The organism is Nonomuraea sp. AD125B, from assembly GCF_041402765.1.
Lineage (GTDB): Bacteria > Actinomycetota > Actinomycetes > Streptosporangiales > Streptosporangiaceae > Nonomuraea > Nonomuraea bangladeshensis.
Genome location: NZ_JBGLOU010000002.1, coordinates 1 through 56988, shown reverse-complemented (window position 1 = coordinate 56988; position 56988 = coordinate 1). Strand labels below are relative to the sequence as shown.

46 protein-coding genes, 1 rRNA gene and 1 pseudogene (1 of these 48 only partly in view) are annotated in these 56988 nt (G+C 71.3%); 25 read left to right on the top strand and 23 right to left on the bottom strand.

Features of this window, described 5'->3' with window-relative positions; translation table 11 throughout:
• Nucleotides 1–1129: the 5' portion of an ABC transporter substrate-binding protein gene (locus ACBR40_RS05100; RefSeq protein ID WP_344205222.1), read on the bottom strand. It extends 128 nt beyond the left edge of the window; 1129 of the gene's 1257 nt are visible here — the first part of the coding sequence; its start codon is at nucleotides 1127–1129; the stop codon falls past the left edge of the window.
• Between the two features lie 127 nt (nucleotides 1130–1256).
• On the opposite strand from ACBR40_RS05100, the gene ACBR40_RS05095 reads away from it, so the two are divergent.
• From ACBR40_RS05095 to ACBR40_RS05080, 4 genes are read left to right on the top strand one after another with little or no spacing between them, the layout of a single operon-like run.
• Nucleotides 1257–2345, top strand: a complete 1089-nt coding sequence (locus ACBR40_RS05095; RefSeq protein ID WP_371247620.1) for an alcohol dehydrogenase catalytic domain-containing protein — start codon at nucleotides 1257–1259, stop codon at nucleotides 2343–2345.
• Nucleotides 2346–2384: 39 nt separating this feature from the next.
• Nucleotides 2385–2879, top strand: a complete 495-nt coding sequence (locus ACBR40_RS05090; RefSeq protein ID WP_344205224.1) for a cupin domain-containing protein — start codon at nucleotides 2385–2387, stop codon at nucleotides 2877–2879.
• The gene (locus ACBR40_RS05085) at nucleotides 2879–3511 is read left to right on the top strand and encodes a metalloregulator ArsR/SmtB family transcription factor (protein WP_344205225.1); all 633 of its coding nucleotides are present in this window, start codon (nucleotides 2879–2881) and stop codon (nucleotides 3509–3511) included. The genes ACBR40_RS05090 and ACBR40_RS05085 overlap by 1 nt, the downstream gene beginning before the upstream one ends.
• A gap of 12 nt (nucleotides 3512–3523) precedes the next feature.
• Complete coding sequence (locus ACBR40_RS05080) at nucleotides 3524–3865, top strand: hypothetical protein (protein ID WP_371247619.1); 342 nt, start codon at nucleotides 3524–3526, stop codon at nucleotides 3863–3865.
• A 3-nt stretch (nucleotides 3866–3868) separates the two neighbouring features.
• Here the strand turns inward: ACBR40_RS05080 and ACBR40_RS05075 are convergent, their stop codons facing one another.
• Nucleotides 3869–6091 carry an MMPL family transporter gene (locus ACBR40_RS05075; RefSeq protein ID WP_371247618.1) on the bottom strand — a complete coding sequence of 741 codons (2223 nt, stop codon included), beginning with the start codon at nucleotides 6089–6091 and terminating at the stop codon, nucleotides 3869–3871.
• A gap of 99 nt (nucleotides 6092–6190) precedes the next feature.
• Between ACBR40_RS05075 and ACBR40_RS05070 the strand changes: the two genes are divergently transcribed.
• On the top strand, nucleotides 6191–6721 hold the full coding sequence (locus ACBR40_RS05070; RefSeq protein WP_329583547.1) for a TetR family transcriptional regulator: 531 nt from the start codon (nucleotides 6191–6193) through the stop codon (nucleotides 6719–6721).
• 17 nt (nucleotides 6722–6738) lie between these two features.
• Here the strand turns inward: ACBR40_RS05070 and ACBR40_RS05065 are convergent, their stop codons facing one another.
• The 3 genes from ACBR40_RS05065 to ACBR40_RS05055 all read right to left on the bottom strand — a co-directional run bounded on the left by ACBR40_RS05065 (nucleotide 6739) and on the right by ACBR40_RS05055 (nucleotide 11265).
• Nucleotides 6739–8841, bottom strand: a complete 2103-nt coding sequence (locus ACBR40_RS05065; protein WP_371247617.1) for a PASTA domain-containing protein — start codon at nucleotides 8839–8841, stop codon at nucleotides 6739–6741.
• Between the two features lie 108 nt (nucleotides 8842–8949).
• Nucleotides 8950–10419, bottom strand: a complete 1470-nt coding sequence (locus ACBR40_RS05060; protein ID WP_371247616.1) for a serine/threonine-protein kinase — start codon at nucleotides 10417–10419, stop codon at nucleotides 8950–8952.
• Between the two features lie 18 nt (nucleotides 10420–10437).
• Nucleotides 10438–11265: an LLM class F420-dependent oxidoreductase gene (locus ACBR40_RS05055; RefSeq protein ID WP_371247615.1), complete on the bottom strand. Its 828-nt coding sequence runs from the start codon at nucleotides 11263–11265 to the stop codon at nucleotides 10438–10440.
• Between the two features lie 88 nt (nucleotides 11266–11353).
• Here ACBR40_RS05055 and ACBR40_RS05050 point away from each other — a divergent pair, with 88 nt between their 5' ends.
• From ACBR40_RS05050 to ACBR40_RS05035, 4 genes are all read left to right on the top strand, one after another.
• Nucleotides 11354–12601: an LLM class flavin-dependent oxidoreductase gene (locus tag ACBR40_RS05050; RefSeq protein WP_344205235.1), complete on the top strand. Its 1248-nt coding sequence runs from the start codon at nucleotides 11354–11356 to the stop codon at nucleotides 12599–12601.
• Between the two features lie 14 nt (nucleotides 12602–12615).
• Nucleotides 12616–13488 (top strand): TIGR03619 family F420-dependent LLM class oxidoreductase, encoded by an 873-nt coding sequence (locus tag ACBR40_RS05045; protein ID WP_371247614.1) that lies wholly within the window; start codon nucleotides 12616–12618, stop codon nucleotides 13486–13488.
• A 121-nt stretch (nucleotides 13489–13609) separates the two neighbouring features.
• A complete protein-coding gene (locus ACBR40_RS05040) occupies nucleotides 13610–14419 on the top strand; it encodes a HipA family kinase (protein ID WP_344205237.1) in 810 nt (269 codons plus the stop codon).
• Complete coding sequence (locus ACBR40_RS05035) at nucleotides 14416–14793, top strand: DUF3037 domain-containing protein (RefSeq protein ID WP_371247613.1); 378 nt, start codon at nucleotides 14416–14418, stop codon at nucleotides 14791–14793. The genes ACBR40_RS05040 and ACBR40_RS05035 overlap by 4 nt, the downstream gene beginning before the upstream one ends.
• 4 nt (nucleotides 14794–14797) lie before the next feature.
• Here the strand turns inward: ACBR40_RS05035 and ACBR40_RS05030 are convergent, their stop codons facing one another.
• The 4 genes from ACBR40_RS05030 to ACBR40_RS05015 form a co-directional block, all read right to left on the bottom strand.
• Nucleotides 14798–15640: a GNAT family N-acetyltransferase gene (locus ACBR40_RS05030; protein WP_329592622.1), complete on the bottom strand. Its 843-nt coding sequence runs from the start codon at nucleotides 15638–15640 to the stop codon at nucleotides 14798–14800.
• Nucleotides 15641–15712: 72 nt separating this feature from the next.
• Nucleotides 15713–17335, bottom strand: a complete 1623-nt coding sequence (locus tag ACBR40_RS05025; protein ID WP_371247612.1) for an alpha/beta hydrolase — start codon at nucleotides 17333–17335, stop codon at nucleotides 15713–15715.
• 121 nt (nucleotides 17336–17456) lie between these two features.
• On the bottom strand, nucleotides 17457–18584 hold the full coding sequence (locus ACBR40_RS05020) for a trypsin-like serine protease (RefSeq protein ID WP_371247611.1): 1128 nt from the start codon (nucleotides 18582–18584) through the stop codon (nucleotides 17457–17459).
• A 55-nt stretch (nucleotides 18585–18639) separates the two neighbouring features.
• Nucleotides 18640–19770 carry a peptidase gene (locus ACBR40_RS05015; protein ID WP_371247610.1) on the bottom strand — a complete coding sequence of 377 codons (1131 nt, stop codon included), beginning with the start codon at nucleotides 19768–19770 and terminating at the stop codon, nucleotides 18640–18642.
• 196 nt (nucleotides 19771–19966) lie between these two features.
• On the opposite strand from ACBR40_RS05015, the gene dxr reads away from it, so the two are divergent.
• From dxr to ACBR40_RS05000, 3 genes are all read left to right on the top strand, one after another.
• Nucleotides 19967–21169, top strand: a complete 1203-nt coding sequence (gene dxr, locus ACBR40_RS05010) for a 1-deoxy-D-xylulose-5-phosphate reductoisomerase (RefSeq protein WP_371247609.1) — start codon at nucleotides 19967–19969, stop codon at nucleotides 21167–21169.
• A 39-nt stretch (nucleotides 21170–21208) separates the two neighbouring features.
• The gene (gene ispG, locus ACBR40_RS05005; protein WP_344205245.1) at nucleotides 21209–22384 is read left to right on the top strand and encodes a flavodoxin-dependent (E)-4-hydroxy-3-methylbut-2-enyl-diphosphate synthase; all 1176 of its coding nucleotides are present in this window, start codon (nucleotides 21209–21211) and stop codon (nucleotides 22382–22384) included.
• A 221-nt stretch (nucleotides 22385–22605) separates the two neighbouring features.
• Nucleotides 22606–23091 carry a tyrosine-type recombinase/integrase gene (locus ACBR40_RS05000; protein WP_371247608.1) on the top strand — a complete coding sequence of 162 codons (486 nt, stop codon included), beginning with the start codon at nucleotides 22606–22608 and terminating at the stop codon, nucleotides 23089–23091.
• Nucleotides 23092–23169: 78 nt separating this feature from the next.
• On the opposite strand, the gene ACBR40_RS04995 is transcribed toward ACBR40_RS05000, so the two are convergent.
• The 3 genes from ACBR40_RS04995 to ACBR40_RS04985 form a co-directional block, all read right to left on the bottom strand.
• Entirely contained in the window at nucleotides 23170–23448 is a 279-nt protein-coding gene (locus tag ACBR40_RS04995) for a contact-dependent growth inhibition system immunity protein (RefSeq protein ID WP_371247607.1), read from the bottom strand.
• A gap of 5 nt (nucleotides 23449–23453) precedes the next feature.
• On the bottom strand, nucleotides 23454–30128 hold the full coding sequence (locus ACBR40_RS04990; RefSeq protein ID WP_371247606.1) for an RNase A-like domain-containing protein: 6675 nt from the start codon (nucleotides 30126–30128) through the stop codon (nucleotides 23454–23456).
• A gap of 269 nt (nucleotides 30129–30397) precedes the next feature.
• On the bottom strand, nucleotides 30398–30868 hold the full coding sequence (locus ACBR40_RS04985) for an ATP-binding protein (RefSeq protein WP_371247605.1): 471 nt from the start codon (nucleotides 30866–30868) through the stop codon (nucleotides 30398–30400).
• Nucleotides 30869–30967: 99 nt separating this feature from the next.
• Between ACBR40_RS04985 and ACBR40_RS04980 the strand changes: the two are divergent.
• Nucleotides 30968–31156, top strand: a pseudogene (locus ACBR40_RS04980) (helix-turn-helix transcriptional regulator); the annotation flags it as partial.
• A 114-nt stretch (nucleotides 31157–31270) separates the two neighbouring features.
• On the top strand, nucleotides 31271–32278 hold the full coding sequence (locus ACBR40_RS04975; RefSeq protein WP_371248363.1) for a hypothetical protein: 1008 nt from the start codon (nucleotides 31271–31273) through the stop codon (nucleotides 32276–32278).
• Between the two features lie 89 nt (nucleotides 32279–32367).
• Here the strand turns inward: ACBR40_RS04975 and ACBR40_RS04970 are convergent, their stop codons facing one another.
• Entirely contained in the window at nucleotides 32368–33240 is an 873-nt protein-coding gene (locus ACBR40_RS04970; protein ID WP_371247603.1) for an alpha/beta fold hydrolase, read from the bottom strand.
• 98 nt (nucleotides 33241–33338) lie between these two features.
• On the opposite strand from ACBR40_RS04970, the gene ACBR40_RS04965 reads away from it, so the two are divergent.
• A complete protein-coding gene (locus ACBR40_RS04965; protein ID WP_371247602.1) occupies nucleotides 33339–33779 on the top strand; it encodes a MarR family transcriptional regulator in 441 nt (146 codons plus the stop codon).
• Between the two features lie 37 nt (nucleotides 33780–33816).
• Here the strand turns inward: ACBR40_RS04965 and ACBR40_RS04960 are convergent, their stop codons facing one another.
• Complete coding sequence (locus tag ACBR40_RS04960; RefSeq protein WP_371247601.1) at nucleotides 33817–34929, bottom strand: CU044_5270 family protein; 1113 nt, start codon at nucleotides 34927–34929, stop codon at nucleotides 33817–33819.
• A gap of 2 nt (nucleotides 34930–34931) precedes the next feature.
• Complete coding sequence (locus tag ACBR40_RS04955; RefSeq protein WP_371247600.1) at nucleotides 34932–35540, bottom strand: RNA polymerase sigma factor; 609 nt, start codon at nucleotides 35538–35540, stop codon at nucleotides 34932–34934.
• Nucleotides 35541–35679: 139 nt separating this feature from the next.
• Between ACBR40_RS04955 and ACBR40_RS04950 the strand changes: the two genes are divergently transcribed.
• Entirely contained in the window at nucleotides 35680–36108 is a 429-nt protein-coding gene (locus ACBR40_RS04950; RefSeq protein WP_371247599.1) for a nuclear transport factor 2 family protein, read from the top strand.
• Between the two features lie 28 nt (nucleotides 36109–36136).
• Here ACBR40_RS04950 and ACBR40_RS04945 read toward each other — a convergent pair whose 3' ends face one another.
• On the bottom strand, nucleotides 36137–37564 hold the full coding sequence (locus ACBR40_RS04945) for an aldehyde dehydrogenase family protein (protein WP_371247598.1): 1428 nt from the start codon (nucleotides 37562–37564) through the stop codon (nucleotides 36137–36139).
• Between the two features lie 293 nt (nucleotides 37565–37857).
• On the opposite strand from ACBR40_RS04945, the gene ACBR40_RS04940 reads away from it, so the two are divergent.
• Complete coding sequence (locus ACBR40_RS04940) at nucleotides 37858–38481, top strand: TetR/AcrR family transcriptional regulator (RefSeq protein ID WP_344205254.1); 624 nt, start codon at nucleotides 37858–37860, stop codon at nucleotides 38479–38481.
• Here ACBR40_RS04940 and ACBR40_RS04935 read toward each other — a convergent pair.
• On the bottom strand, nucleotides 38453–39982 hold the full coding sequence (locus tag ACBR40_RS04935; protein WP_371247597.1) for a PucR family transcriptional regulator: 1530 nt from the start codon (nucleotides 39980–39982) through the stop codon (nucleotides 38453–38455). The genes ACBR40_RS04940 and ACBR40_RS04935 overlap by 29 nt on opposite strands.
• Before the next feature lie 91 nt (nucleotides 39983–40073).
• On the opposite strand from ACBR40_RS04935, the gene gabT reads away from it, so the two are divergent.
• Together gabT and ACBR40_RS04925 are read left to right on the top strand one after the other, a co-directional pair.
• On the top strand, nucleotides 40074–41402 hold the full coding sequence (gene gabT / locus ACBR40_RS04930; protein WP_344205257.1) for a 4-aminobutyrate--2-oxoglutarate transaminase: 1329 nt from the start codon (nucleotides 40074–40076) through the stop codon (nucleotides 41400–41402).
• Nucleotides 41403–41611: 209 nt separating this feature from the next.
• Complete coding sequence (locus ACBR40_RS04925) at nucleotides 41612–41812, top strand: hypothetical protein (protein WP_344205259.1); 201 nt, start codon at nucleotides 41612–41614, stop codon at nucleotides 41810–41812.
• 15 nt (nucleotides 41813–41827) lie between these two features.
• Here ACBR40_RS04925 and ACBR40_RS04920 read toward each other — a convergent pair whose 3' ends face one another.
• The 4 genes from ACBR40_RS04920 to ACBR40_RS04905 form a co-directional block, all read right to left on the bottom strand.
• Entirely contained in the window at nucleotides 41828–42931 is a 1104-nt protein-coding gene (locus ACBR40_RS04920) for an extracellular solute-binding protein (protein WP_371247596.1), read from the bottom strand.
• Between the two features lie 68 nt (nucleotides 42932–42999).
• The gene (locus tag ACBR40_RS04915) at nucleotides 43000–44508 is read right to left on the bottom strand and encodes a CoA-acylating methylmalonate-semialdehyde dehydrogenase (RefSeq protein WP_344205262.1); all 1509 of its coding nucleotides are present in this window, start codon (nucleotides 44506–44508) and stop codon (nucleotides 43000–43002) included.
• Nucleotides 44505–45785, bottom strand: a complete 1281-nt coding sequence (locus ACBR40_RS04910) for an aspartate aminotransferase family protein (RefSeq protein ID WP_344205264.1) — start codon at nucleotides 45783–45785, stop codon at nucleotides 44505–44507. Before ACBR40_RS04910 ends, ACBR40_RS04915 begins: the two co-directional genes overlap by 4 nt.
• 68 nt (nucleotides 45786–45853) lie before the next feature.
• A complete protein-coding gene (locus ACBR40_RS04905; protein WP_344205265.1) occupies nucleotides 45854–47305 on the bottom strand; it encodes an MFS transporter in 1452 nt (483 codons plus the stop codon).
• A gap of 55 nt (nucleotides 47306–47360) precedes the next feature.
• On the opposite strand from ACBR40_RS04905, the gene ACBR40_RS04900 reads away from it, so the two are divergent.
• From ACBR40_RS04900 to ACBR40_RS04885, 4 genes are all read left to right on the top strand, one after another.
• On the top strand, nucleotides 47361–48059 hold the full coding sequence (locus tag ACBR40_RS04900) for a TetR/AcrR family transcriptional regulator (RefSeq protein WP_371247595.1): 699 nt from the start codon (nucleotides 47361–47363) through the stop codon (nucleotides 48057–48059).
• Between the two features lie 13 nt (nucleotides 48060–48072).
• Nucleotides 48073–49701 (top strand): AMP-binding protein, encoded by a 1629-nt coding sequence (locus ACBR40_RS04895; protein ID WP_371247594.1) that lies wholly within the window; start codon nucleotides 48073–48075, stop codon nucleotides 49699–49701.
• Nucleotides 49702–49758: 57 nt separating this feature from the next.
• Nucleotides 49759–51378: a PucR family transcriptional regulator gene (locus tag ACBR40_RS04890; protein WP_371247593.1), complete on the top strand. Its 1620-nt coding sequence runs from the start codon at nucleotides 49759–49761 to the stop codon at nucleotides 51376–51378.
• Between the two features lie 103 nt (nucleotides 51379–51481).
• On the top strand, nucleotides 51482–52600 hold the full coding sequence (locus tag ACBR40_RS04885; protein ID WP_371247592.1) for a serine hydrolase domain-containing protein: 1119 nt from the start codon (nucleotides 51482–51484) through the stop codon (nucleotides 52598–52600).
• Nucleotides 52601–52615: 15 nt separating this feature from the next.
• On the opposite strand, the gene trpS is transcribed toward ACBR40_RS04885, so the two are convergent.
• Complete coding sequence (trpS, locus tag ACBR40_RS04880) at nucleotides 52616–53578, bottom strand: tryptophan--tRNA ligase (RefSeq protein WP_371247591.1); 963 nt, start codon at nucleotides 53576–53578, stop codon at nucleotides 52616–52618.
• 260 nt (nucleotides 53579–53838) lie between these two features.
• Between trpS and ACBR40_RS04875 the strand changes: the two genes are divergently transcribed.
• Nucleotides 53839–55317: a phosphodiester glycosidase family protein gene (locus ACBR40_RS04875; RefSeq protein WP_371247590.1), complete on the top strand. Its 1479-nt coding sequence runs from the start codon at nucleotides 53839–53841 to the stop codon at nucleotides 55315–55317.
• A gap of 217 nt (nucleotides 55318–55534) precedes the next feature.
• Nucleotides 55535–55993: a GNAT family N-acetyltransferase gene (locus ACBR40_RS04870; protein ID WP_371247589.1), complete on the top strand. Its 459-nt coding sequence runs from the start codon at nucleotides 55535–55537 to the stop codon at nucleotides 55991–55993.
• 871 nt (nucleotides 55994–56864) lie between these two features.
• Here ACBR40_RS04870 and rrf read toward each other — a convergent pair.
• Nucleotides 56865–56981 (bottom strand): 5S ribosomal RNA (gene rrf, locus ACBR40_RS04865).
• Between the last annotated feature and the right edge of the window lie 7 nt (nucleotides 56982–56988).

The window sequence follows — 56988 nt, the reverse complement described above, 5'->3', positions numbered from 1 at the left end:
AGCCCGGGTTCTCGTACAGGTAGGAGCCGTTGGCCGTGTCGAGGAACCTCTCCCTGGTGAGGTCCTTGCCGGTCTTGCCGAGCAGGTCGAGGAAGATGTCGGCGGCCCAGTAGCCGATGGCCAGGTGCTGGGTGAGCGGGGTGCCGGGGGCGACCTTCTCGACGTCCTGCTTCAGCCGGGCGATCTCGGGGGCGGTGGACTCGAAGGGCTCGAACATCGGGGCGGCGATCACGCCGTCGAGCGCCCTGGCGCTGGCCGGGTCCTTGAGTATGGCGACGTCGTAGCTGGTGGCGTCGGTGAGCGTGCCCTTGTATCCGGCCCGCTTGAGCGCGCCGTACAGGCCGACGTTGAACTTGGTGCCGGCGATCACCGAGACCACCACGTCGGGCGGGCCGCCGTCGTCGGAGGTCATGATCTTGTTGACGTACGGGAGCCAGTCGGGGGGCGGCGCGGCGGCGGGCAGCCCCGAGTCGACCCCGGCCAGCTCGAAGCCCGCGGCGGTGAAGGACTGGGAGATGGTGGTGCCGCCGTACTTGCTGCCGCTGGAGTCGCTGGTCTGGACGTAGACGCTCTTGCCCTCGGCGCCGCCGAGCAGCTCGGCCATCTGCCGGCCCCACCAGGTCTGGGAGCCGTCGCCCTGCTTGGGGGCCAGGCAGCCGTTGTAGCCGAAGCCGGTCCTGGTGCCGCACCACTGCGGCCCGGTGGCCCAGCCGAACCACGGCACGCCCTGCTGCTCCAGGAAGGCCGCGCCGCCGAAGTTGGGCGCGTGCACCGGCACCAGGGCAAAGACCTGGTCCTTCTGCACGAGCTTCTTGGCGGCGGCGTCGCCCTTGGCCGCGTCCTGGGCGTCGTCCTCCGCGCCGATGAACTCGATCGTCCTGCCGTGCACGCCGCCCTCGGCGTTGGCCCGTTCGAAGCGGGCCTTCGCGCCGATCTCGGCGTCCTTGGTGGAGTAGCCGCTGGCGCTGGTCTTGGTGAGCACGCCGCCGACCTTGACCGTCGTGCCGGTGACGCCCGGCGCGGCGCCGCCCTCCTGCCGGGGTGCGCCCTTCTGCTGGGCGGCGCAGCCTGCTGCCGCCGCCAGCAGCACCGGTAGGAGCACCGCCGTCACACCCCGCCGTGCGATCATGGTCACCTCATGATTTGGCCTAGCGCTCGCTTGGTTTGGGGTGAGCGTAAATTCGGCGGGAAAGGGTGTCAACGGCCTACCTAGCAACCGCTTGCTCGAATTACTCGGCCCGGTTAGCGTGAGGCGCATGCTGATGCGCGCGGCCGTTCTGACCGGGTTCCAGGCTCCCATGGAGATCCGCGAGGTGGAGATCGACGACCCCGGTCCCGGCGAGGTCCGCGTACGGATCAAGGCGTCCGGCGTGTGCGGCTCCGACCTCAAGGCCATCGACGGCAAGAGCCCCGTCGTGCGCGAGCCGCCGTTCATCCTCGGGCACGAGAGCGCGGGCGTGGTGGAGAGCGTCGGCGCGGGCGTCACGGGGCTCAAACCGGGCGACCCCGTCGTCATCGCCATGAACGGCCCGTGCGGGCGCTGCCGGCACTGCGGCGCGGGACGCTTCCACCTGTGCTCGGGCCCGGCCCGGCTGCAGGCGATCATGGGCGGCGCGCCCCGCGTCCGGCTGGACGGCCGGGAGACCCGCCGCTTCATCGGCATCGGCTCCTTCGCCGAGTACGCGGTCGTCGCCGAGGCCATGTGCGTCAAGGTCGACGGCGCCGCCGACTTCGCCGCCCTGGCCCTGCTGGCCTGCGGCGTCGTCACCGGCGTGGGCGCGGTGCTCAACGTCGCCCGGGTGGAGCCCGGCTCGTCGGTCCTGGTCGTGGGCTGCGGCGGCGTGGGGCTCAACGTCGTCCAGGGCGCGGTGCTGGCGGGCGCGACCACGATCGTCGCGGCGGACGTGGCCGAGCCCAAGCTCAAGCTGGCCGAGCGCTTCGGCGCCACCCACACCCTGCTCGCCGCCGACCTCCCCCGGCAGGTGGGCGAGCTCGTACGCGGCGGCGCCGACTACGCCTTCGACGTGACCGGCGTCCCCGGCGTGCTGGCACAGGCGTTCGCCGCCACGAGGCAGGGCGGCACGACGGTCATGGTGGGCAGCCCGCCAGCCGGGCCTCCGGTGGAGCTGGACCCGGGGCTGCTGTTCGCCTCCCGCCGCCTCATGGGCACCCAGGGCGGCGACGCCGCGCCGCACCGCGACCTGCCCACGCTGGCAGGGCTCCATCAACGGGGCCGCCTCGACCTGGACGGCCTGATCTCCGAACGCCTCCCGCTCGACGCGGTCAACGACGCCGTCGCCCACGTACAGGAGGGGACCGTCGCGCGCACGGTCATCACGTTCTAGGCTATTCTAAGCTTCCTTAGAACGTTAGAAGGAGGCGGAATGTCCTACCCCCCGATCCGTTACGAAGGCGAGAAGGGCACCACCGGCGGCGTCCTGCGGGCCGGCGACCTCGCCCCCGACCTCCGGATGGGCGAGAACGGCACCCAGGTCCACTACCTCGGCACCGGCGACTCCACCGGCGGCGCGTTCGGCCTCTACCGCTGGGAGATGGGCCCCAACCCGTCCGGCCCGAGCCCTCACTTCCACCGCACGATCACCGAGTCGTTCTACGTGCTGTCCGGCGAGATCAAGCTGTTCAACGGCGACACGTGGGCCACGGGCCGCCCCGGCGACTTCCTGTTCGTGCCGGAGGGCGGCATCCACGCCTTCCGCAACGAGTCCGGCGTGCCCGCCTCGATGCTGATCCTGTTCACGCCGGGCGCGCCCCGCGAGGCGTACTTCGAGGAGCTGGCCGACATCGCCAACACCGGCCGGGAGCTCACGCCCGAGGAGTGGACGGAGCTCTACCTCCGGCACGACCAGTACATGGTCTGATGCCGGAGTTCCCCGAGGAGCCGATCTACCAGCAGCTCGCCCGCGTCTCCAAGGCGCTCGCGAGCCCGGTGCGGCTGCGCCTGCTCGACGTGCTCGACCAGCGCGAGCGCACGGTCGAGGAGCTCGCCGCGGCGGCCGGCGTCGCGCTCAAGAACACCTCGGCGCAGCTCCAGCAGCTCCGCGCCGCCCACCTGGTGACCAGCAGGAGGGACGGCCCCCGGGTCTACTACCGGCTCGCCGACGAGCGGGTCTCCCGCTTCCTCGGCGAGCTCCAGGGCTTCGCCCACGACCGGCTGGCGGGGCTGCGCGACGCCGTACGCGACCGGCTCGGCACGATGGAGGGCGTCACCGCCGGCGAGCTGGCCGGCCGCCTGACCGACCCGGCCACGCTCGTCCTCGACGTGCGCCCGGCCGCCGACTACGCGGCCGGGCACGTCCCCGGGGCGGTCTCGATGCCGCTGGCCGAGCTGCGCGAGCGGCTGGCCGAGCTGCCGCGCGACGCCTCGATCGTGGCCTACTGCGGCGGGCCGTACTGCGTGGTCTCGCCCGAGGCCGTACGGGTGCTGCGCGAGCACGGCTTCGACGCCCGCCCGCTGGACGGCGGCTACCTGGGCTGGCGGCGCGGAATGTGATATTCACTGCGAGTGACCAAACGATCACGACAGGGGCAGGCGCGCCTGCGCGTCACCCGCACCGCCACGGCCGGTCTGCTCGGGGCTCTCGCCCTGGGCGGCCCGGCCCCGGTCTCCGCCGCCCGCCTCTACGACTTCGCCGTGCCCGACGTCGTCATCCGGAGCGAGCCGACGGCGAGCTCCGGCCAGGTCGGCCTCGGCCAGCCCGGCGAGAGCTTCGCCCTGCACCGTTCCGAGGAGCACGAGCTCTACCGCTGCGGCCCGTTCGCGAGCACCCTGTGGCACCACGGCCGCAACCTGGCCACCGGCGTCACCGGCTGGGTGCCCGCCTGCGACACCGACGACCCCGACTGACGCCTACACCCCGGCGGGTTGCCGGTGCTTGGGGGCCGGCGTCGCGGCCTCCTCCTCGTCCTCCTCGTGACCCTCCACCGACAGGTTCGGCAGGATGCGGTCCAGCCAGCGCGGGCACCACCAGTTGGCCCGGCCGAGCAGCACCATCGTGGCGGGCACCAGGAAGCCGCGGATGATCGTGGCGTCCACCGCGATCGCCACGGCGAGCCCCACGCCGAACGTCTTGACCAGCGCGTCCGGATAGGCGATGAACGCCACGAAGACGGCCACCATGATCAGCGCGGCGGAGGTGATGACCCGCCCGGTCGAGCCGAGCCCCTCGGCCACCGCCCGCGCGTTGCGTCCGTGCCGCGCGTACGACTGCCGCACCGCCGTCAGCAGGAACACCTCGTAGTCCATCGACAGCCCGAACAGCACCGCGAACAGCATCAGCGGCACATAACTCTCGATCGGCACGGTGAAGAAGACCGTCTGCAGGTACGACGAGCTGACCGGCGCGTCCATGCCCACCAGCCCGCTGCCGAGCCCGATCGAGAACACCAGCGCCAGCGCCCCGAACGCGGCCCCGAGCGAGACCAGGTTCATCACCGCCGCCTTGATCGCGACCACCGGAGCCCGGAAGGCGAACAGCAGCAGCAGCGCACTGAGCAGCACCACCACGCCGATGACCAGCGGGGTGCGCTCGGCCATGCGGTCGCCGGCGTCCGTGAGCCCCGCGACCTTGCCGCCGACGTGCACGTCCACGCCGGGCAACGCGATCTTCCTGACCTCGTGGACGACGTCCACGGTCCGGCTGTCGCTGGGGGCGTACTCGGGGATCGCCTGGAGCAGCACCGAGCGGCCCGAGTCGTTGACCTTGGGGTCGGTGACGTGCGCGACGCCCTCGACGTCCGCGACCGCGCTCTTGAGCTCCTTGACCAGCGGGTCCTTGGCGTCCTTCACCTTCTCCGGCAGCTCGGCGACCACGATGAGCGGGCCGTTGGAGCCGGGGCCGAAGGCCGTGGCCATCAGCTCGTACGCACGCCGCGAGTCCGAGCCCTGGGTGCCGTACCCCTCGTCGAGCGAGCCGAGCTTGAGCGCGAGCGCCGGGGCGGCCAGCGCGCCCAGCACGACCACGCTGGCGAGCAGCACCCGCCACGGCCGGCGCGCCACCCACGAGCCGAGCCCGGCCCAGCCGCCGCCCCCGGAGCCCTCGGTGCGCAGGCCGGGCACCTTGAGCGCGTTGACGCGGTGGCCGAGCAGCCCGAGCAGGGCCGGGACGAGCGTGATGGAGGTCAGCACGGCGGCGACGACGGAGATGCCGGTGACCCAGCCGAGCGTGGCCAGCAGCGGGAACCCGGCCAGCAGCAGCGCGCTCAGCGCGATGATCACGGTGCCGCCGGCGAAGACGACCGCGCCGCCCGAGCTGGCGACCGTGCGGCGTACCGACTCGACCACCGGCACGCCCTGGGCGAGCAGCCGGCGGTGGCGCGAGAGCAGGAACAGCGCGTAGTCGATGCCGACGCCGAGCCCGATCATCGTGGCCATGATGCCGGCCTGCTTGGGCATGTCCACGGCCCAGCCGAGCAGCCCGATCAGGCCGAGCCCCGAGGCCACGCTGACCAGTGCCGCGAAGATCGGGACCAGCGCGGCGACCAGCGTCCCGAACGCGAACACCAGCACCAGCAGCGCGCACACCACGCCGATGATCTCGCTCGGCCCGGTCTTGATCTCCTTGTCCGCGGGGCTGGAGCTGTCGGCGGGGACGACCTCCAGCCCGGCGGCCCGCGCGGGGTCGGCGGCCTTCGACAGGGTCTGCGTCGTCTCGGCGACCTTGTTGGGGTCCTGGCCCTGGAGCCTGACGCCGATGACGCCGATCTGCAGGTTCGAGGAGATGCCGCCGACACGGAAGGGCGTGTCCACCTTGTCGACGTGCGGCACCTGGCGGATGGCCGCGATCGCGTCCTCGACGGCCCGCTTGCGCTTGTCCTCCAGCAGCGGGCCGTCGGGCGAGTACACCAGGAGCTGGATGCTCCCGCCCTGGTCGTAGCCGGGCCCGAAGCCCTCCTTCATGAGGTCGTGGGTACGCTGCGCGTCGGTGCCGGGGATGCTCGCGTCGTTGCTCGTGGGGCTGGGGAAGGCGAGGTTCGCTCCCATGAGGCCGGCCGCCACGACGACCCATAATGCGAGTACGATCCCGCCGTGCCGCGCGCACCAGCCGCCCAGCCGACCCAGCAACCGCGTCATCGCTCCGCCCCCACCCTCGACGCCCGTCCTGTACGGTCGTACAAAATACGATAAGGCCGGAACAGTCCGGCAGGCTGCCCCCCTCAGGGAAATGAGACGATGACCACAGCCGACGACACGCGCACCCGGATCCTGGCCGCGGCCAGGGAGTTGTTCGCCGAGCGCGGCTACGCCGCCACCTCACTCGCCGACATCGCCGCCGCCGTCGGCCTCACCAAGACCGCCGTCGCCTACCACTTCCACCCCAAGGACCGGCTGGCGTCGGAGCTGCTGTCGCCGGTGGCCGGCGACATGCTGGCGCTGCTCGGCGACGACTACGCCGACCGGCAGGCGTTCGTGTCGGCGCTGGTCTCGTTCGCGGTGCGCTACCGGTCGGTGATCCGGCTGTTCATGGAGGACCTGGCCGGCGACGACGCCGTCTCCCCCGTCTCGCCCGACTCGGAGGCGGCGGCGATCCGCACCTTCCGCGACGGCATCTTCGTCAAGCTGGCCGGAGAGGACCCGGACCCGGCGACGACCGTACGCTGCTGGGCACTGCTCGGAGCGCTGCAGTGGGGCGTGGCCAAGACGATGGACCTGCCGGAGGACGAGGTCGAGGCGTTCCTCCTGGAGGCGGTCCGCACCTTATGACCCCCGCCGCAGCCTTCTCAGGAGGATTCCGGGGGGACCTCGCTGCCGCCGGACGGGAGCGTCGGGGTGGCGGTGGGCTCGGGGTCGGGGGCGGGCTGGCGCTGCAGGCCGACGGTGAGGACGACGGCGGCGCCGGAACCGGCGCACGTGCCCGCCTGGAGGCTCTGGGCGATGACCAGGCCCACCTGTGACGCGTTGTCGACCACCTGACCTCGCGCCCGTACGGCGAGGCCGGCGGCCCGGAGCGCGGCGCGGGCGTCCGCGCGGGACCGGCCGACCACCGAGGGGACGCTCACGCCCTCCCTGGACACGGTCAGCGCCACCGCCGTGCCCCCCGCGACGCGCGTGCCCGGCTCGGGCCGCGCGGCGATGACGCTGTCGTCCGGCTTGGCCGAGCACGTACGGGTGACCGCGCCCGCCTTGAGGCCCGCGGCGGCCAGGGCCGACAGGGCGGCCTCGCGCTGCTGCCCGGCCACGGACGGGACGGGGACCCCCGCCGACACCCGGAGCGCGACCGCCGCGCCCTTGACCGCCCGCGCGCCGGCGGCGGGCTCGCTGGACAGCACCTTGCCGATCTTCTCCGGCGAGTCGGCCTGGGTCACCGCGCCGGGGACGAGACCTGCCCGCTTGATGGCCTTGACCGCCGCGGCCCGGTCCAGCCCGGTCAGCGCCGGGACGGTCACCGGGGGCGGCCCGGCGGTGCCCGGGAGGGTGGCGGGGTTGGTTGCGGGGTTCGTACCCGGCCGGGGCTGGGTGCGGTCGGCGGGCTGGTTCCGCTGGCCCTGCCGGGGCGGGCCGGCGGTGGACGGCGGCTTCGTGGTGCGGGGCCCGGACGTCACGGGCCGGGTCCCTGCCACCGGACCGGCCACCTGCGCGGCCTGGCCGTTCCTGCCGATGGTGGGGACGAGGACGGCGAGCAGCACGGTCGCGGTCACCAGCAGGGCCACGGAGACGGCGAGCGCCGCCCGCAACCATCCCGTCCTCCTGGCAGGATCCCCGGCGGCTCGCAGCCGGCCGCCTCCGGGCGCCCCCACCCCCGGCCCGCCCCTCCTGGGCGGCCCCGTCCCCGCCCCGCCTCGCCCGGCGGCCGGGGACGTGGGAGCGGGTGAAGCCGAGGAGGCCGCGGCGCCCGGGGAGGCGGGCTCACTGGGGTCGTCTCCTCCGGGGAGAACGTAGCCGCCCGGGGTGCCGGTGGCCTCGGGCTCGGCGACCGGCAACCGCTGCTCGGGAACCAGGGCCTGGGCAGGCGGGTCCGGCGGGGGCGGGGCGCGGAGGATGTGCGGGGGCGGGGTGGCGAGGACCTCGGAGGGCAGTGCCGCCGCCGACGACTCCCCCAGCAGCTCGAACAGCAGTTCCCTGCTCCCCGGCCGATTCCTGGCGTCCTTCTCCAGGCACGCCTCCACCAGCGCCCGCAGCCGCCCCTCCAGCCGGCCGAGCTCGGGCGGAGCGGTGAGGATGCGGTGCAGGACCGGCGCCACCGAGTCCTGCCCGAACGGGGCCGTCGCGTTGGCGGCGAAGCACATGGTCGCGGCCCACGAGAACACGTCCGCCTTCCCGGTGACGGCCGACGCGGTGATCTGCTCCGGCGCCATGTACGCCGGCGTCCCCACCCCCCTGCCGCTCACCGTCGCCGCCGCGTCGAGGGCGCGGGCGAGCCCGAAGTCGATCACGCGCGGCCCGTCGGACCCGAGCAGCACGTTCTGGGGCTTGAAGTCGCGGTGGACGATGCCCGCCCGGTGGATCGCGGTGATCGCGGTCGCCGTGCCGACCGCCAGCCGCTCCAGCGCGCCGCCGCGCCGCGGCCCGGTCAGCGCGACCTCGCGGGCCAGGGACGGCCCGTCCACGTACTCGCTGACGATGTACGCCCGGCCCTCGTCGAACCCGGCGTCGATCACCTGCGCCGTGCAGAACCTCGCCACGTGCTTGGCCAGCTCGACCTCGCGCAGGAACGCCGCCCGCTCGTCGCCCACCGGCCCGTGGAGCAGCTTGACCGCGTACGCCTCGCCGTCCCTCGCGCCGAGGAACACGACGCCCTGGCCGCCCTCCCCGAGGCGCCCGGACAGCTCGTACGCTCCGAGCCGGGCCGGGTCCCCCGTCCTGAGCGGCTGTGCCGTTGGCACCGGGTGCCTCCCCTCGCCGCCACCCGTTCCTGCTTACCAGTGGAAGCAACCGGTTGCTCGCAGTCAACCTCGCGCAGGACAATGCCACCTGACCGTGATACTCGCCCGTCAGGAAGCGCGCGTCACGGTGCCCGAATACGTCACTTCTTGCTGGCCCTCGCGCGTCACCTTGATGGCGAGCTGGTCGGCGTACGCGGTGGGCAGCAGCCGCAGCGTCCCCGGATAGCACGCCTCGCCCGCGACCTCGTGGAGTGCGTACACCGTCCCGCCGTCGCCTTCGCGGCCGACGCGGCCCGAGCAGTGCAGGTCGCTGCCCCAGCGCATGGTGCCCGAGCCGTCCTCGCCGAGGCGCAGCTCCACCGGGAACACCCGCTCGGCCGTGGCGTGCTCGGCCGATCCTGTCCAGGTGCCGGCCAGGCCGGGGGCCTGCGCGCCCTGGAGCCAGAAGAAGGCCCCGGCGACCGCCATCCCCAGCCCGGCCAGCCCGACGGCCACCTGCCACGCCCGGGGCCGCCGCCGCCGCGCCGGCCGGGGCTCGGGAGCGAGGGCGGTCCCGGTGACGGCCGGGAAGGCGGTGGTCTGGACCGGGTCGGCGAGGGCCGCGTCCGGGGTGGTGACAGAAAGCGGGGTGCTGGTGGCGAAGCCCGAGGCGGCCGGGACGGAGCCCGAAGTAGCGGGGACGGAGCCCGAGGTGACGGGGACGGAGCCCGAGGTGACGGGGACGGAGCGCGGGGTGATGGCGGCCATCGCGCCCGAGGTCAGGACGTCCCCACCCGACCCGTCCTGCCCCAGCAGCCGCCGCAGCACCTCCTCCGCGTCCGGCCGGTCACCGGGCTCCCGCGCCAGGCACGCCTCGACGATCTCCCGCAGCCGCCCGGCGAGCGGCCCCAGGTCGGGCTTGCCGAACAGGATCCTCGCCAGCACCTCCTGATAGGTCTCCCCCGTGTACGCGTGCCGCCCGCTCGCCGTGTACGCCACCGTCAGCGCCCACGCCCACAGATCGGCCGGCGGCCCGGCGCCCTCGCCGTTGATCCGCTCGGGCGGCAGATAAGCGGGGGTCCCGACGGGCGAGATCCCGGTGGTGACCGTGGTGCCCACCAGGCGCGAGATGCCGAAGTCGATGACGCGGGGCCCGTCCAGGCCGAGCAGCACGTTGCCGGGCTTGAAGTCCCGGTGCACCACCCCGGCCCGGTGGATGGCGCCGAGCGCGGTGGCGGTGCCGATGGCCAGCCGTTCCAGCGAGCCGCCGAGCGCCGGCCCCCTGGCGGCGACGTGCTCGCGCAGCGACGGTCCCTCGACGTACTCGCTGACCAGGTAGGGGCGGTCGCCTTCGAGGTCGGCGTCGAGGAGCTGGGCGGTGCAGAACGCGGCCACCCGCCGGACGGCCTCGACCTCGCCGAGGAAGCGCCGCCGTACGGCGGGGTCGGCGGAGAGCCCGGCGTGCAGCAGCTTGACCGCGACCTGCGCGCCCTGCGGCGAGTGGCCGAGGTAGACGACTCCCTGCCCGCCCTGCCCGAGCCGTCGCGACAACCGGTAGGACCCCAGATGGCGCGGGTCGTCGGGACGTAACTCGGACATGCTCCGGCATTATGCCGTCTACGCGATCAGTTGGGCGTAATGGTCGAGGACCGGCAGCACGTCGTCGGCGGGGCCGCTCGGCAGGCCGGCCACGACCTCCTCGACGCCGAGCGCGGCGTAGTGGTCGAGCTTCTCGGCGGTGGGCAGGGTGCCGAACGGGATGACGCGGGCCGGCGGGCGCCCGGCCCGCTCGCACGCCTCGCGGAGCGCGGGCAGCGCGGCCTTGACGCCCTTGCCGCCGATGGGCATCCAGCCGTCGGCGTACTCGGCGACGTGGGCGAAGAGCTTCGGCCCGGCCGCGCCTCCGAGGTAGACCGGCGGGCGGCGGCGCGGCTTGGGCCAGGACCAGGCCGGCTCGACCCCGTCCAGCAGGCCGTCGAAGGAGGCGGCCTCGTCGCGCCAGAGCGCCTGCATGGCGAGGACGTGCCGGCGGGCGAGGTCGCGGCGCTCGGCGTACGGGACGCCGTGGTTCTCGATCTCCTCGACGTTCCAGCCGAACCCGACGCCGATCGTCACCCGCCCGCCGGACAGGTGGTCGAGCGAGGCGATGGCCTTGGCGGTGACGATGGGGTCGCGCTGGGCGGCGAGCAGGATGCCGGTGCCGACCTCGATCGTACGGGTGGCGGCGGCGGCGAAGGAGAGGGCCACGAGCGGGTCGAGGGTGCGCCGGTACTCCTCGGGCAGCTCGCCGCCGGCCGCGCCGGGGTAGGGGGTGCGGCGGCGGACGGGGATGTGGGTGTGTTCGGGCACGTAGAGAGAGGAGAACCCGCGCTCCTCGGCCGCTCTGGCCAGCTCGTCGATCGGCATGGCGAGATCCGTGGCGAACATGGTGACGCCCAGCCTCATGGGCCCTCCTCATAGTTAACCAAGCGATTGCTCGGCTAAGATTTCCAGAGTACCTTGCGTAGGAACACTCCGCGGAAAGAGGTCCCCGGTGAAGTTTTCCATCTTCCTGAACCCGCAGATTCCAGGCTCCGGATACGCGGCCGAGGAGAACGCCAAGGCCAAGCGCCCCATCGGGCGGGACACGGAGTCGTACCAGAATCTGCTGCACGAGGTGCGGGAGATAGCGGTGCTGGCCGACCAGCTCGGGTTCGACGCGCTGATGATGACCGAGCACCACTTCCACTCCGAGGGCATGGAGTTCTCGGTCAATCCGCTGATGTTCCTCACCGACCTCGCCGCCCGCACGGAACGCATCCTGCTCGCCCCGCTCGGCCTGGTGCTGCCCGCCTGGGACCCGATCAGGGCGGCCGAGGACGTGGCGCTGCTCGACCAGTTCAGCAAGGGCCGGCTGCGACTGGGCGTGGCCCGCGGCTACCAGAACCGCTGGATGAACGTGCTCGGCCAGCGCTGGCACGCCGCCGCCGCCCGCTCCGACGGCTCGGCCTCCGACACGCGCAACTTCGACGTCTTCGGCGAGGTGCTGAAGATCATGAAGATGGCGTGGACCCAGGAGACGATCCGCTACAAGTCGGACGTGCTGGACTACCAGGTGCCCTACCCGTACGAAGGCATCGAGGGCTGGCCCGCCCAGGAGTGGACGAAGACCTTCGGCGCGCCCGGCGAGCTGGACGAGGACGGCAAGGTCGTCTCCGTCTCCGTCTGCCCCCGGCCCTACCAGAACCCCCACCCGGAGCTGTGGCAGCCGTTCACCATCTCGGACCGCTCGGTGATCAGGGCCGCACAGGAGAACATCCTGCCGTGGATGTTCACCCCCAACCCCGACGACCACGCCGCCAAGGCCAAGCTCTACCAGGAGGAGTCCGCCCGCCAGGGCCGCGACTACAAGCTGGGCGAGCACACCGGCATCCTCAAGATCGTCGGCATCGCGGACACCACCGAGCAGGCCATCAACACCTTCGGCCGCAGCATCCCCAAGGACTTCGCCGCCTTCTTCGGCCCCTTCGGCTACCTGGAGGTGCTGCGCAAGAAGGAGGACGAGAAGCACAAGCCCATCTCGCCGGAGAAGGGCGACGCCAACCGCATGAAGGACGTCGAGATGGCGCTGTTCGGCACCCCTGACGACGTCAAGCGCGGCATCCAGCGCATGCTCGACCGGATGCCCGACCTGGAGTGGTTCGGCCTCTACATGCAGGGCCAGCAGGGCGTGCTGCCGCTCGACACGGTCAAGCGCAACCTCGAACTGTTCGCCACCAAGGTCGCCCCGGAATTCCGATGAGCGAGGGAGCCGCGATGAAGATCTGGCTGGCCGCCTCCTTCGTCGACACCGGCCAGTTCACCGAGCTGGCACGGGCCGCCGAGCGCTGCGGGTTCGACACGCTGACGCTCTCCGACCACCTCTTCTACGCCGACTTCGACACGCCCTACCCCTACTCACGCTCGGGCCGGCCCCGCTGGGACGCGGCCACGCACTGGCCGGACGTGTGGGTGACGATCGGGGCGATGGCGGCGGTCACCACCACGCTGCGCTTCTCCCCCAACGTCTACATCGCGCCCGCCCGCGACCTGTTCACCGTGGCCAAGCAGGTCTCCACGGCGGCGGTGCTGTCGGGCGACCGGGTGACGTTCGGGGTCGGGGTGGGCTGGTGCAAGGAGGAGTTCGTCGGCACCGGGCAGGACTTCCACACGCGCGGCCGGCGCCTGGACGCCATGCTGCCGGTGCTGCGGGCGCTGTGGGCGGGCGAGCAGGTCAGGCTCGACGGCCTGCCCGAGCTGTCGATCTCGCCGACCCCGGCCGGGCCGATCCCGGTGTACGTCGGCGGCGACAGCGAGGCCGCCCTGCGCCGCGCCGCCCGGCTCGGCGACGGCTGGATCGGCAACCGCATCTACACCGAGGACGAGCTCGACCCGGTGCTCGCCACCCTGCGCCGGCTGCTGGCCGAGCACGGCAGGGACGGCGAGCCGTTCGAGATCATCGCGCCCCTGGCCGAGCTGCCCGACGCCGCGACCTACCGCCGCTACGCCGCCAAGGGCGTGACCGGCACGCTGTCCGCCCCCTGGTGGCTCGCCACGCCGGAGGAGAAGGCCAGGCACGGCGAGGGCACGCTGGAGCTCAAGCTCGCGACCATGGAGCGCTTCGCCGAGGAGGTCATCGCCAAGCTCTGACCCGGCCGCTCCCCTCCCTGGCCGGGTCAGACCTCCTCGCCCGCGCCTCCCGCCCGGCCGGGGCGGGAGGCCGTGACGCCCGAGGGACGAAAGTACCTCCGATGGGCGATAGCCTCGTGTCGTGCTGGATAGGATCGCAGCCACCCGTTACGTCACCCCGCTGCGGGAGGGCGGCTCGCTGCCCGGCGTCGTCGAGGCCGACGACCTGGGCACCTACGTCGTCAAGTTCCGCGAGGCGGGGCAGGGCCGCCGCGTCCTGGTCGCCGAGATCATCGCCGGCGAGCTGGCCCGCAGGCTGGGGCTGCGCACCCCCGAGCTCAAGCTCATCGACATCGATCCGCAGCTCGGCGCCCGCGAGCCCGACGAGGAGGTCCAGGACCTCCTCAAGGCCAGCGCGGGGCTCAACCTGGCGGTCGACTTCCTGCCGGGCGCGCTCGGGTTCGAGCCGCTGGCGTGGGCGGCCGACCCGGTGTTCGCGGCGCGGGTGGTGTGGTTCGACGGTCTCATCCACAACATCGACCGGAGCTGGCGCAACCCCAACCTGCTCATCTGGCACCGCGACACCTGGCTGATCGACCACGGCGCGTCCCTGTGGTTCCACCACAACTGGCCGACCGCCGACCCGCAGCGGCCGTTCGACGCCGCCGACCACGTGCTGGCCCCCTACGCCGGCGACGTCACCGCCGCCGGCGCCCACCTGGCCGATAGGATCACCCGCGAGCTGCTGGAGACCGTGACCGCGCTGGTGCCCGACGAGTGGCTGGCCGGCGAGCCGGGCTTCGACGGGCCGGCGGCGGTACGGGCGGCGTACGTCGAGCACCTGCTGGCCCGCGCCCACGGGCCGGGCGGTTGGCTGGTGCGCGGCGAGCGGCGGGAGCAGCGTTCCGGGCCGGGTTCGGTCGGCGAGTTCTGGCGGGGAGGCGGCCGATGAGCAGGGACGTCTACGAGTACGCGGTGATCCGCGTCATCCCCAAGGTCGAGCGGGGCGAGCAGATCAACGTGGGCGTGCTGCTCTACTGCCAGCCGCGCGGCTACCTGTGCGCCCGCGTCGAGCTGGACGCGGTCCGGCTGCGGGCGCTCGACCCGTCGGCGGACGTGGACGCGGTGCGGCGGGCGCTCACCGCGTACGAGCTGGCCTGCGGCGAGCGTCCCGGCCCGCTCGCGGCCGAGCCGCTGGGCGGCAGGTTCCGCTGGCTGACCGCGCCGCGCAGCACGATCGTGCAGTCCGGCCCCGTGCACGCGGGACTCACCGCCGACCCGGACACCGAGCTGGCCCGCCTGTTCGACAAGCTGGTCCGCGTCTAGAAACTCAGAAGAGGACCGACATGAAGGTGTCGACCTCGGTGAAGCCCACCTTCTTGTAGACCGCGCGGGCCGAGCGGTTGTAGTCATTGACGTAGAGGCTGACCACGGGGGCGAAGCACTCCCTGGCGGCCTCCACGACCGCCGCCATCCCGGCCACGGCGTGCCCGCGCCCGCGCAGCTCCGGGTCCACCCACACGCCCTGGATCTGGCACGCCTGCGGCGTGACGGCCCCGACCTCCGCCTTGAAGACGACCCGGCCGTCCTCGATGCGCGCGTAGGAGCGGCCGATCCTGATCAGCTCGGCGACCCGCGTACGGTAGAGCGCGCCACCGTCGCCCAGGTTGGGCGAGACGCCGACCTCCTCGGTGAACATGGCCACGCACGCCGGCAGCAGGATGTCGAACTCCTCGGGCCGCACCCGGCGCACCCACGGATCCACGGGCACCGACGGCTTGCGCGAGATCGCCATGACCGGCTGCGCCCAGCGGATCGCCCGCGCCCGGCCCCAGTGCGGCTCCAGCCGCTCCCACAGCAACGACACGGCGTCGACCGGGCCGACGATGGACGAGCAGCGCCGCCCCTGCCTGCGGGCGCGGTCGGCGAACGCGTGGACCGCCTCGGGCCCGGCGTTGACCGGCACCATGTTGGCTCCGGCGTAACAGAGCGAGACGAGGGCTCCGCGCGGCCCGAACCCCCACATCTGCCCGCCGAGCCGCGCCGGATTGAGTCCGACGGCCCGCACCCGGGAGGAGACGAAGACGTTGGCGACCGGATCGGTGTCCAGCAGGGCGAGGACTTCGTCCCGGTCGCTGTCGTCCAGCACGCGCGACGCCGAGGTACGCAGCATCACATGGTCAGACTACGCGAAGGGTCACCGATTAGCTCATCCGGCGCTGCCCACAGTGACCCATTCTTGACGTCATTTCAGTGACGGCAGCCCCAGCAGGCCGAGAACGCCCAGAAGTCCCCCCGCGCCGGACGACGCCGAGGCCGTGGCGCGGTGGGCCGCCATCCGCTCGGCGGGGCGCGGCGCGGGCAGCGCGGCGCACGTCGCGTCGCGCCGCGGCAGCGTGCCGTCACGCAGGTAGGCGGCCAGATGCCGGTCCACGCACCGGTTGCCGGACAGCGCCACCCCGTGGTTGCCGCCCTGGTCCACGACCATCCTCGCGGTCGGGAAGAGCCGCCGCATCCGCAGCGCCCCCTCGTACGGGGTCGGCGCGTCGTCGCGCGCCTGCAGCATGAGGACCGGCGGCAGCTTCGCCGAGCCGCGCACGTCCACCGGGGTGCCGCCGGACACCGGCCAGAAGGCGCACGGGGCGTTGAACCACGCGTTCGGCCAGGTCAGGAAGGGCGCGGTGCGGTGCGCCTCGGTCATGTCGGTCCGCCACTTGGACCACTGGCGCGGCCATTGCGCGTCGCGGCACTGGACGCCGAGGTAGACGGCGTAGCCGTTCTCGTCGTCGACGTCGTTCTTGCCGTGTTTGTCGTAGAGGCCGATCAGCCCCTTCGTGTCCCCCTGCCGGACGTAGTCGGACCACGCCTGCGCGAACTGCGGCCAGAGCCGGTCGCTGTAGCCGGCCAGGGTGAAGGTGTCGTCCAGCTCGCTCGGCCCGATGAGGCCGCCCGCCGGCCGGGTGCGCAGCCGGTCGCGCATCGCGTAGTAGGCGAACTGCGTCTGCTTGAGCGTACGGCCCAGCTTGTAGACGTCGTTGTGCTCGGCGGTCCAGGTGAGGAACTGGCGGTGGCGGCGTTCGAAGGAGTGGTCCTGGGCCAGGTTGGAGCGGTACCAGACAGCGGTCGGGTCCACGTTGCTGTCCAGGACCAGCCGCTTGACCCGCTTGGGGAACAGCGTGGCGTAGACGGCGCCGAGGTAGCTGCCGTACGAGAAGCCCAGATAACTGATCTTGGCCTCGCCGAGGGCGGCGCGGATCTGGTCGAGGTCCCTGGCCGCGTTCTCGGTGGTGAGGTGCGGCAGCAGCCAGGAGTAACGCTCGCCGCAGCTGCGGGCGTACTCGGCGGCCCTCGCCAGCAGCCGCTGCTCGTCGGCCACGCTGTGCGGCACGGCGTCCTGGCGCGGCGCCTGGTAGAAGACCTCAGGGTCCACGCAGTGCACCGCCGGCTCGCTGCCGCCGACGCCGCGCGGGTCGAAGCCGATGATGTCGTAGCGCTCGCGCACGCCGGCCGGCAGCCCGGCGGCGACGTACTCGGTCAGCGCCCGCCCGGACGCCCCCGGCCCGCCCGGGTTGATCAGCAGCGCCCCCAGGCGGTCGGCGCTCCGCGTCGTCCTGGCCTTGATCCGGTTGATCGCCACCGTGATCGACCTGCCCGTGGGCCGGCTGTAGTCGAGCGGCACCTGAACGGTGGCGCACTCCAGCGCGGCGTCGGCCGCCTTGCCCGCCACCCGGGGACACGCGCTCCAGACCGCGGGCGCCACCCGCGTCGTCCCCACGGCGGTGTTCCCGGCCATCGCCGGCTGCTCCACGCTCGCGACCAGCGCGACCAGGACCGCCATCCCGGCGACCATCCCAAGTACCCTCTTCACCCGGCCCCCTCCTGTCATCAGGTCCTGCGATGCTCCCGTGGGCCACGGGCGAAGACCGCGGGTATGGCGAAAAGCTTGCCATTCTGTGATGTCACGATGACAGATCGTGACAGCTCTCAGCTCAGGCGCGTTGTGCGGTGTCGTAGAGGGCCTTGGCGGCGGCGCCGAAGTACGGGCCGTACATCGTGCGCGCGTCGTCGGTGTACTTGAAGCTGCTCAGCGAGGTGATCCGGCCGCGCCCGGTGGCCGGGTCGAACCCGGTCAGCCAGGGGCCGCCGCTGGAGCCGGCCGTCATGTCGCAGCCGAGCCCCTGGTCGCGGGTCTGCTTGTACGGGTCGTCACGCAGCCGTCCCGCGCAGTAGACCAGGCGGTCGCCACGGTACGGCGGGTCCGCGGGATAGCCGAAGCCGTACGCCTGGCCGCCGCGCGGCACGTTGAAGCCGATCTCCTGGGCGCCCACCACGTCGCCCGCGTGCCGCCCGCCCGAGGTGGCGAGCGCGACCATGCCGATGTCGTAGTCGTCGTCGGCCTTGCGCGCCCACGAGCCGGCCACGAACATGCGGCGCGCGGCGTAGCGGCCGTACGGCTGCCCGCCGCGGCTGCCGTAGCCCGGCACGAACGTCCAGTTCTGGGCCCACTCGCCGGCGCCGTCCTTGACGCAGTGGCCGGCGGTGACGACGACGTCCCGGTTGGCGCTCTTCACGGTGCTGGCCGAGCAGACGAAGTCGGCGCCGTTCAGCGTCATGAACACCCGCCCGGTGGTCCTGGAGACCGCGCCGCCCGCGCCCCAGCGGGCGCCGATCGTGCTGGCCGAGGGCACCGCCGCCGCCTGCGGGCGCGGCATGGGCAGCTTGGAGGCGGCGGGCGCGGGCAGGGTCCGCGCGGCCCCCTGCCCGGATTTCGGGAGCGGCCGGCCGGTCAGCTCGCCGAGCAGGCCGTCACCGTCGGTCACCAGGTCGAGCAGGTTGATGGGCAGGGCCCCGGCCATGCGCTGCGGCGTCCAGTAGTCGAGCACGCGCTGCTGCTCGGCCGCGGTGCGCGCGGCGACGTGCTCGACCACACGTTCGGTGACGCGCCTGGCGGGCTTGGCGGGCCTGGCGGCCGATCCGGCGGCCAGTTGCCGGGCCGGATGGGACGCCGGGACGACGGGATCTGCCTGCCGCGGGCCGGTGGCCGCGCCGATGAGTGCGGGGCCCATCAGCCCCGCCACCAGCGGAGCCGCCGCAAGCAGGGGGGTGCTCAAGGTCATGTCCCCCGAGTTTGCACCACCGGCCGTGTCGTTGTGACTACTTTCGGTGAATTGCTCAGAGTACGCCGCTGGTCTGTGCTGATTGGTAGACGGCTTGGGCCTCGTTCCCGAAATAGGGACCGAACATCCAGTTGGGGGCGAAGCCGTATTTGAAGCTGTTCACCGAGTTGAGCGTGCCGAGCCCGGTCGACTCGTCGAAACCGACCATCCAGGGGCCGCCGCTGGCGCCGCCGGTCTGGTCGCAGGTCAGTCCCAGGTCGTCGGAGAGCAAGTAGTCGTCGAAGGCACGGCCGCTGCAGTAGACGAGCTTCGAGCCGTCGTACGGGGCCACCGCCGGGTAGCCGAAGGCGTACATCTGCCGGCGGCGCGGCTGGTTGAAGGCCACGCCCTGGCCGCCCACCACGTCCACCAGGCTCCTGCCGTCCAGCGGGGCGACCACGGCGGCGGCCATGTCGTGGTCGACGTCCTCGCTCGCGTCCCACTGCGGGGTGGTCAGCAGCTTGGTGGCGGCCCAGGTGCCGTACGGGCGGGTGCCCTTGTCGTAGCCGGGGACGAAGACCCAGTTGGTGTGGAAGGCGCCGTTCACCTTGACGCAGTGGCCCGCGGTGATGACCACGCTCTTGTTCGCGCTGGTCACCGCCGAGCCCGAGCAGGAGGCGTTGCGGCCCTGGGTGGTGAAGAAGATGCGGCCGGTGGTCCTCACCACGGCCCCGCCGCCGGTCCAGGCGGCGCCACCGCTGCGCGCCGACGGACGCGCGGGACCCGCCGCGGTCGGGGCCGCTATGGACGGGGCAGCCGCCGTGGACGGGGCTCGCACGTCCGCGGGTGACACCTTGGTGCCCTTGGCCGGGTTGGGCGGGTTCAGGGGCTCGGCCGCCTCCATCCTCGCCTCCGTCCAGTAGCGCACGACCTGCCTGCGCTCGCCGGCCGAGTCCGCGGCGGCATGCTGAGCGGGCCTGGGCCGCGCCGCCGCCGAGCCACGGGCCGGAGTCCGACCCTGCCCCCGGACCGGGACGGCGACCTGGTCACGTACCGAGCCCCTGACCAGACCCCCGGCCGAGGGCTGAGCCGAGGCTCCGGCCGGGGGCCGGGCCTGCGCAGCAGTCGCGGGCAGTGCGGGCAGCAGCGCGGCGGCACTCCCCGCGGCGAGGGCAAGGGTGGAGAGCAGAGCGAGTCTGCGGTGCATTACGTACCTCCCGAAACCGGACGTGAGGTTGGAAGGTAGCCGCCGCAATATGCGAATTTCTCAAGATATGCGCATACCGATATAGCCATATTCCGGCACAAATACGGCTCATTCTCTGCCGTCACATGCGTAAACGAATTTCGGGACGTACTGCACCCCGTGCCCGGGCGCGTCCCGTACCGGGGACAATGGACAGGTGCACGCAGAGACCCACCGTCCCCCCGCAAGGTCCGTCGTCCTGCTCGGCTCCACCGGCTCCATCGGCACGCAGGCCCTCGACGTCGTCGCCGCCGACCCCGGCCGCTTCGAGGTCGTGGCGCTGGCGGCCGGCGGCGCCAAGGTCGACCTGCTCGCCCGGCAGGCGGCCGAGTTCGGCGTCGAGGCGGTGGCGGTGGCCGACCCCGCGGCGGTGCCCGCGCTGAAGGAGGCGCTGGCCGGGCACGGCGTCCGGCCCAAGGTCCTGGCCGGTCCCGAGGGGGTCGCCGAGGCGGCGGCCTGGCGCTGCGACACCGTGCTCAACGGCATCACCGGCGCGCTCGGCCTCACCTCCACGCTGGTCGCGCTGGAGGCGGGCCGCACCCTCGCCCTCGCCAACAAGGAGTCCCTGATCATCGGCGGCCCGCTGGTCAAGCGGCTGGCCGCGCCCGGCCAGATCCTGCCCGTCGACTCCGAGCACTCGGCGCTCCAGCAGTGCCTGTGGGCGGCGGGGCCCGGCGCGTACGACCCGGCGAGCGTCCGCCGCCTCGTCGTCACCGCGAGCGGCGGCCCGTTCCGCGGGCGGCGGCGCGAGGAGCTGACCGCCGTCACGCCCGAGATGGCGCTGGCCCACCCCACCTGGTCGATGGGCCCCGTCATCACCGTCAACTCGGCCACCCTGGTCAACAAGGGGCTGGAGGTCATCGAGGCGCACCTGCTGTTCGACCTGGGTTTCGACCGCATCGACGTGGTGGTCCACCCCCAGTCGATCATCCACTCCATGGTCGAGTACGTGGACGGCTCCACCATGGCCCAGGCCAGTCCCCCCGACATGCGCCTGCCGATCGCGCTCGCGCTCGGCCATCCGCACCGCGTCCCCGGCGCGGCCCGCGGCGTCGACTGGACCAAGGCCCACACCTGGACCTTCGAGCCCCTCGACGACGTGGCGTTCCCGTCGGTCGCCCTGGCCAGGCACGTCGGCACCGAGGGCGGCACCGCGCCCGCCGTCTACAACGCCGCCAACGAGGTGTGCGTGGAGGCGTTCCTGGGGGGCAGGCTGCCGTTCCTGGCGATCGTCGACACGGTCGCCAAGGTGGTGGAGGAGCACCGGGTCACCGCGGCCGAGTCCGTCGACGAGGTGCTCGCGGCGGACGCCTGGGCCCGTGCCCGTGCGGCCGAGCTCACGGCGGGGCAGTCCCGCTAGCTACATAAACTTGAATTCGTCGCCACAGTAAGGGTTGAAATGTCTTCCGTAGCTCTCGGCATCCCGTCGGTCCGTCCCAAGCCGCTCGCCGAACGTCGCCACTCCCGCCAGATCATGGTGGGCAACGTGCCCGTGGGCGGCGACGCGCCGGTCTCGGTGCAGTCGATGACGACCACGGTGACCGCCGACGTCAACTCCACCCTGCAGCAGATCGCCGAGCTGACCGCGTCCGGCTGCCAGATCGTACGCGTGGCCGTCCCGTCCCAGGACGACGCCGAAGCGCTGCCCATCATCGCGAAGAAGTCGCAGATCCCCGTGATCGCCGACATCCACTTCCAGCCGAAGTACGTCTTCGCCGCCATCGAGGCGGGCTGCGCGGCCGTCCGGGTCAACCCGGGCAACATCAAGAAGTTCGACGACAAGGTGAGCGAGATCGCCAAGGCCGCCGCCGACCACGGCGTGCCGATCCGCATCGGCGTCAACGCCGGCTCCCTCGACCCCCGCCTGCTGCAGAAGTACGGCAAGGCCACCCCCGAGGCGCTGGTCGAGTCCGCCCTGTGGGAGTGCTCGCTGTTCGAGGAGCACGGCTTCCGCGACATCAAGATCTCGGTCAAGCACAACGACCCGGTCGTCATGATCAACGCCTACCGCCTGCTCGCCGCCAAGTGCGACTACCCGCTGCACCTGGGCGTGACCGAGGCGGGCCCGGCCTTCCAGGGCACGATCAAGTCCGCGGTCGCCTTCGGCGCCCTGCTCGCCGAGGGCATCGGCGACACCATCCGCGTCTCGCTGTCCGCCCCTCCGGTCGAGGAGGTCAAGGTCGGCACCCAGATCCTGGAGTCACTGGGCCTGCGCGAGCGCGGCCTGGAGATCGTCTCCTGCCCGTCGTGCGGACGCGCCCAGGTCGACGTCTACACGCTGGCCGACCAGGTGCAGGCCGGCCTTGAGGGCCTGAAGGTGCCGCTGCGGGTGGCCGTGATGGGCTGCGTCGTCAACGGCCCCGGCGAGGCCCGCGAGGCCGACCTCGGCGTCGCTTCGGGCAACGGCAAGGGCCAGATCTTCGTCAAGGGCGAGGTCATCAAGACCGTCCCCGAGTCGCAGATCGTGGAGACGCTGATCGAGGAGGCGCTGCGCCTGGCCGAGGAGATGGGCGTCGAGATCGACCTCGACGACGACTCCCCCACCACCTCGGGCCCGGTCGTCACGGTCGGCTGACCGGCCCGCCGCCAGGTCGGGTCTGTCATCGAGGGAGGGCGCGAGCGCGCCCTCCCTCCATCCGACACCCGTGGCGCGCCCCTTCAGCACTCAGGGCTGGTCTGCTTTCGCGTACACCGTCGCTGGGGGGCGGCGGTCGGCCCGGAAGCAGCGTGATCCGGTCGCAGGCAGGGAGGCGTCGGGGGGCGGCGACGGCCCGACCGAGGTCAGGCACCGACCGTATGGCCGTTTCGTTCGGTCAGCGTCACCCGGCCTACCGTGGCCTACCTGGTACCGCCCGCTGCGTCCAGTCGCTGAAGCTCCACCGTGAGCAGCAGCAGCGCGAACGGAAGGCCGCGGGCGCCGCGTGGCAGCACAGCGGGCACGTGTTCACCGCTGCGCAGAACACACCGCTCGACCCGACCAACATCACCCGCGCCTTCACCACGCTCCTTCGTAAGGCCAGCCTCCGCCGCATCCGCTTCCACGACCTCCGCCCATTCACCACCACCCTGCTCCGGGAACAGGGCGTCGAACTCGTCGTGATCAAGGACCTCCTGGGCCACGCCCACATCGGCGTCACCGCCACCGTCTACGCCCACGTCCGACTCCGCCTCCAGCGCGACGCCATCGACACCCTCAGTACCGCGCTCGACGGTCCTGCTGGCAACGATCCGACCTGCGACGACGGCGATGACCCGCCGCTGTGCGGAGCCCCCGTCCGCTGACGTTGCCGTCAACTACTGCCGTCAGACAGCCGAGAGGCCCCTCCGGAACCTTCAGAGGGGCCTCTCACTTTGCCTTTGCTACACAAGCGCGTCGATCATCTGACGGAACCAGACCGACATCTCTATCCCGTCCTGGCGCGGGTCGTAGCAGGCTCCAGCCCTATCGAGCCAAAGCGCAGCCAGCTCCTCCTCACGCACACCCGAACTCAACACCCTTTCCATAGCGCCTTTCAGTTCCTCGACCACCTCGGGAGGTTCACCGTCTCGGAACTCCGTCAAGATCTGAATAGGATCCTCTGCCTCCATGTCATAATCTTGATGGAAATACGCCTGTGCGAGGTATTGAATTTTCTCCATGTTTATCACGGACTCGGGTAGGAGGTGACGATGTGGTACCCGTTCGGCATCGAGGGATTCCGCTGCAGGACGGTGGTCACCCCCGAAGGCGAGAGGATGCTCTGCGCGGCACGCTCGTACACCCTTCCATCCGCAGCACTCATCGGCCCGTTGATCACCAGACGCCTTCCATTTCCCGAAAGCCATTGAGAGATTTGCCCTTGATTGGCGGCAAGGTTGCCACCCGTAGCCCTCTCTGCTGCTGCCAAATCGGTGAATGTTGAGGAGTAACGAATATTGCGGGCCGCCAGTTCAGCATCAGTTTTGCCGACGTGCCGCGCGATCGCGTGGCCACCCGCAGCCTCATGCTGAGCAAGGTTGCAGTTGCTGTTATGAACGAGTAGCGGAGTCTGGCCCGCCAGCACATAGTACGTGTGCAGGTCGGCGACAGTCAGGTTGTGCACCCGCTGGGTGGCGCTCCACTTTCTGACGGCCGTGACCTGGACGTGCGTTCCAGCGGAGGTTCGCAGCCACATGCCTGGCCGGAGGTCGCCGGCATCGACCCATTCCCGCAGGTCGGGAATCCAGAACGGGTGCTGGTAGGTGGCGGTCACCGTGCTGGCGGCCTGGTCGCCCTCACCTGCCTTCTTGTCCCCTCCGTCGCTTGTCCGGATGGTCAGCTCAACGAGATTTTTACCGCCTTCGTTGGCAAGGAGTGCCGTCACGGCCTTCGCCGACGTCGTCTCAGTCTCGGGATCCGTTGCCATGACGGTGTCACCGATCCTGACGTCCTCAATGGCCTTGAGGGTGCCGTCCTTCATAAGGACTTTCGTTCCTGGCACAAAACTGTTGCAGTCCGGCGTCTTGTACTTTCTAGGCTGAGGTCTCGGGTTGGCGTACCCGCGCCTTGCATTGAACGAGGCCATCGGTGCGCCGTCGGTGACACCGCCTGCGTTGGCCAACTGCCAGCGGAAGGCCTCTATATCTTCCTTCTTGATGTGAGCGTCACGGCTGTAGTAGCGAGACCTTTGCGCTTCGCGCTTCTTCCATGCCGTTATTTCTCGTTTCTGTTTGGCGTATTGCTTCTGACGCTGCTTGTGGATCTTTCTCTCGGTCTTGGTTTTCTTCTTGCCGCTGGCGTGGTGGGTTTTGGCGAAGGTCGCATCGGACTTCCGGCTGCCGGTGTCGACGCGGCGGCCGTCGGGGTCGGCCAGGTCGATGGGGTTGTTGGCGGCGTAGGAGTAGGGGTTGGCCCATTCGGGGGTGCGCAGGTCGAGTTCGGGGTCGGTGGAGATGAACCGGGCGATGGCCGGGTCGTAGTAGCGGGCGCCCAGGTAGGTCAGGCTGGTGGAGGCGTCTTCGGTCTTGCCGAGGAAGCCGCGGTCGGTGAAGGGGAGGTCGTCGGCGCCGCGGCGTTGGCCGAAGGGCAGGTAGCGTTCGCGGCTGACGGTGCCGGTGGTGTCGTTGACGGCCAGTTGGGTGCTGCCGTGCTTGCCGGTGAGCATCCAGGTGACGCCGCCGGCGTCGCGCATGGCGACCAGGTCGCCGTCGGCGCTGCTGTAGTAGCGTTTGCCGGCCACCGCTCCGGCGGACAGACGCAGCTCCATGGCGCCGAGGTAGAGGGTGGTGCTGCCGTCGGGGTCGCGCCGGATCAGGCGCTCACCGGCGGCGTCGTAGAGCATGCCGGTCTGCTGGCCGTCGATGGTGGCCTGGGTGAGCTGGCCGAGCTGGTCCCAGGTGAAGGTGCCTTGTCTGCCGGCGACGGTGCGGGCGCTGAGCTGGCCCTTGGCGTCGTAGGCGTAGGTGTCGGTGCCGTTCGGGCGGGTGATGCTGGTGACGGCGTTGGGGCGCACGGCGCTCGCGCCGGGGGCAGGGTAGGTGTAGGTGGCGGTCTGACCGTTGTCGGTCAGGGTGGTGAGGTTGCCGACCTTGTCGTAGGCGTAGGCCTGGCTGTAGGGGTCGATGCCCTTGGCGTCGCCGGTGCCGGTGCAGGAGTTCGCGGTGGTGGTGTACGCGGTCTTGAGGCGGAGCAGGCCGTCGTAGGTGAAGCATTCGGACTGGCCGTCGGTCTGGCCGGGGATGGTCGAGGCGGCGTCCAGGACGCGGGTGATGTTGCCGGCGACGTTGTAGCTGTAGCGGTCGTCCTGGACGGTGTCAGGGGTGGACGTGTTCGCCTTGGTCTGGGTGGTGACGCGGGATAGCCAGTCGGTGGTGGCGTCGCGTGCCAAGACACGTTTGATCTGGCCGTTGCCGCCGAGCGAACGGGTTTCCAGCTTGCCGGTGGCGGTGAAGGCGGTGTCCTTGACGTAGGTGAAGCCACCCAGATCGGAGGTCAGGCCCTTGGCGAAGCCGAGGTCGGTGTAGCTGTGAGTGAGCTTCTCGGCCGGCAGGCCACCGGCCGCGGGCATGCCCTGTTCGCGCAGGTTGCCGGTGGCGTCGTAGGCGGAGGTGAAGGTGTACGTCGCGGCGAGGCCGTTTTCGGTGGCCGGGATGGTGACCGTGTTGGTGGTGGGCCGGTAGTCGCTGTCGTATGCGGTGACCGCCTTGGTGTAGGGCTGGCCGCCGGTGTAGCGGGTGGCTGTACTGGGCTGGCCTTTGGCGACGGTGTCGTATGTCCATTCGGCGAGCTTGGTGCCGGTGGTGGGCTCGCCGGCCCACTGTGTGGTGCGGCGGCCGAGATCGTCGTAACCGGTGGAGATCTTCTGGTTCTTGCCGTCGATGCTCCAGATCTGCCGGCCGGCCAGGTCGTAGCCGTAGCTGGAGGTGCCGGCGTCCGGGTCGGTGGAGGCGGTGCGACGGTCCAGCCAGTCGTGGGTGTAGGTGCGGACGTTGCCGTTGGCGTCCGTCATGCTGGCCAGGTTGTCGTTGAGGTCGTAGCCGTAGACGGTGTCGGCGTGGTTGGTGGCGTCCGCCCATTCCTCGACCTTGACGACGCGGTCGAAGGCGTCGGTGACGGTGGCGGTCTTGCCGCCGACCGGCGGGGTGACCTCGGCGCGCTCGACGCCGGGATAGGCGGTGGTGGTGCGGCGCAGTTCAGTGCCCTCGTGGTACGCGATGACCGCGGTGGGCCGCTCCAGCCCGTCGTAGAGCGTCTTGGTCCATTGCGGCAGGCTGGTCAGGGCCGGGTTGAGCAGGCCGCTGCCCGGCTGGGCGGTGTTGTGCACCGGCTCGGAGACGGATTCGGTGAGGCCACGGGCGTTGTAGGCGGTGGCGATGACGATACGGCCGCCGTTGGGCGAGGCGGTCTGTGTCTCGCGGGTGCGCCCCAACCCGTCCTCATAGCTGTGGCCACTGATCCACTTGGCCTGGGCGCCGGTGCCGGTCAGCAGTTGCTTGACCGTGGTCTTGCTGGCGGCCGTTGGCTGTCCTAACCAGCCGTCGAAGGGGATGTCGTACGAGACGGTCGCGCTTGGTGTGTTGCCGCTACGAGGTTGTCCCGGCTTCCACAGCGCGATGGTGCGGCCGAGCCCGTCGTAGTCCGTCTCGGTGACCTTGCCGTTCGCATCCGAGGTCCAGGTCGGCTCGCCCAGGGTGTGGGACAGGCGGGCGGTGACGGTGTGGCCGAGAGGGTTCTTGACCGTGACCCCGTCCTTCGGCCAATTGGTGGCCGGGGTGTAGGTGGTCGTAGTGGTCTTGTTCAGCGGGTCGGTCTCGGTGAGCGTCCGGCCGTAGTCGTCGAAGGTGGCCTTGACGGTGGAGACGGTGGAGGCGTTCGCGTAGGAGCGCACCTCGGTGGGATTGCCGTCGCTGGGCTTGTTCGTGGCGGGGTCGGTGCCCAGGTCGTAGAGGGTGACGGTCTTGCCGAGCAGCGCGCCGGTGGAGCAGTTGTCGCCGGAGCGTTTCTCCGCGACTGACGGGAAGTCGACCAGCCATTGACCGGAGTCGGTGTTACGCGCGTAGGTGGTCTTGGTGCAGGAGTTGTCGGTCGTGACGCCGTCCTGGCCGTAGTCGTTGACCGTCTCCGGCAGGCCGTCGGCGTTGTAGCTCGTGCGTTCGTCGGTGTAGCGCCAGCCGCCGCCGGTCACCTTTCCCCGTGAGCGTTCGCGTGTTTCTTGGACGAAGGCTGGATCTCTGGTGCCGGGCCCGTCGCCGGTGGACTTGAGCTGGTACTCCCAGCGGGTGGAGTCGATCTCGGTGTAGGCGCGTGGGCTGAGCGCGGTCATCTGCCAGGTCTGTTCCTGCAGCACCTGGCCCTGCAGCAGCGGGGCGTCGGTGATGGCGGTGTTCTCGAAGTTGGTGACCTGCTGGCCGCTGCCGCGCAGGAACGTCTGCGTGGTGACGGTGTAGCCGGCCGGGTCGCTGCCCGAGCCCGTCACCGTGCGGACCTGGCCGTAGCCGCGCCATTCGGAGCCGTCAGGTGACTGGTCGGGCTCGGCGAACTCGGTCGGGTTCAGCCAGAGCGGGCCGCCCAGGAATTCGTAGCTGTGCACCACGTCCGGGGAGGCGGCGACCATGTCCCGTTCGACGACCTTGGTGGCCAACTGCTTGTAGTAGCGGGTCCAGGCCTCGTAGCCGTACTCCGGCTCGCTGCCCATGTCGACCTGGTAGCAGTCGCCGACCTTGTCGCTGTGGTAGCTGGAGCCGTCGCGGCCCTTGCCACCGCCGCACGGGTCGGCCTGGCCGTAGGTGACCTCGATCCGGCCGCCCATACCGTTCTTGATCGCGGCGATGCGCGGCACCATCCGCCACGACAGCTGATCGGGCCATTCGGAATCGCTGATGTAGTCCATCCGCCCGGCCAGCATCACCGCGTCGAAGTCCAGCGGCGGCAGCAGCACGTTCGGCTCGGCGGCCTGCCCGGTCTGCTGCACGGTGTCCAGCCACATCGCCGCGTCGAACGGCAACCCCTGGTCGGTGCGCTGATACACCCAGGTATGCGCCAGGTCCAGCCGGTCCACCGGGTCCCACGCCCCGGAGGTGGGGTTGCGTGATTCGGTGCGGACGGTGGTGAGCTTGCGGGTGGAGTAGAACGCGATCGCGTCGTTGACGCAGCCGGCCGCCTGGGCGCAGTGCAGGTCGGTGGGCACGTCGTCGCCGTCGCGGGCGACGGTGGTGAACAGGGTGCGCGCGGTCGGGGTGCTGCCGCTCACCTGGCTGTTGTGACCCCACGACACCGAGGCCAGGAAACCGCCCCGGTCATAGGGGAGGGTCTCGTAGACCTCATCGACGCAGGAGGGCAGGCAGAAGTAGTTGGTCTCGCGGGTGTAGGTGTAGTCGATGACGTTCTCGTTGCGGTCGACTTCCTGGTCGAGGTTCCACCGCCACACGCCGGTGCAGGTGGGCGGGATGTCGTTGTTCATGTACCGGTCGACGCAGGGTTCGCCGAGTTCGTCGCCGACGTAGGGCACCTGCCATTGGGCGTCTCTGGTGTAGCCGAACCGCCAGACCTGCCCCTGCTGGTCGGTGATCTTCCAGTAGGCGTTGCCGTCCGCGCCGCCGGTCACCTGCTCGATCTTCCAGCCCAGGTCCGGCAGGGTCTTCCACGCGCCCGTCGTGGTCTTGACGATCTGCGCCGAGCGGCCGCCGACACTGAGCACCAGTTCGGACTGGGTGCGGTCATTGGTGGTGCTGTCGCCATCCTGCTCGTCCGGCGACTCCCAGCACAACGCCCGGCCCACCTGGTTCTCGTAGGCGTACCACACCAGATCGCCCTCGTACTGCGTGTACACGGTGCAGCGGCGGTAGCGGCGCTCGATGAAGCCCGTGCTCAGATCCCAGCCGGCCCCGACCACGCCGGACTGGTTGTTGGTCCACGAGCCCTGCCCGTCCACTGACGAGGCGTCGTACTGCAACGACAGATCCGGCCCGCTACCGGCGGGCGACGGCGGCTCCGGCAGCGGCACGTCATAGTCGAAACCACCGCCCGAGGTGCCCGCCTGCCAGGTACCCGACGGCTTCAGGTCCGTAGCGCCCCAGTTGCCGTCCGGACCAGTCAAGCCGCCCGCCAGCAGGTACACCGAACCCGCTGCCAACTGCGCGGCCAGCGCCGCATCGGCGGCCTTGGCCACCGCGGCCTTGTCGTTCTTGCCCGGCACCGCAGCCCGCTCGGGAACCAGGGCGGCGTCGGCGGCGGCCGCCTCCACCTCGGCGGTCAGCGTGCCGTTCTTGAAGTCGTGGACCGCGGGCACCACCGTCGGCCGGGTCACGCAGGTGCGGGGACGCGGCTGCTGCAGCACACACGCGGGCAGCCGCACCACCTGCAACCGGCTGGCGAACTGGCCACCATAGGCGTCGCGGAACCCGGCGTAGGAGAACTCGGCCCGCATCTTGCCCGGTGACGTGCCGCCGTCGGCCCGTACGAGTCGGGCGGCCACACCAACCCCGCCGAGCTTGCGCACCGTCTCTGGCGCCAGGGTTTCCACCGTCACTCTGGCCGGCTCGTTGCCGCGCTTCTGGCCCACCTTCACCGGCGAACTGTCAGCACCGACGAACTCACCGCCGCGGGGAACGCTCACCTCGGCCTTGCCCGGCTGAGGCCAGACGGGCTTTTTCCGCTCCACCTTCGGCACGGACTCCTCCGCGCCCTTGGCCGCCTTCTTCGCCGGCACCCGTTGAGCATCCACCGATGGTTCGGGGTTGGACGCGGCCGCCGTAGCGGACTGAACTAGCTGGTCAGGCACCCCTAGGCTGGAGACCATCACCACGGCCGCCAGCCCTATCAGGAAGGCCACGAACCGCAGCCGCAGTCGACGATCACGCATCCCGAGCTCCTTCGTGGCACGCTGACGCAGGCCCCGAGTGAAGGGGCCTTCAGGCACCTAAAGCGGACATAAGGAGGATCACTGGGAATGTGATCTATGGATGAAGATCGGTCAACAACAGGAGTGTCGCTTACCCGACACGATGAGTCAGATCCTGGTTGTGAACTCTCTCATGATCGCTGGTCAGACAAAGAGTCAAAGGAGCGCACTTCAGCACAACCGTCACAATGTGATCTGCATCACATTGCGATCGGTTGGGCATCAGCCGATCAGCGTCGTCCATACCGGTGACCCACCTGGTCGTCCCCCTCATGACCGACCTCGTCGGCGACCGCCGCGACGATGGCCAGCCCTCTGCCCCGTTCAGCACGGGTCCGGCATCGCAGCCCGAAGCGGGGGACGCCGCCCCAGCCGCAATCGTAGACGGCGACGGTGACCGCCGCCGTCGTCCGGGCCAGTTCGACGATGAACGTGCCTCTGGAACGACCGCTGCCGGTGTGCCTGATCGCGTTCGTGGCCAGCTCCGCGACGACGAGTTCGGCATCGTCACGACGGGACGAGTCGGCGAGGAGGTAGCGGGCGAAGTGACGGGCCTCCGGCACCTGGTCCTCCGTCCCGGGAAATGTCCGCCGCCAAATCAGGCCGCCCGGACCAAGGTCGATAATCGCCTCGATGAGTTCGGGCCTGACGGCGTTCGGATGCCGTTGTGCGGGGATGGATGCGATGGCGACCTCGGGCACGGGAAATCCCCCTTCGCTGGGCTTTTCCCTTTCCGCTTTCAGCGCGTACGAGTAGCCTGACCAACGCACGCGGCCATTTACCAGCATTCCGCGTTCAGGATGTGCAGGGCTGTTCAAGCATCACGAATCAGCGGAGGTCGGCAACCCATGGGGAGCAGGTTCGGCCAGGTCATGCGGTGCCTTCGTGGCGACGCGACGGTCCGCGCGTTCGCGCGGCGCGCAAGCATCAGCCCCAGCTACGTGTCAATGCTGGAAAAAGGCGATATAAACCCTTCCTTGAAGGTCGCCATATCTCTGGACCGGGACCTGGCCGCGAACGGCGGATTGTTGGCGGCATTTGTGGCGGATGCGATAGAAAGCCGTAATGTCCCCTCTGACGCGCCTATCCAGCGGAGTGGTTCCGTGCCTACTCTGGTCACGGATAACGCCGGCGACGAGGACGGGGAGGACGCCACGAACCGCCGACAAATGCTCCGACTGGCCGGCGCCGCCGCCGTGGGCACCGTCATCGACGACGAGGTGACCAGGCGACGACTCAACGAGACCATGGGCGCGCGACGCAGCCTCGACGAGTGGAACACCGCCCACGAGGACCATCTGCACGCCCTCAGGCACCGTCCACCCGCGCAGGTCGCCCACGACCTCTCCATCGACCTGGACACGCTCTCGCGGCAGATCGAGCTCGCCAAGGGCAGCGAGCTCGCCGAACTGCACCGGGTGACCGCGCTGCTCGCCGCCATCCAGGCCAACGCCTTCACCCGGCTGGAACAGCACGGCACGGCCTGCCGCTGGTGGGAGACCGCCCGCTGGGCGGCCGACGCGAGCCGCGACCTCGACGTCCGCCTCCTGGTACGCGCCGAGGAAGCGGGCCACGGCCTGTACGGGCAGCGATCACCTCAGTCCGTCCTGCGCCTCCTGGCCGAGGCCGAGCACCTCGCCGGCCAACGACCGATGCTGAAGCTCGCCGCGATCAAGGCCAAAGCGCTGTCCAAAGCGGGCCGCCACACCGAGGCCGAGGAAGCGCTGAACAGGATGACCGACCTGGCCGATCGAGGCGTGCGCGGCGACGCACAGGGCTTCTGGACGCCGAGCGAACTCTATTTCTCCCAGAGCTGGGTGTACGCCGCCATGGGCAGGGAGGAAGCAGCGGCACAAGCCCGCGAAGCACTTCTCCGCCGGTCGCGCGACTATGTGTACGCGACCAACATCCAACTGCACGAGGCATGGGCCGCCATCGCCAGAGGCGGAGTGGAGCAAGGGGCGACCCAGGCGACCACCACCATAGCCGCCGTCCCCGAACGATTCCGCACGGCCCACGTGCTGGAGACCGCCAGGATGGTCCTGCACGCGGTGCCCCCCGAACAGCAATCGCGTCCAGCGGTGGGCGAGTTGCGGGCGACCCTGGCCTAGAGCGGCGAGCCGGGGTCAACCGGGAGGCGGGCCGTTTCCGCCTAGGGAAGCGTCAGGTGCCCGGTCGTCACGGCCGGCTGACACGGCCTTCACCGGGTGGGCTCATCACCCGCCCGGTCCGTCCCGAGCGGGCCGGGCGCAGCCCCCGCCGAGTCGAGCGCCTCGTGGAGACGTGCCGCGAAAGCGCGTGGCCGGAACACACCCGCGTTGTGGCCGCCGGGAAACTCCACGTACGAGACACCGAGCTGCTCCGCGAGCAGGCGGCCGCATCGGTGCGCCCAGATGTGCGCGGAGGCTTCACCGACAGCGGGCACGATGCGGGTGGACGCCGCTTTGAGCGCGGGCAGATCCAGCAGATGACGGCGGACCGCCGGCGCGTCGTGGGTCAGGAAGAACTCCAGGTTGGGCAGACGCTCCGGCCCGGGCGGCGTCGTCGCGACGTCGGGTTCACGGTCGGCCGGGTCGATGGCCGCGAGAGCCGCGAACCTCCGCAGGGCGGCGAGAGCGCCTTGTGCCCGGTGGATGTCCTCGACCTCTTGCTGTTCCTGCCTGGCGCGGCTGCGCTCGGGCTCAGGGAGCAGTTGCGTCGCGGGAGGCTCGTGTGCGACCAGGACGCCGACCTGCTCGGGGTGGCGGGAGACCAGTTCGAGGCAGATCAGCGCGCCGATGCTGCTGCCGTAGACGTAGGCGGGCTCGGTGGTGAGCGCGGCGAGCAGGTGGTGCAGGTCATCGGCATGGGTGGTGACGGTCGGAGGGTCACCGGGGTCGTCGAGGGTGCTGGCGGACAGGCCACGGCGGTCGTAGGTGAGGACCGTGTACCTGTCGGCGAGCTGGGCGGCCAGGTCGTCACTGGCGGCGGCGTCTCCGTCCCCGCCCGCGACCAGGAGGAGCAGCGGACCGGTGCCGCGCAGAAGGTAGCGCAGTCGCGCTCCGGGGACGTGCAGGTTCTTCGAGATCATCATCGGTGCCCTTCATACGTGATGCATCAACTCAGAGATGCATCATGGAAAAGATGTATCCGATTACAGATACATCTGTCGATTGGTGCATCATGGACGTCATGAACGGGCTCGAACTGTTCCTGCTGGGACACAAGTTGATCCGGATCGGTCAGGACGCCATTCCCCGGTCGGGCTTCCACGCACTGCCGGCCAGTGCCCGCACGATCCTCGTCGACGTCTTCGAGCACTCCGGCAGTTCCATCGGCGAGATCACCGATCGCACCGGCTTCCCGCAGAGCCTGGTGTCGGCGACGGTCGCCAAGTTCCGCGACACCGGGGTGATGGTCACCGAGCCGGACCCCACCGACCGGCGGCGCACTCTGGTACGCCCCGCGCCGGGCATGCGTGAGCAAGGACAGCGGCAGGCCGACGCGGCGACGGTCGATGACGTCCTGGCCAGGGCATTGGGCGTCGAGCCTGCGGAGGTCAGCCAGATCATCGCCACGCTGGAGTCCCTGGCTCACCGGCTGTCCAAGTCAGAGGCCGGAAGGGATCTCTGAGGATCGGCAGCGGGCCGAAGGACCTCCTCGGCGTCGGCTACCTGGGCAGGACGGGCCGGGCATCGGTCCAGCCCGAGTCCACGATCGCCCAGTAGTCCAGCACCCTGCCGGTGACCTGCCACTTCTCGCTGTCCGGGCCCGGTTCGAGCTGGATGTCGCGGCTGCCCAGCAGCTCGCCGGTGCGCTGGTCGAAGAGCACCTGCCGCTGGATCGTCCCGCGGCCGTCGGCGCTCTCGAACAGGGCCGCGAGCCCGACCGCGGCACGTCCGAGCGAATCCTTGACGGCCCCCAGCCGCTGCACGCCGGGATGGTCGGTGATCAGGCGCATGAGACCGGCTCGCACCTTGGGCGGGACGGGCGTGTTCGCGAGCAGGGAGAAGACCTGGTCGAGCACGCTCGTGGGCTCCTCGCAGCTCTTCGGCGCGCCGGTGCGGCCGTCGGCGAGCTTGATCGAGCCCTCGCACAGCAGCTCGCGCAGGTCCTCCGGGTCGGTGGGCAGGTCCTGGAGTTCCTGGTAGGTGAAGTGGCCAAGGCCGCCGATGTCGAACGCGCCGCCGCCCCGGGCGTCCGGGTCGTCCTCCTGCCAGGGGCCGGGCTCGGCCGCGAGAGTCCTGGTACGGCCCGACGAACGGATCTGCCAGCTCGACGGGGAGCCCGCCGCGCGCCAGGCGTCGGCGTCGGCCTCGGTCTGCGGCTTGCCCGGGAAGTCACGGCCGTAGAAGGAAGCGCCGTCGTCACGGCGTTGTCCCGTCCATGCGAAGAACTCGGTGCGTTCCTCCACGACGTACCCGCCGGTGCGGCCGAGCGCGAGCGCCGCGAAGGCGGTGCGCTGGTGCGTGTACCAGTAGCGGCCCTCCTGCTGCAGCTCCGCCTGGGTGGCGGCGGCCAGCATCATGCCGCGGGGCGACTCGTCCATCGTCACGCTGGGACGAGGCCGTACGGAGTCGCCACCGGGCGAGAACGCCAGGACCGCCGCCACCGCCGTGGCCGTGGCGGCGGCCACCAGGCCGAGCGGCATGCGCCACGGGAGGCGGCGCGCCGGCAGTCGGTCGTCCTGGCTCAGCATGCGACGGCGGGCGGCCGCCGCGGTGGCCGTGGACGGAGGAGGCGGGTCGTCGTAGACGCCGCGGACGAGATCCAGGTCGTTCATCGTCAGGCCTCTTCCTCATCGAGCAGGGGGTTCTTCTCGCCCAGCGCCTTGCGCAGCTTCCCGCGAGCCCGGTTGAGCCGCGAGGACACCGTGCCGAAGGGCACGTCCAGGGCCTGCGCCACCTCGTCGTAGCTCAACCCGGCGAGCGCCACCAGCAGCAGCACGTCTCGCTGGGCGGCGGGCAGGGCGGCGACGGCGCGAGCCAGCGTGCCCTTGACGTGCTGCGCGCTCACCTTGGCCGCCACCTCGTCCTCGTGGCCCCGGGGCGGCTCCGCCAGGGGGTTCAGCCGGTCCACGGCTCTCAGGAGGCGCACCTCGTCACGGCGGTGCCGGCTGACGATGTTGGTCGCGATGCCGTACAGCCAGGGGCGGGCGCTGCGGTGACCCAGGTCGTAGCGGCGGCGCCGGCGGAAGGCCAGGGCGAACGTCTCGGCGGCGACGTCGTCGGCCGCGTGCGGACCGAGCCGCCGGGAGGCGTACCGGTGGATCCCGGCGTAGTGGGCGTCGAAAACGGCGCCGAAACACTCGGGCTCGTCCCAGGACCGCTCGATCCACACGGCGTCGTCCTGCGACGGTGCATCCGGAGGAGCGGTCAGGTAGGGCTCATGCATGCGAAAGCCTCGCGGTGGTGAGGACGTCGGTCACCTGTTGTTGTCCGAAGTCCACCGTCGCCTTCCCCCGGATTCCGCCGGGCCGAGGCTACCTGGGAGGTAATCGACGGCTTGACCTCCGGAGTGGGAGGGTCGGTGCATGAGCGAGAAGAGCACCCGTGAGGTCGTGGAAGAGCTGCTGACCAGGATGGCCGCGGGCGATCACGAGCGCGTCGCCGCGTTGTTCGCCGAGCCGGTCGACTGGCGGCTCGACTGGCCGGACGAGGGGCACCCGGCGGTGCCGTGGATCCGGCCCCGCCGGACCAGGGCGGACGTCGCGGACCACTTCCGGACCCTGGAGGCGTATCACGTGCCCGAGCTGAACGGCACGTCCGTGACGCGGATCCTGGTGGACGGGGCGGACGCCGTCGTGTTCGGCGAGATCGTCCAGACGGTGCGGGGGGAAGGCGGGGCCGCGTACAGCTCGCCGTTCGCGTTGCGGCTGACGGTCGAGGGCGGGTTCATCACCCGCTACCACATTTATGAGGACAGCCTGACGGTGGCGCGCGCCCTCAGCTCCCAGGGGTGAGGACGCGCGCCACGGTCGGCCGCGGAGATCAGAGGGTGAGGCCGGTGAGGACCATGACCTTCTCGTACGTGTAGTCCTCCATCGCCGAGTGCAGCCCCTCGCGGCCGATCCCGGAGTCCTTGACGCCGCCGTACGGCATCTGGTCGGCCCGGTAGGAGGGCACGTCGCCGATGATGACGCCGCCCACCTCCAGCTCACGGTTCGCGCGGAAGGCGGCGTCGAGGGAGCGGGTGAAGACGCCGGCCTGCAGGCCGTACTTCGAGTCGTTGACCATCGCGTACGCCTCGTCGATCGAGGCGGCCGGCTGCAGGATCAGCACCGGGCCGAAGACCTCCTCGCAGGCGACCTTGGCGTCCTGCGGGACGTCGGCGAGCACGGTCGGCGCGATCGTGGCGCCGTCGCGGGTGCCGCCGGCCAGCAGGCGGGCGCCGCCGGCCACGGCCTCCTGGACCCACTGCTCGACCCGCTCGGCGGCGGCCTCCGACACGAGCGGCCCCACCTGGGTCTTCTCGTCGGCCGGGTCGCCGGTGACGAGGGCTTCGACGGCGGGCAGCAGGCGCTCGACGAAGGCGTCGTACACGGGCTGCTCGACGATCACCCGCTGGACGGCGATGCAGCTCTGCCCGGCCTGGTAGTTGGAGTAGAGGGCGACGCGCTGGGCGGCCCAGTCGAGGTCGGCGTCGGCGAGGACGACGGCCGCCGCGTTGCCGCCCAGCTCCAGCGTCACGTGCTTGCGCGGCACCTGGTCGGCGATGGCGTAGCCGACGGGCGCGGAGCCGGTGAACGACACGACCGGCAGGCGCGGGTCGTCGACGAGGGCGGCGGCGCGCTCGTTCGGCAGGGGCAGCACCGAGAACATGCCCGCGGGCAGGTCGGTCTCGGCCAGGATCTCGCCGAGCACCAGCGCCGACAGCGGGGTGGCGGGCGCGGGCTTGACGATGACCGGCGCGCCGACGGCGAGGGCCGGGGCCACCTTGTGCGCGACGAGGTTCAGCGGGAAGTTGAACGGGGTGATCGCCAGCACGGGGCCCTTCGGCACCCGCGACACGTACGCCAGGCGCCCGTTCGCGGCCGGCTCGGTGTCGAGCCGCTGGACCTCGCCCGACCAGCGGCGGGTCTCCTCGGCGGCGAAGCGGAACGTGGCGACGGCCCGCGAGACCTCGCCGCGCGCCCAGAGGATGGGCTTGCCGTTCTCGGCGGAGATGAGCCGGGCGATCTCGTCGGCCCGCTCGGCCAGCCGGCGCGAGACGTGGGCCAGGGCCTCGGCGCGCACGTGCACGGGGAGGGCGGCGGCCTCCTTCGCGACCGCGTGGGCGCCCGCGACGGCCTCCTCCACCTGGGCGTCGGTGGGCACGGAGTGCCGGCCGACCTCCCGGCCGTCGTGGGGGTTGGTGACAGTGAGCTCGGAGTCCCCGGTCGCCGGGCTGCCGTTCAGCCAGAAGCTACGCACGTCCATACGGAGACGTTATGTCACGCCCGGGACCGGGGAATTACACCACGTTGCACAAGAGCCTCGCGACCGCTCACCGTTAAGTACAAGCCCCTCTGTATACCCAAGATGTAACAGAAGTAGACCTAATTCGGGATGTTTACCGTGGGGAGGGGTTTGAGGGAACTCCGCCTTGGCTAAGTCATCGAGTGCGGGTCTCCAGCGCGGCGGGCCCCCGATCAGAAAGGCGTGGGCCCCGTGACCGAGCAGCGTGAGGTCACCAGGACGACGAAGTCCTCGGCCGCCGGGGAGGTGGTCTCATGACCTCGACGCCCATGGGGCTGCAGGGCGCCTATCTCCTGGGAGAGCGCGCCGGCCATGACGAACTGCGTTCCCGCCTGCTCGACGTGGCGGTCAACCTGCTGGAGACGGACGGGCCCGAGAGCCTGACGATGCGCCGCATCGCCGCCGAGGCGGGCTGCACGACGACGGTCATCTACACGATGTTCGGCAACCGGGAGGGCCTGGCGGAGGCGCTCTATCTGGAGGGGTTCGAGCGCTTCCGCCGTTTTCTCGAGTCGGTGCCGCAGCGGCGCGACCCGCTGGAGCACCTCAACGCCCTCGGGCCGGCCTACCGGGAGGCGTGCCTGGCCGAGCCGGGCTACTACAGCCTCATGTTCGAGCGGGCCATCCCCGGGTTCGAGCCGAGCGAGCGCGCCCGTACGCTGGCCCGGGCCGCGCTCAACATCCTCGACCGGGTGATCGCCGACTGCATCTCGGCCGGTTATCTCGCGCCGACCCAGCCGCGCAAGGTCGCCGACGCGCTGTGGGCCGCCGCCCAGGGGGCGATCAGCCTGGAGCGGGCCGGGCACCTGCGCGACGGCAGCACGTACGAGACCGTCACCACGGCCGTCGTCAGCTGCTACCGGTCGCGCAAGAAGTGACCGGGTAACGGCGGGCCGCCTCCAGGGCGAGCCACAGCTCCGCGCGCACTCCGGGATCGTCGAGGTCGCGGCCCAGCAGGTCGCCGACCCGGCGCATGCGGTAGCGCAGGGTGTGCCGGTGGATGCCGAGCCGCTGGGCGGCGGCGTCCCAGTGGCCGTTGCTCTCCAAATAAGCGCGCAGCGACTCGACCAGATCGGCGCGGGACCCGTACGCCGTCAGCGGCGCCAGCAGCGCGGTCGCGAACGCCTGGGCCGTGGCCTGGTCCAGCAGCCCCAGCAGACCCTGCCCGGCCAGCTCCCCGAACCGCACCACCCGAGGGCCAGTGGGGTGCTGGGCGGCGGCGAGGGCACGCCTGGCCTGGTCGAGGGCGGTGGTCAGGGACGCCGGGTCGTACGTGGCGGGCAGGCTGACCCCGACGGGCGCGTCCGCCTCCCCCGCCACCTCCTCCACCAGCGCCTCCGGCACGAGCGCGAACACCACGTCGCCGGCGTGGGGCTCGGGGGCCGCGAAGACCCGGGTCTCCAGCACGTCCAGGGCGTCGGCCCGCGCGGCGAGCACCGTGAGCGGCGGCTCGGGCAGCCGCCCGCCGAGCGCGGCCAGCACGTCACGCGCCTGCTGCCCGGCCCCGGACAGCAGCAGGTCCAGCGCCGCCGACCGGACGCGGCGCTCGGCTGCGGCCTGGGTGCGTCCCTGCTCCATGGCGAGCGTGAGGAGCGAGCCCGCGGCGTTGATCACCGTGTGGGTGACCGGCGAGAACGCCTCCTTGGCCCCCACGGCGAAGAACCCACGAGGCCGTGCGCCGCCCAGTGGCTGCACCACGATGTGCTCCCCCGGCCCCGACAGCGCCAGGCTGGCCGGCCACCGCCCCCGGCCGCCCTCCCCCGGCCGCTCCTCCCCCGCCGCGAAGGGCCTGGGGTGGCCGGTGAGGAGCCGGCCGAGCTCGGCCGTGACCCCCTCCGTACGGGCCCCGCGCGTGGCGTGGCGGACCGCGCCGGTCTCGTCGAGCAGCGCCGCCCATCCGCCGACCTCCTTGGCCAGCCGGTCGACGACCGCGTGCATGCCCTCGGGCCGCAGCGCCGCCCGGGTGAGCCGCCCCTGCGCGGCGAAGGCGCGGGTGATCTCCTCGTACTGCTCGGCGGCCAGCAGCTCGCTGACGGCCTTGCCGATGGCGATGAACGGCGTCTCGCGCGGCACCTCCAGCAGCGGCAGCCCCGCCCGCCCGGCCGCCTCGACGAGGGCGGGGGGCACCTCGGCGTGGGAGACCCCGACGCCGAAGCCGAGCCCGGCCACGCCCCGCGCCACGAGCCGCCCGACATATCCGGCCAGGTCGCCTTCCAGCCGCAGCCCGGTGGTGAGCAGCAGCTCGTCACCCTCCAGGTAGGGCGTGGGGTCGGCCAGCTCGCTCACCGCCACCCAGCGCACCACGGTGTCCGGCGGCAGCCCTCCGGCCAGCGGCCGCAGGCCCATCCGGCGCACGACGGTCTGCAGCGTAGGCGGCATACGGTTTTGTCCATTCCGGCGAAGACGAGCACCCCCAGTGTGCCATATCGACGTATCGGCCCAGGTAGAAGGCCACCGTAGCGTCGGAGGCATGAGCATTCCGCAGGAGCGGCGCGTCGTCACCGCGATCCCCGGCCCCAAGTCCCAGGAGCTGCTGGCCCGCAAGCAGGCGGCCGTCCCGGCCGGCATCGGCACTACGCTGCCGGTCTTCGTCACCCGCGCCGGCGGCGGCGTCGTGGAGGACGCCGACGGCAACTCGCTGATCGACTTCGGCTCCGGCATCGCCGTCACGAACGTCGGCAACGCCGCGCCCAAGGTCGTCGAGCGGGTCCAGAAGCAGGTGGCGGACTTCACCCACACCTGTTTCATGGTGACCCCGTACGAGTCGTACGTCCGGGTCTGCGAGAAGCTGAACGAGCTCACCCCGGGCGACCACGAGAAGCGCACCTTCCTCGTCAACTCGGGCGCCGAGGCCGTCGAGAACGCCGTGAAGGTCGCCAGGCACGCCACCGGCCGCCAGGCGGTCGTCGTCTTCGAGCACGGCTACCACGGCCGCACGCTGCTGACGATGACGCTGACCGCCAAGAACATGCCCTACAAGCACCGGTTCGGCCCGTTCGCGCCGGAGGTGTACCGGGTGCCGCTGGCGTACCCGTACCGGTGGCCGACCGGCCCGGACAACTGCGCCGAGGAGGCCGCCGCGCAGGCGATCGACGCCATCACCAAGCAGATCGGCGCCGAGAACGTGGCCGCCGTGGTGATCGAGCCGATCGCCGGCGAGGGCGGCTTCATCGTGCCGGCCAGGGGCTTCCTGCCGCGCATCGCGGAGTTCTGCAAGGACAACGGCATCGTTTTCGTGGCCGACGAGGTGCAGACCGGCTTCGCCCGCACCGGCACCCTGTTCGCCTGCGAGGACGAGGGCGTCGTCCCCGACATCATCGCCACCGCCAAGGGCATCGCGGGCGGCCTGCCGCTGGCCGCCGTGACCGGCCGCGCGGAGCTGATGGACGCGGTGCACGTCGGCGGGCTCGGCGGCACGTACGGCGGCAACCCCCTCGCCTGCGAGGCCGCCCTGGGCGTGCTGGAGACCATCGAGGAGGAGGACCTCGTCGCGAAGGCCCGCCGCATCGGCGAGATCATGCTCCCGCGCCTGGAGTCGATGAAGGAGCGCTTCGACGTGATCGGCGACGTGCGCGGCCGGGGCGCGATGATCGCGATCGAGCTGGTCGAGCCCGGCACCAAGGAGCCGAACCCCACCGCCGTCCAGGCGGTCGTCAAGCGCTGCCACGCCGAGGGCCTGCTGGTGCTGACCGCCGGCACGTACGGCAACGTCCTGCGCTTCCTGCCCCCGCTGGTCATGCCCGAGCACCTGCTCGAAGAGGGCCTGGGGATCCTTGAGAAAGCCATCGCCGAACTGTAGATACCAATCGATATCGGGCATCCAGCTTGTGGCTGGATGCCCGATTTTGTTGGTGTAAAGCCGGTCAGTTGGGTAGAGAATTCACCCTGACTTGACGCTCAGCTGGACGCTCATGGCCGCGGTCAGGGGTTATAACGGATCCGACGTACGGATGGGCGATGGCTGCTGGGAACGTGATGAACTGGGGTCCGACAAGAACGGCGCGGAGTATGTTGACGTTCGACCCTGAGGGCCTGAGCTGGGCTCAGCGCGAGGGTGACGTGTGCGTCGTCTGCCACAAGCGGTGGCCGCGGCCGCGCGTGCGCGTGGGCCGGCTGCCCGACGACTCGGCCGTGCTGGCCTGCGCCGACTGCGCCGAGGCCCTCATGCCCGCGCCCCTCGCCACCGTGGTGGCCTTCCCGTCCCGTTAGTACCGCGCCCCGGCTCTATTTCGCCAGCTCGCGCCACCGCTCGGCCCAGGCGTCGTAGTCAGGGCACCCGCCCTCCCCCGCCCGGCAGTCCGCCGGCGGCCGCTCGGCGAAACGCACCCGCGACAGCCTCTTGGCGTCACCCACCCCGTACATCTGGCAGACCTGCCTGGCCCGCCCCTTGCACGCCTTGTCGTTGGCGGGCGCGAGGCCCACCCACGCGGCCGCGTCGCGCTGCGCGTCCGGCGCGGCCATCCAGTTGAGCCAGCGGTAGGCGCAGGACGTGTCGGGGACGTTCGCGCCCAGCATCCAGGAGTCGACCCAGCCGGTCGTCTCGCCCGCCGGGACCGTCTTGACCTGCTTGCCGGCCTTCTGCAGCAGCAGCCGGTAGTAAGGGGTGGCCTGGGCGTAGTCGAGCTCGCCCGTGGCGAAGCCCTTGACCAGGTCGAGGGGGTTGGACCAGTAGGTGCGCGCCTTCGCCCCCTCCAGCAGCCCCATGGCCGTGTCGAGCTGCTCCTCGGTGAGCGCGTAGGGGTCGTCCTCGCCGGCCGCGAGCGCGGCGTCGGCGATCGTCATCGGGCTGTCGCGGAGCGCGGCGCGCTCGGAGGTGAACGCCTCCTTCAGCTCGCCCTTCACCCGCGCCGGGTCGTAGACGAACTCGTGGTAGCCCCACAGGTAGGGGACGCCGTAGACCTTGCCGGACACCGTCGTCATGTCGCGGAAGCGCTTGTCGAGGTCGCCGTAACTGCTGATCTTCGCCGGATCGACGGGCTGCACCTGCTTGGCCGCGACGAGACCGGCGGCGAGCGCGGGGCCGGCCGAGACCAGGTCGTAGGACCTGGCCTGGAGCTGGCGCATCATGTCCTCGGCGGTCTGCACGGTGTCGAGCTTGGCGATCCGGCAGCCGGTCTCCTTCTCGAAGTCGCCCACCCAGTTGAAACGGGGGCTGACGCCGCCGTACTCGGCGAAGCCCCGGTAGGTGAGGATCTGCAGCGTGCCGTCGCTCTGCGTGGCGGAAGCGGTGGGGGTGGGCGACGGGGAGGGGGTCGGGCTCGCCGCGCCCGTGCCGGACACCAGCGCCGCCGTGGCGAGCGCCAGCGCGTACGTACGTCGGCGATGCACGATGCCCCCTCTTGCCCGGGTCCCCTCGCCCCGGTGCCAAGGAGCTTACCGGGACCCGGGCCGAGGGCTCACTTGTTGGTGGGGAAGCCCAGGTTCACGCCCCCGTGGGAGGGGTCGAGCCAGCGGGAGGTGACCACCTTGCCGCGGGTGTAGAAGTGCACGCCCTCGGTGCCGTGCACGTGCGTGTCGCCGAACAGCGACGCCTTCCAGCCGCCGAAGCTGTAGAAGGCCATCGGCACCGGGATCGGCACGTTGATGCCGACCATGCCGACCTCCACCTCGTTCTGGAAGCGCCGGGCGGCGCCGCCGTCGTTGGTGAAGATGGCCGTGCCGTTGCCGTACTCGCCGCCGTTGATGAGCTCCAGGCCCTCCTCGTACGAGCCCACCCGCACGATCGACAGCACCGGGCCGAAGATCTCCTCGGTGTGCGTGCGCGAGCCGGGCGGCACCCGGTCGAGGACCGTCGGCCCGAGCCAGAACCCAGGCGCGTCGGCCGCCGTGCCGCCGCCCAGGACCGCCGTGTGCCGGCCGTCCACGACCAGCTCCGCGCCCTCCTCGACGCCGAGGTCCAGGTAGGAGGCGACCTTGTCGCGGTGCTCGCGGGTGACCAGCGGGCCCATCTCGGACTTGGGGTCGTCGCCGGGGCCGAGGACGAGCCTGTCCACCCGTTCGGTGATCTTCTTGACCAGCTCGTCGCCGACCGGGTCCACGGCCAGCACGACGGAGATCGCCATGCACCGCTCACCCGCCGAGCCGAACCCGGCCGAGACCGCCGCGTCCGCCACCAGGTCGAGGTCGGCGTCGGGGAGCACCAGCATGTGGTTCTTGGCGCCGCCGAGCGCCTGCACCCGCTTGCCGTGGGCGGTGCCGGTCTCGTAGACGTAGCGGGCGATCGGGGTGGAGCCGACGAACGACACGGCGCGCACGTCGGGGTGCTCCAGCAGCCGGTCCACCGCCGTCTTGTCGCCCTGGACGACGCTGAACACGCCGTCGGGCAGCCCGGCCTCCTGCCACAGCCGCGCCATCAGCAGCGACGCCGACGGGTCCTTCTCCGACGGCTTCAGCACGAAGGCGTTGCCGCAGGCGATGGCCAGCGGGAACATCCACATCGGCACCATCGCGGGGAAGTTGAACGGGGTGATCCCCGCCACCACGCCGAGCGGCTGACGGATCGAGTAGGAGTCGACCCGGGTCGAGACGCCCTCGCTGAAGCCGCCCTTGAGCAGGTGCGGGATGCCGCAGGCGAACTCGACGACCTCCAGGCCGCGGGCCACCTCGCCGAGCGCGTCGGAGTGCACCTTGCCGTGCTCGGCGGAGATCAGCGCGGCCAGCTCGTCGCGGTGGGCGACCATCAGCTCGCGGAAGCGGAACAGCACCTGGGCGCGCTTGACCAGGGAGGCGTCCCGCCAGGCGGGGAAGGCCGCGACCGCCGCGGCGACCGCGGCGTCCACGTCGGCGACGTCCGCCAGCGCGACGTGGCCGGACACCTCGCCGGTGGCCGGGTCGAACAGCTCGGCCGTACGGCCCGAGCCGCCCTCGGCGGGAGCGCCGTTGATCCAGTGGGTGACCGACTTCACTGCTGCGCCGCCTCCGCGTCGATGGTCTCCAGGGCGCCGACGATGATGCCGAGGCCCTCGACCGCCTCCTCCACCGTGAGGGTGAGCGGCGGGGCCATCCGGATGGCGGTGCCGTAGAGGCCGCCCTTGCCCGCCAGCAGGCCCGCCCTCTTGGTCTCCTCCATGAAGCGGGCCGCCTGGGCGGGGCTCTCCAGCTCGACGGCGAACATCAGGCCCTTGCCGCGTACGTCCTTGACGACCGACAGCCGCTTGGCGGCCTCCTTGAGCCCGTCGATGATGATGGCCCCCGTGCGCGCCGCGTTGGCCTGGAGGTCGTGGTCGAGCACGTAGTCGAGGGTGGCGTTGGCGGCGGCCATGGAGATCGGGTTGCCGCCGAAGGTGGACAGGCCCACGGCGTGCGGGCCGTCCATGAGGTCGCCCCGGGCCACGAGACCGCCCACGGCGAAGCCGTTGCCGAGACCCTTCGCGAAAGTGATCACGTCGGGCGTGACGCCGTGGTCCTGGATGCCGAAGAACGCGCTGCCGGTGCGGCCCCAGCCGGTCTGCACCTCGTCGGAGATGAACAGGATGCCCTGCTCGTCCAGCACCTCCTTGTACGCCGCGAACAGCCCGTCGGGCGCCATGGTGAACCCGCCCACGCCCTGGATCGGCTCGGCGATGAGCGCCGCCACGTCGTTGGAGACGGCCGTGGCGAGGACGTGGCGCAGGTCGTCCACGCACGCGGCGATGTAGTCGGCGTCCGACAGGCCCTTGAACTGCGTCAGGTGCCGGTCGGCGCCGTGCAGGAAGTGCACGTTGAGCGGGGAGAGGGAGTTGTTCTTCCAGGACCGGTTGGAGGTGACGCTGACCGCGCCGAAGCTGCGGCCGTGGTAGCTCTGCCGCATGGCGAGCACCTGGTCGCTCTTGCGCGCGTACGTGGCCAGCAGCAGCGCCGTCTCGTTGGCCTCGGTGCCGGAGTTGGTGAAGAAGACCTTGGCGTCGGGGATGCCGGACAGCCGCGCGATCTTCTCGGCCAGCTCGACCTGACCGCGGAGCAGGTAGACCGTGCTGGTGTGCACGACGCCGGTGGCGAGCTGACGCTCGACGGCCTCGCGCACCTCGGGCACGTCGTAGCCGATCATGTTGGTCAGGATGCCGGCGAAGAAGTCGAGGTAGCTCTTGCCGTCGGCGTCGACGACCCGGTTGCCCTTGCCGCTGACGATCTCGATGGGCTCGTTGTAGTTGAGCGCCAGCCAGTTCGGCATCACTGCCCGATGGCGCGCTAGTAGCTCCGACATGCTATCGAGTATCCCGTCCCGCTCCCCGTCCTCATACGTGCAATGTGTCGGCTTACCGGAAAATCGGGTTACGAGCTGTAAACCGGCTCCTGCTCGGCGGCGGGCTTCGGCGGGCGCAGCACCGACACGGCGAGCAGGGCCGCCGCCACGCAGAAGGCCGCGCCCACCCACGAGCCGAGATGCATGGCGGAGGTGAAGGCCGCGTTCGCGGGCTCGGCCAGGCCGGCGAGGTGCGCCCCGCCGATCGACTCCCTGGCCGCCTCCGGCAGGCCGGCGGGCATCCCGGCCGTGTAGCGCCCGGCCAGCACGCTGCCGAGGACCGCGATGCTGAGCGCCACGCCGACCTGCTGGACGGTGTCGTTGAGCGCCGACCCGACGCCCGCGTGCTCGACGGGGATCGCGTTCATCAGCGAGGCGTACGCCGAAGGCCCGGCCAGTCCGCCGCCGACGCCCATGACGACCAGCCCGGCGAGCAGCCCTCCGTAACCGGTGGTCAGGGCCATGACGACGAAGCCGCCCGCCATGAGCGCCAGCCCGGCGCCGACCAGCACCCGGTTGCTCACCCGCTGCCCGAGCCCCGCGCCCACGCCGTTGAAGACGGCGGCGGCCACGGCGTACGGCAGCATGGCGAGCCCGGCCTGGATCTCGGAGTAGCCCAGCACGAACTGCAGGTACTGGGTGAGCATCAGCATCACCGCGCCCGCGCCGAACGACATCAGCAGGATCGAGAACGACGCGCCGCCGAAGTTGCGGTCGGCGAACAGGTGCAGCGGCAGCATCGGCTGGTCCTGCCGGCGCTCCCACACCACGAAGGCGGCCAGCGCGAGCACCGCCACCGCGATGACGGGGATGTTCCACTCGCGCTCGATGATCACGTAGACGGCGGCAGTGAGGCCGGCGCTGGACAGCACGACGCCCACGGGGTCGATCCGCCGGCTCTCGCTGCGGCTCTCGGGCATGAGCACGAGGGCGGCGACGACGGCGACGGCCGCGATCGGCACGTTCAGCAGGAAGATCGAGCCCCACCAGTAGTGCGCGAGCAGGAAGCCGCCGAGGGTCGGGCCCGACACCAGGCCGACCAGCGCCACGGCGCTCCAGGCGGCCATCGCCTTGCGCCGCTCGTCCTCGTCGAAGACGGTCAGCAGGATCGACAGCGTGGACGGCATGACGAGCGAGCCGCCGACGCCCATGAGCGCCCGCGCGGCGATGAGCTGCCAGGGCTCCGTCACCAGCACGGCCAGCAGCGAGGCGCCGCCGAAGAAGACCAGGCCGATGATGAGCAGGCGGCGACGGCCGTACCGGTCGGACAGGGCTCCCGAGGTGAGCAGGAGGCCCGCGTAGGCCAGCACGTACGCGTCGATGATCCACTGGATGTCCGACGGAGTGGCGCCCATCTCCTTGTTGAGCGAGGGGATCGCCAGGTTCAGCACGGTGTTGTCGACGACCAGGACCAGCAGGGCCAGGCACAGGACGACGAGAATCCACCAGCGACGAGGGTCTCGTACAGTGTTCGAGGTCACTCGCACACTGTACGGCAGTCCTCGAACACCGTGCGAGTGGATTTATCCTGGAGCCATGAGCAGGCAGTTCACCTCCGTCTGGACCCGCGAGCCGCGCAGCAAGCCCGCCGGCCCCGGACGCAGCCGCGAGGAGATCGTCAGGGCTGCCGTGGAGCTGCTCGACGCCGAAGGGCTCAAGGGGCTCAGCATGCGCAAGCTCGGCGCGAAGCTGATGTCCGGCGCGACCAGCATCTACTGGTACGTCGCCACCAAGGACGACCTGCTGGAGCTGGCCTACGACGAGGTGTGGTCCGAGATCACCGTCCCCGACCCCGAAGAGGCGCACTGGCGCGAGGTCGCCTCCGTCCTGGCCCACAGCATGCGGCAGGCGATGCTCAACCACCCCTGGTCGGCCGACCTCCTCGGCCGCCTGCCCGCGCTCGGCCCGCACGCCATCGGCGTCAGCGAGCGCATGCGGCGCACGTTCCGGCTGGCCGGGTTCGCCGGCGCCGACATCGACTTCGCCGGCGCCACGCTCACCGCCTACATCTTCGGCATGACCATCCCGGAGATCGCCTGGGACACGGCGGTGGAGGGCACATGGGACACCACCGCGGCGCGGGCCGCGCTCGCGAAGGTCGCGGCCGGGCACCCCGAGCTCATGAGGGGGATCGAGACCGCCGCCCCCGAGGACCCGCGGGTCATGCGCGCGATGGCCTTCGACTTCGGCCTGGTGTCGGTGCTCGACGGCCTTGAGCGACGGCTGCCGGCGTAGCAGGATCCCGGACATGAGCGATTTCCGCGCCGCCCGCGACCTCCTGCTGAACGCCGACCCCGCCACCGCCCGCCGCGACTTCCGCTGGCCGGAGCTGACGGAGTTCAACTGGGCGCTCGACTGGTTCGACGGGGTGCTCGCCGCCGAGACCCCCGACGCCGTGGCGCTCAAGATAGTCGGCGACCATCCGGCCCGCTACACCTTCGCCGAGCTGTCGGCCCGCTCCGGCCAGGTCGCGACCTGGCTGCGCCGCCAGGGCGTGCGCCGCGGTGACCGCGTCCTGCTCATGCTGGGCAACCAGCCCGAGCTGTGGGAGGCGCTGCTGGCCGCGATGAAGCTGGGCGCCGTCGTCATCCCCGCCACCACGCTGCTCACGGCCAAGGACGTCGCCGAGCGGGTCGAGCGCGGGGGCGTCGCGCACGTGATCGCGGGCGCCGAGGACGCCGGGAAGTTCGGGCCGGGCGAGTTCACCAGGATCGCCGTCGGCGACGCCTACAACTGGCTGCCCTTCCACGAGGCGTACGACACCCCGCCCGGCTTCGAGCCCGACGGGCCCACCAGGGCCGGCGACCCGCTGCTGCTCTACTTCACCTCCGGCACCACCTCCCAGCCGAAGCTGGTCGAGCACACGCACGCCTCCTACCCGGCGGGCCACCTGTCCACGATGCACTGGATCGGCGTCCGCCCCGGCGAGGTGCATCTCAACGTCTCCTCGCCCGGCTGGGCCAAGCACGCCTGGAGCAACGTCTTCGCGCCGTGGAACGCCGGCGCGACCGTGCTGGTCCACGACTACCGCCGCTTCTCCGCCCCGGCGCTGCTCGAAGTGCTGCGGGACGAGCGCGTGAGCACGTTCTGCGCCCCGCCGACCGTCTGGCGGATGCTCATCCAGGAGGACCTCGCCGCCTGGAAGCTGCCGCTGCGCGCCGCCGTGGCCGCCGGCGAGCCGCTCAATCCGGAGATCATCGACCAGGTGCGCAAGGCGTGGGGCATCACCATCCGCGACGGCTACGGCCAGACCGAGACCACCGCGCAGATCGGCAACCCGCCCGGCGAGCCGGTCAAGCCGGGCTCGATGGGCCGGCCGCTGCCCGGCTACGAGATCGTGCTGCTCGACCCGCACACCGGCGAGGAGGGCGACGACGGCGAGATCTGCCTCCCCCTCGACGGCCGCCGGCCGATGGGCCTCATGGCCGGCTACGTGGGCGGCTCCGCTGAGGCGATGCGCGACGGCTACTACCATACGGGCGACGTCGCCACCCGCGACGCCGACGGCTACATCACGTACGTCGGCCGCACCGACGACGTCTTCAAGGCCTCCGACTACCGCATCTCGCCGTTCGAGCTGGAGAGCGTGCTGCTGGAGCACGAGGGGGTGGCCGAGGCCGCCGTGGTGCCCGCCCCCGACCCGGTGCGCCTGGCGGTGCCCAAGGCGTACGTCACGCCGGCCCCCGGGTTCGAGCCGGGCGAGGAGCTGGCGCGGTCGATCTTCGAGCACTGCCGGCGGGGGCTGGCCCCGTACAAACGGGTGCGGCGGCTGGAGTTCGGCGAGCTGCCCAAGACCATCTCCGGCAAGATCCGCCGGGTCGAGCTCCGGGTGCGCGAGCCCCGCGGGGAATACCGCGAGGACGACCTCGGCTCCTGACAGAGCGTAAAGTGACGCATTCCCGTTCTTACAGATCGATCGGCTAGGCTCTGCCCCGTGCTCCCCACCATCGCCGACGTCCTCGAACTCGAAACCGTGCGCCGGGGTGGCCCGCGCGTGGTCGCGGGCGCCGACCGGCTGGACACGCGGGTGCGGTGGGTGCACGTCGGCGAGATCGCCGAGATCGCCGGACTGCTGCGCGGCGGCGAGCTGGTGCTGACCACCGGCGTGGCGCTGCCCGACGACCCCGACAAACTGGCCGACTACATCGGCGCGCTGGCCGACGTCGGCGCCTCCGGGCTGGTCGTGGAGCTCGGCCGCCGGTTCGTCCGCGAGCTGCCGCGGGCGGTGCTCAAGGCCGCCGAGGAGCACGGGCTGCCGGTCATCGTGCTGACCAGGGAGACCCCGTTCGTCCAGATCACCGAGTCGGTGCACGCCCGGATCATCGACATCCAGCTCGAAGAGCTGCGGGCCTCCGAGCAGCTCCACGAGGTCTTCACCGAGCTGTCGGTCGAGGGCGCCTCGCCGACGGAGGTCCTCGCCCAGGTGGCCAGGCTGGCCGGCCGCCCGGTGCTGCTGGAGAACCTCGCCCACCAGGTGCTGGCCTGCGAGTCCGCCGGGCGTGACGCGGGCATCCTGCTGGCCGGCTGGGAGACCCGGTCGCGGGCGGTGGCGCCGCCCGGGCGCACGGCCTACGACCCGGCCTCCGGCTGGCTCGTCACCACCGTCGGGGCGCGCGGCCAGGACTGGGGCCGGCTCATCCTGGTCTGCGACGCCCCGCCGTCGCCGCGCGACCTGGTGCTGGCCGAACGCGCCGCCACCACGCTCGCCCTCGGCCGCCTGCTCGAACGCCACCAGGAGTCGCTGGAGCGCCAGGCCCACGGCACGATCATCACCGGCATCCTCACCCACGCCTACGCCGACCCCGACGAGGCCGCCGCCCGCGCCCGCGCCGTCGGCGTGCCGCTGACCGGGCGCAAGCTGGTCAGCGTCGTCATCAGGCCGACCGACCCGGCCGACCAGGCGCTCGACGGCCAGGCCCAGCTCGGCGAGCTGGCCGAGGCCACCGCCGGGGCCTGCAGGGACGCCCGGCTGCCCGCCCTCGTCGGCGCGCTGGACCAGGAGCGGGTGGGCGTCCTGCTGCCGTTGCCGCCGCGCACCCAGGCCGAGGCCGCGCTGACCACCCTCGCCGACCGGCTGCGCATGCTGTGGCCGCCCGGGGCGGCGTTCGTGCTCGCCGCCGGGTCCGTGGTGGAGTCCATCCGCGACGTACGCCGCAGCTTCCTGGAGGCCGAGCAGGTCGCCGACGTGGCCGTACGCCAGCCGGACGGCCGCGCCTTCTACCGCCTGCCCGACCTGCGCCTGCGCGGGCTGCTCCACCTGCTGCGCGACGACGCGCGGCTGCAGACGTTCGCCGAACGGGAGCTGGGGCCGCTGCTCGCGCACGACGCCCAGCGCGGCGGCGACCTCACCCGCATCCTGCGCGTCTACCTCGACTCGGGGCGCAACAAGGCGGTCGCCGCGCAGAAGGCGCACCTGTCCAGGCCCGCCTTCTACGACCGGCTGCGCCGGCTCGAACGCATCCTCGACACCGACCTCGACGACGTCGAGTCGTGCCTGTCGCTGCACGTCGCGCTCCTCGCCCTGGAGTCCTTCCGCCGCGACAGCCGCGCCTGAGGCCCGTCTCAGCACCCGTGTCAGCACGGCGACGGCCCCGTGTCAGCGCGCCCCGCGATGGTGAATGCCAAGAACACGGCAAGAACCTGAAGGAGCGCACATCATGTCCCTCACCCTCACCGGCCAGGACCGTCCCGAGCTGCGGCAGGCCATCCAGGAGATCGCCGACTCCGGCTTCGTCGGGTTGCAGCTGCGCGTGCACGACGCGCGGGGCGAGTGGACCGGCAGCGCCGGCGTACGCAAGCTGGGCGAGAGCGAGAAGCCGCCGACGGACGGGCGCTTCCGCATCGGCAGCGCCACCAAGCCCTTCGTGGCGGCCACGGTGCTGGGGCTGGTGGCCGAGGGCAGGATCGGGCTGGACGCCCCCGCCGGCGACCACCTGCCCGAGTTCGGCCTGGACCGGCGGATCACGGCGCGGATGCTGCTGCAGCACACCAGCGGCGTGTTCAACTTCACCGGCGAGTACTACGACGACGGCACCTTCGCGCCGGGCATCCCCTGGTCGGGCCGGGAGTGGGTGGACAACCGCCTCAAGACCTACCAGCCGGAAGATCTCGTACGGCTGGCGCTGTCCAAGCCGGCCCGCTTCGAGCCGGGCGCGGACTGGAGCTACTCCAACACCAACTACGTGCTGGCCAGGCTGCTGATCGAGAAGGTCACCGGCCGCTCGTTCGCCGAGGAGCTGCAGCGGCTGATCCTCGGGCCGCTCGGCATGACGGAGACCGTGGCGCCGGGCACCGCCACGGAGATCCCCGGGCCGCACTCCCACAGCTACTACCGGTACGAGGACGCGGGCCAGGAGAAGACGGTCGACGTCACCCGCCAGAACCCCTCCTGGATCTCCGCCGGCGGAGACATGATCTCCACCACCCGGGACCTGCACACGTTCTTCTCCGCGCTGATGGGCGGCAGACTCCTCCCTGCCCCGCTGCTGGCCGAGATGCGCCGGCCGGACCCGAAGATCGGCTACGGCCTGGGGGTGTTCGCGCAGGAGACGGAGTGCGGCGGCACGATCTTCCACCACAACGGCGGCATGGCGGGCTCGGCGGCGCTCATGTACAGCACGCCCGACGGCGGCACGACCATGACCGCCGGGCTGACCTACGTGGACGACGCCGCGCTGTCGCTGTCGGAGACGTTCCAGAAGGCGACGCAGCGGCTCGTCGCCGAGGTGTTCCGCGGGCGGACCGGCGCGGCCGACGACGCCGAGCCGGTCCGGTAGCAGCGGCAGGGCTCTTCAGAAGCCCATCGCGCCGCGTACCTCGCGCAGGGTGTCCGCGGCGCGCTCGCGGGCCCGCGCGTTGCCCACCTCCAGCACCCGCCGCGCCCCGGCGGCCGAGAGCTCGCGCCGCCGGGCCCGGATCGGCCGCAGGAAGTCGTTGACCGCGTCGGTGGTCAGGCGCTTGAGCGCGAGGCCGCCGCCGTCGCCGATCTCGTCGGCCAGCTCCCGCGGCTTGCGGCCGAGGCAGAGGCCCGCCAGCGTGAGCAGGTTCGCCACCTCGGGGCGGCGCTCCTCGTCAAAGGTGATCAGCCGGTCGGCGTCGGTACGGGCCTTCCTGATGAGCGCGGCCGTCTCGTCCTCGGTGGCCTTCAGCGCGATCGCGTTGCCGCGGCTCTTGCTCATCTTGCCGCCGTCCAGGCCCTTGAGCAGGGAACGCTCGCCCATGACGGCCTCGGGCAGCGGGAACACCTCGCCGTAACGCTCGTTGAACCGGCGCGCGATCAGCCGCGTCACCTCCACGTGCGGCAGCTGGTCCCGTCCGACGGGCACCAGCGTGCCCTTGCAGAACAGGATGTCGGCCGCCTGGTGCACCGGATAGGTGAACATCAGCCCGCTCACGGCCGCCTGCGAGCTGTGCGCGATCTCGTCCTTCACCGTGGGGTTGCGGCTCAGCTCCGACACCGACACCAGGCTCAGGAACGGCAGCATCAGCTGGTTGAGCTCGGGCACCGCGCTGTGCTGGAAGATCGTCACCTTGGCCGGGTCGAGCCCCACGGCCAGGTAGTCGAGCAGCAGGTCGGTGATGTTCGCCTGGATCTCGCCGGGCTTGTCGCGGTCGGTGATGACCTGGTAGTCGGCGATCAGGACGTACATGGGGTGCTCGTCCTGCATCCGCACCCGGTTGGCCAGCGAGCCGAAGTAGTGGCCGAGATGCAGCGGCCCGGTCGGGCGGTCGCCGGTGAGCACGACGTGGTCCATCGGGGTCTCCTCCTTGGTCGATGCCGTCCCAGGAGGACCCCGGCGCATGGTCGGCGGGCCGTCCGGAGACGGCCCTCTGCATGCGGTGTCAGCGGCCGTCCGTCGGCCACCACCACAGGCAGATGCGCTTCATACCGAAATTGTAACCAAGGTGGCTGTCTCTTTCGTAATCCCTGCGGCCAATTCGCGTGTTCGCCTGTCCTGCGAACCTTGATCTCGTCAGTATGGTGCGGTCCCTTTTCGTGCCCTCTGGAGAGTTAATGTCTCGACGCACCCTCGCCGGCGGCCTGGCCATAGCCGCGGCGATCACCGTCACCACGCTGCCCGCCGCCTCGGTCGCGGCGGAACAGGCGGCGGTGGCCTTCCCGTCGGCCAGGTTCCCGCTGGGAGCCAAGTCCGTGCCGACCAAGGCGATGACCGCCGTCGCGCCGGGCATCGACCTGTACGACGTCAAAGCCGGCAGCGCGACCGACGGCTACACGCTCACCCTCCTGATGCCGAGCGGCCGCGACTACGGCACCCGGCCGACCGCCGAAGCCGTCGCCGCCGAGGTCGAGGCCGCCGGCCAGACCCCGAGCGTGCAGGAGGTGATCCGGCCGAGCGTCGCCGACGCCCCCTCGCAGACCGTCTACATGGTCCGGGTCGGCCTGTGGTCGCTCAAGGACAAGAAGAAGGCCGAGGAGGCGGCCAAGACGCTCAAGGAAGCGGGCCTGAAGGTCAAGGTCGACTACCTCGGCGACGACGGGCTGCAGACCACCGGCCCCTGGGACGTCAAGGTCGTCATGATCGACGCGAAGGCGTTCCGCGGCTCGTACGCGGCCTCGCTCGGCGCGAGCGTCGCCAAGCGCGAGACGGTCTCCGCGATGGCCAAGGCCGCGGGCGCGATCGTCGGCGTCAACGGCGGCTTCTTCAACATCCACACCGCCAGGAACCTGCGCGGCGAGCCCGTCGGCGCGTCCGTGGTCGGCGGCAAGCTGCTCAGCGAGGCCGTGCCGGGCCGCACCGCGGTCGTCCTCCAGGGTCGCTCCGTCAGGATCACCGAGCTCGCCACCACCGTCACCGTGATCTCCCAGGACGGCGAGAAGGCCCAGGCCAACGGCGTGAACCGGGCCGCCGCCGTGGACGAGCTCATCCTCTATACCGAGGAGTACGGCGCCAAGACCCCCACCGGCGGCACCGACGCCGTCCTCGACGCCAACGGCAAGGTGCTGGGCCTGCGCGCCTCCGGCGCCGCCATCGCCAAGGGCACCCGGGTGCTGCACGGCAACGGCGTCTCGGCCGATTGGCTCAACCAGCACGCCTGGCAGGACTGGACCGTACGCGTCGACACCAGGGTCGTGGACCTGCGTACCAGGAAGGCGCTCAAGCTCACCCCCGACCTGCACGTCATCGCGGGCAATGTCAACCTGGTCCGCAACGGCCAGGTCCAGATCACCGCCAAGCGGGACGGCCACGACTCGATTAACATGATCCTGCGCCGCCACCCGCGCACCCTGCTCGGCGTCACCAAGAACGGCAGCCTCATCCTCGCCACCATCGACGGCCGCCAGCCGGGCGTCACCGTGGGCGCGAACTTCCACGAGGCCGCCCAGCTCATGCGCTGGCTCGGCGCCCGCCAGGCGGTCAACCTCGACGGCGGCGGCTCGACGGCCATGGTGGTGAAGAACAAGCTGGTCAACCGGCCCTCGGACGGCGTGGAACGCGGCGTCGGCGACTCCCTGCTCGTCCTGCCCCAGTAGCACCAGCCGCTGAAGCGCTCAGCCAGCGCCAGCCCGCTGAAGTGCTCAGGTAGCGCCAGCTCGCTGAAGCGCTCAGCCAGCACCAGCTCGCTGACGCGCTCAGCCACCGGGCACCTTGCGCCGGGCCACCCGCTCACCGGGACGGCCCGGCGCAAGGCCCGCCTCCACCCCGGCCCGGCCTTCCTCCCGCACCCCATGAGCTCATAGCCTCGGCCACATGAGCGATCATGCCTTCGTCCCCGACGACTTCGCCGTCCCCTCGCACCTGGTCACCCCGCGGTTCCGGCTGGAACCCCTGGGCCCGCAGCACAACGCCGCCGACCACGCCGCCTGGACCGGCAGCATCGCGCACATCCGCGCCACTCCGGGCTTCCACGACCGAGAATGGCCTCCCGTGAACGGCATGACCCTGGAGGCCAACCTCGCCGACCTGGAACGCCACGCCGACGACTTCGCCCGGCGCCGCGGATTCACCTACACCGTCCTCGACCCCGCCACCGGCGACGTGATCGGATGCGTCTACATCTACCCCACCCGCCGCGACGACCACGACGCCAAGGTGTCCTCCTGGGTCCGCGCCGACCGGGCCGAACTGGACCTGCCCCTGTACGAGACCGTGACGGCCTGGCTCTCCACGCACTGGCCCTTCGAGTCGATCACCTATCACCCGCGCTGAGCCCCGCGCCGTCGCCCCTCGCCTTGCCCCCGCAGGCGACGCCACTCATCGTGCTCGTGCGGTGCGACCCAACCCCCTGCACGAGGGCCCCGCTCTGCGTGACCTCTGTTCGGCCGCACTCACCCGGTCACCCGGGCACTGCACGATCCAGAGATCCGCGACGCGTTCGACTACGTGACGGTGAAGCCGCTGCACCTCCGCCTGGTGATGACGGAGCAGACGGCCAAGGTCTTCGCGGCCGTGCCGGCCCCGGTCCAGGAGCCACGGACGGGAGCCTCTCCTCCCCGGCGCCCCGCATAGATGTCGCCGCGCCCCCTCATCCTGACGGGACTCGGACTGCTCGTCCTCGGCGTGGCGACGGCGGACTGGCGTGCGCCCATGGTGCTCGTCCCCACGGTGCCCTTGTACGCGATCCTGGCGCGTGCGCACGTCTGGGCGAGAACCCTCGACCGGCTGCGATCCTTCCCATACTCCCCCGCCCAGGTACAGCTCGTGCGCGGTCGATCTGCTCCACTCCCAGACCCATCGCCGTGCTGACCGCACACCTCGCGAGCTCGCGCACAGCCTGCTGAACCGCCTCTTGGACGGGCCCGCTCTCGAGTTCGCCGCCGCCTACTCCTACTTCTGCGCGACCCTGAAAAGGTCTTCATCGGCGAGCTGACTGGGTTACGCAGAGCTGAGACCTTCGACGACCTCCCTGCCGCCCGCCACGCTTTCGCCATCGACACCCGCCTCGCCTGGCGGGCGATCTCCGCACCCCGGCGAGCCTGCGCTCTCAAGCCGCACGATCTGCCCGCCTGAGCCACGAAGCCGCAGCCAGAAATGCAGAAGGGCCCCGACTGAACCAGTCGAGGCCCTCCATACAAAAATTGTCCGGCGGTGACCTACTCTCCCACACCCTCCCGAGTGCAGTACCATCGGCGCAGAGAAGCTTAACTTCCGGGTTCGGAATGTAACCGGGTGTTTCCTTCCCGCCATAACCGCCGTAACCCTCC

Excerpts from the sequence above, each read along its gene's own strand:
- ACBR40_RS05095 (WP_371247620.1), top strand. The coding sequence starts at position 1,257 with ATGCTGATGCGCGCGGCCGTTCTGACCGGGTTCCAGGCTCCCATGGAG.
- ACBR40_RS05090 (WP_344205224.1), top strand. The coding sequence starts at position 2,385 with ATGTCCTACCCCCCGATCCGTTACGAAGGCGAGAAGGGCACCACCGGC.
- ACBR40_RS05085 (WP_344205225.1), top strand. The coding sequence starts at position 2,879 with ATGCCGGAGTTCCCCGAGGAGCCGATCTACCAGCAGCTCGCCCGCGTC.
- ACBR40_RS05075 (WP_371247618.1), bottom strand. The coding sequence starts at position 6,091 with ATGACGCGGTTGCTGGGTCGGCTGGGCGGCTGGTGCGCGCGGCACGGC.
- ACBR40_RS05070 (WP_329583547.1), top strand. The coding sequence starts at position 6,191 with ATGACCACAGCCGACGACACGCGCACCCGGATCCTGGCCGCGGCCAGG.
- ACBR40_RS05060 (WP_371247616.1), bottom strand. The coding sequence starts at position 10,419 with ATGTCCGAGTTACGTCCCGACGACCCGCGCCATCTGGGGTCCTACCGG.
- ACBR40_RS05055 (WP_371247615.1), bottom strand. The coding sequence starts at position 11,265 with ATGAGGCTGGGCGTCACCATGTTCGCCACGGATCTCGCCATGCCGATC.
- ACBR40_RS05045 (WP_371247614.1), top strand. The coding sequence starts at position 12,616 with ATGAAGATCTGGCTGGCCGCCTCCTTCGTCGACACCGGCCAGTTCACC.
- ACBR40_RS05035 (WP_371247613.1), top strand. The coding sequence starts at position 14,416 with ATGAGCAGGGACGTCTACGAGTACGCGGTGATCCGCGTCATCCCCAAG.
- ACBR40_RS05030 (WP_329592622.1), bottom strand. The coding sequence starts at position 15,640 with ATGCTGCGTACCTCGGCGTCGCGCGTGCTGGACGACAGCGACCGGGAC.
- ACBR40_RS05020 (WP_371247611.1), bottom strand. The coding sequence starts at position 18,584 with ATGACCTTGAGCACCCCCCTGCTTGCGGCGGCTCCGCTGGTGGCGGGG.
- ACBR40_RS05015 (WP_371247610.1), bottom strand. The coding sequence starts at position 19,770 with ATGCACCGCAGACTCGCTCTGCTCTCCACCCTTGCCCTCGCCGCGGGG.
- ispG (WP_344205245.1), top strand. The coding sequence starts at position 21,209 with ATGTCTTCCGTAGCTCTCGGCATCCCGTCGGTCCGTCCCAAGCCGCTC.
- ACBR40_RS05000 (WP_371247608.1), top strand. The coding sequence starts at position 22,606 with ATGGCCGTTTCGTTCGGTCAGCGTCACCCGGCCTACCGTGGCCTACCT.
- ACBR40_RS04995 (WP_371247607.1), bottom strand. The coding sequence starts at position 23,448 with ATGGAGAAAATTCAATACCTCGCACAGGCGTATTTCCATCAAGATTAT.
- ACBR40_RS04990 (WP_371247606.1), bottom strand. The coding sequence starts at position 30,128 with ATGCGTGATCGTCGACTGCGGCTGCGGTTCGTGGCCTTCCTGATAGGG.
- ACBR40_RS04970 (WP_371247603.1), bottom strand. The coding sequence starts at position 33,240 with ATGATGATCTCGAAGAACCTGCACGTCCCCGGAGCGCGACTGCGCTAC.
- ACBR40_RS04965 (WP_371247602.1), top strand. The coding sequence starts at position 33,339 with ATGAACGGGCTCGAACTGTTCCTGCTGGGACACAAGTTGATCCGGATC.
- ACBR40_RS04960 (WP_371247601.1), bottom strand. The coding sequence starts at position 34,929 with ATGAACGACCTGGATCTCGTCCGCGGCGTCTACGACGACCCGCCTCCT.
- ACBR40_RS04955 (WP_371247600.1), bottom strand. The coding sequence starts at position 35,540 with ATGCATGAGCCCTACCTGACCGCTCCTCCGGATGCACCGTCGCAGGAC.
- ACBR40_RS04950 (WP_371247599.1), top strand. The coding sequence starts at position 35,680 with ATGAGCGAGAAGAGCACCCGTGAGGTCGTGGAAGAGCTGCTGACCAGG.
- ACBR40_RS04945 (WP_371247598.1), bottom strand. The coding sequence starts at position 37,564 with ATGGACGTGCGTAGCTTCTGGCTGAACGGCAGCCCGGCGACCGGGGAC.
- ACBR40_RS04940 (WP_344205254.1), top strand. The coding sequence starts at position 37,858 with ATGACCTCGACGCCCATGGGGCTGCAGGGCGCCTATCTCCTGGGAGAG.
- ACBR40_RS04935 (WP_371247597.1), bottom strand. The coding sequence starts at position 39,982 with ATGCCGCCTACGCTGCAGACCGTCGTGCGCCGGATGGGCCTGCGGCCG.
- gabT (WP_344205257.1), top strand. The coding sequence starts at position 40,074 with ATGAGCATTCCGCAGGAGCGGCGCGTCGTCACCGCGATCCCCGGCCCC.
- ACBR40_RS04925 (WP_344205259.1), top strand. The coding sequence starts at position 41,612 with ATGTTGACGTTCGACCCTGAGGGCCTGAGCTGGGCTCAGCGCGAGGGT.
- ACBR40_RS04910 (WP_344205264.1), bottom strand. The coding sequence starts at position 45,785 with ATGTCGGAGCTACTAGCGCGCCATCGGGCAGTGATGCCGAACTGGCTG.
- ACBR40_RS04900 (WP_371247595.1), top strand. The coding sequence starts at position 47,361 with ATGAGCAGGCAGTTCACCTCCGTCTGGACCCGCGAGCCGCGCAGCAAG.
- ACBR40_RS04895 (WP_371247594.1), top strand. The coding sequence starts at position 48,073 with ATGAGCGATTTCCGCGCCGCCCGCGACCTCCTGCTGAACGCCGACCCC.
- ACBR40_RS04885 (WP_371247592.1), top strand. The coding sequence starts at position 51,482 with ATGTCCCTCACCCTCACCGGCCAGGACCGTCCCGAGCTGCGGCAGGCC.
- trpS (WP_371247591.1), bottom strand. The coding sequence starts at position 53,578 with ATGGACCACGTCGTGCTCACCGGCGACCGCCCGACCGGGCCGCTGCAT.
- ACBR40_RS04875 (WP_371247590.1), top strand. The coding sequence starts at position 53,839 with ATGTCTCGACGCACCCTCGCCGGCGGCCTGGCCATAGCCGCGGCGATC.
- ACBR40_RS04870 (WP_371247589.1), top strand. The coding sequence starts at position 55,535 with ATGAGCGATCATGCCTTCGTCCCCGACGACTTCGCCGTCCCCTCGCAC.